The 56,124-nt window shown below is 70.2% G+C and carries 50 protein-coding genes and 1 pseudogene (1 of these 51 only partly in view); 28 read left to right on the forward strand and 23 right to left on the reverse strand.

From position 1 onward, the window contains the following. Positions 1-95: 95 nt before the first annotated feature. Both IF46_RS0123860 and IF46_RS0123865 read right to left on the reverse strand, forming a co-directional pair. Positions 96-584 (reverse strand): hypothetical protein, encoded by a 489-nt coding sequence (locus IF46_RS0123860; RefSeq protein ID WP_030490605.1) that lies wholly within the window; start codon positions 582-584, stop codon positions 96-98. 57 nt (positions 585-641) lie between these two features. Beyond that, positions 642-1,541, reverse strand: coding sequence for a helix-turn-helix transcriptional regulator (locus IF46_RS0123865; protein ID WP_051724119.1), 900 nt, complete (start codon positions 1,539-1,541; stop codon positions 642-644). Positions 1,542-1,646: 105 nt separating this feature from the next. Here IF46_RS0123865 and IF46_RS0123870 point away from each other — a divergent pair, with 105 nt between their 5' ends. The 6 genes from IF46_RS0123870 (at position 1,647) to IF46_RS0123895 (ending at position 6,152) form a co-directional block, all read left to right on the forward strand. Then, positions 1,647-2,345, forward strand: a complete 699-nt coding sequence (locus IF46_RS0123870; RefSeq protein WP_030490607.1) for an SDR family NAD(P)-dependent oxidoreductase — start codon at positions 1,647-1,649, stop codon at positions 2,343-2,345. A 25-nt stretch (positions 2,346-2,370) separates the two neighbouring features. Beyond that, a complete protein-coding gene (locus IF46_RS0123875) occupies positions 2,371-3,066 on the forward strand; it encodes a response regulator transcription factor (RefSeq protein WP_030490608.1) in 696 nt (231 codons plus the stop codon). Next, a complete protein-coding gene (locus IF46_RS0123880; protein WP_030490609.1) occupies positions 3,063-4,352 on the forward strand; it encodes a sensor histidine kinase in 1,290 nt (429 codons plus the stop codon). The genes IF46_RS0123875 and IF46_RS0123880 overlap by 4 nt, the downstream gene beginning before the upstream one ends. Before the next feature lie 29 nt (positions 4,353-4,381). Then, positions 4,382-4,936, forward strand: a complete 555-nt coding sequence (locus IF46_RS0123885) for a DUF5872 domain-containing protein (protein ID WP_030490610.1) — start codon at positions 4,382-4,384, stop codon at positions 4,934-4,936. A gap of 87 nt (positions 4,937-5,023) precedes the next feature. Continuing rightward, a complete protein-coding gene (locus IF46_RS0123890; protein WP_232234139.1) occupies positions 5,024-5,473 on the forward strand; it encodes a GNAT family N-acetyltransferase in 450 nt (149 codons plus the stop codon). A 139-nt stretch (positions 5,474-5,612) separates the two neighbouring features. Next, complete coding sequence (locus tag IF46_RS0123895; protein ID WP_030490612.1) at positions 5,613-6,152, forward strand: PepSY domain-containing protein; 540 nt, start codon at positions 5,613-5,615, stop codon at positions 6,150-6,152. Between the two features lie 123 nt (positions 6,153-6,275). Here IF46_RS0123895 and IF46_RS0123900 read toward each other — a convergent pair whose 3' ends face one another. Continuing rightward, on the reverse strand, positions 6,276-8,168 hold the full coding sequence (locus IF46_RS0123900) for an ABC transporter ATP-binding protein (RefSeq protein ID WP_030490613.1): 1,893 nt from the start codon (positions 8,166-8,168) through the stop codon (positions 6,276-6,278). 84 nt (positions 8,169-8,252) lie between these two features. Here IF46_RS0123900 and IF46_RS0123905 point away from each other — a divergent pair, with 84 nt between their 5' ends. Continuing rightward, complete coding sequence (locus IF46_RS0123905) at positions 8,253-9,077, forward strand: alpha/beta fold hydrolase (protein WP_232234140.1); 825 nt, start codon at positions 8,253-8,255, stop codon at positions 9,075-9,077. 127 nt (positions 9,078-9,204) lie between these two features. Here IF46_RS0123905 and IF46_RS0123910 read toward each other — a convergent pair whose 3' ends face one another. The 3 genes from IF46_RS0123910 to IF46_RS33950 form a co-directional block, all read right to left on the reverse strand. Then, on the reverse strand, positions 9,205-10,455 hold the full coding sequence (locus IF46_RS0123910; protein ID WP_030490615.1) for an HNH endonuclease signature motif containing protein: 1,251 nt from the start codon (positions 10,453-10,455) through the stop codon (positions 9,205-9,207). A gap of 258 nt (positions 10,456-10,713) precedes the next feature. Beyond that, complete coding sequence (locus IF46_RS0123920; RefSeq protein WP_030490616.1) at positions 10,714-11,205, reverse strand: HAD domain-containing protein; 492 nt, start codon at positions 11,203-11,205, stop codon at positions 10,714-10,716. Positions 11,206-11,372: 167 nt separating this feature from the next. Further along, positions 11,373-12,581, reverse strand: coding sequence for a chitosanase (locus IF46_RS33950; RefSeq protein ID WP_030490617.1), 1,209 nt, complete (start codon positions 12,579-12,581; stop codon positions 11,373-11,375). A gap of 270 nt (positions 12,582-12,851) precedes the next feature. Here IF46_RS33950 and IF46_RS0123930 point away from each other — a divergent pair, with 270 nt between their 5' ends. The 3 genes from IF46_RS0123930 (at position 12,852) to IF46_RS0123940 (ending at position 14,903) form a co-directional block, all read left to right on the forward strand. Further along, on the forward strand, positions 12,852-13,451 hold the full coding sequence (locus tag IF46_RS0123930; protein ID WP_051724120.1) for an RNA polymerase sigma factor: 600 nt from the start codon (positions 12,852-12,854) through the stop codon (positions 13,449-13,451). Continuing rightward, the gene (locus tag IF46_RS0123935; RefSeq protein WP_030490619.1) at positions 13,448-14,152 is read left to right on the forward strand and encodes a hypothetical protein; all 705 of its coding nucleotides are present in this window, start codon (positions 13,448-13,450) and stop codon (positions 14,150-14,152) included. The genes IF46_RS0123930 and IF46_RS0123935 overlap by 4 nt, the downstream gene beginning before the upstream one ends. 130 nt (positions 14,153-14,282) lie before the next feature. After that, positions 14,283-14,903, forward strand: a complete 621-nt coding sequence (locus tag IF46_RS0123940) for a hypothetical protein (protein WP_030490620.1) — start codon at positions 14,283-14,285, stop codon at positions 14,901-14,903. Between the two features lie 48 nt (positions 14,904-14,951). Here IF46_RS0123940 and IF46_RS0123945 read toward each other — a convergent pair whose 3' ends face one another. Continuing rightward, complete coding sequence (locus tag IF46_RS0123945; protein ID WP_051724121.1) at positions 14,952-16,577, reverse strand: glycoside hydrolase family 43 protein; 1,626 nt, start codon at positions 16,575-16,577, stop codon at positions 14,952-14,954. A gap of 250 nt (positions 16,578-16,827) precedes the next feature. On the opposite strand from IF46_RS0123945, the gene IF46_RS0123950 reads away from it, so the two are divergent. The 4 genes from IF46_RS0123950 to IF46_RS0123965 all read left to right on the forward strand — a co-directional run bounded on the left by IF46_RS0123950 (position 16,828) and on the right by IF46_RS0123965 (position 21,077). Further along, positions 16,828-18,123, forward strand: a complete 1,296-nt coding sequence (locus IF46_RS0123950; RefSeq protein ID WP_030490622.1) for an extracellular solute-binding protein — start codon at positions 16,828-16,830, stop codon at positions 18,121-18,123. Positions 18,124-18,175: 52 nt separating this feature from the next. Beyond that, entirely contained in the window at positions 18,176-19,174 is a 999-nt protein-coding gene (locus tag IF46_RS0123955; protein WP_030490623.1) for a carbohydrate ABC transporter permease, read from the forward strand. Further along, the gene (locus IF46_RS0123960; protein WP_030490624.1) at positions 19,171-20,007 is read left to right on the forward strand and encodes a carbohydrate ABC transporter permease; all 837 of its coding nucleotides are present in this window, start codon (positions 19,171-19,173) and stop codon (positions 20,005-20,007) included. The genes IF46_RS0123955 and IF46_RS0123960 overlap by 4 nt, the downstream gene beginning before the upstream one ends. 89 nt (positions 20,008-20,096) lie before the next feature. Continuing rightward, on the forward strand, positions 20,097-21,077 hold the full coding sequence (locus tag IF46_RS0123965; RefSeq protein ID WP_051724136.1) for a LacI family DNA-binding transcriptional regulator: 981 nt from the start codon (positions 20,097-20,099) through the stop codon (positions 21,075-21,077). A gap of 151 nt (positions 21,078-21,228) precedes the next feature. On the opposite strand, the gene IF46_RS0123970 is transcribed toward IF46_RS0123965, so the two are convergent. Next, positions 21,229-21,936, reverse strand: coding sequence for a SanA/YdcF family protein (locus IF46_RS0123970; protein WP_030490626.1), 708 nt, complete (start codon positions 21,934-21,936; stop codon positions 21,229-21,231). A 102-nt stretch (positions 21,937-22,038) separates the two neighbouring features. Here IF46_RS0123970 and IF46_RS0123975 point away from each other — a divergent pair, with 102 nt between their 5' ends. Next, positions 22,039-22,407: a hypothetical protein gene (locus IF46_RS0123975; RefSeq protein WP_157563407.1), complete on the forward strand. Its 369-nt coding sequence runs from the start codon at positions 22,039-22,041 to the stop codon at positions 22,405-22,407. Between the two features lie 113 nt (positions 22,408-22,520). Here IF46_RS0123975 and IF46_RS0123980 read toward each other — a convergent pair whose 3' ends face one another. Then, positions 22,521-23,855 carry a PHB depolymerase family esterase gene (locus IF46_RS0123980; RefSeq protein ID WP_030490628.1) on the reverse strand — a complete coding sequence of 445 codons (1,335 nt, stop codon included), beginning with the start codon at positions 23,853-23,855 and terminating at the stop codon, positions 22,521-22,523. Positions 23,856-24,353: 498 nt separating this feature from the next. On the opposite strand from IF46_RS0123980, the gene IF46_RS0123985 reads away from it, so the two are divergent. Further along, positions 24,354-26,414 (forward strand): cellulose binding domain-containing protein, encoded by a 2,061-nt coding sequence (locus tag IF46_RS0123985; protein WP_030490629.1) that lies wholly within the window; start codon positions 24,354-24,356, stop codon positions 26,412-26,414. A 101-nt stretch (positions 26,415-26,515) separates the two neighbouring features. On the opposite strand, the gene IF46_RS0123990 is transcribed toward IF46_RS0123985, so the two are convergent. Together IF46_RS0123990 and IF46_RS0123995 are read right to left on the reverse strand one after the other, a co-directional pair. Continuing rightward, positions 26,516-28,870, reverse strand: coding sequence for a VWD domain-containing protein (locus tag IF46_RS0123990; protein WP_051724122.1), 2,355 nt, complete (start codon positions 28,868-28,870; stop codon positions 26,516-26,518). Then, positions 28,867-29,478: a hypothetical protein gene (locus IF46_RS0123995; RefSeq protein WP_030490631.1), complete on the reverse strand. Its 612-nt coding sequence runs from the start codon at positions 29,476-29,478 to the stop codon at positions 28,867-28,869. The genes IF46_RS0123990 and IF46_RS0123995 overlap by 4 nt, the downstream gene beginning before the upstream one ends. Positions 29,479-29,663: 185 nt before the next feature. On the opposite strand from IF46_RS0123995, the gene IF46_RS0124000 reads away from it, so the two are divergent. The 3 genes and pseudogenes from IF46_RS0124000 to IF46_RS0124005 all read left to right on the forward strand — a co-directional run bounded on the left by IF46_RS0124000 (position 29,664) and on the right by IF46_RS0124005 (position 30,785). After that, the gene (locus IF46_RS0124000; RefSeq protein WP_030490632.1) at positions 29,664-30,464 is read left to right on the forward strand and encodes an SAM-dependent methyltransferase; all 801 of its coding nucleotides are present in this window, start codon (positions 29,664-29,666) and stop codon (positions 30,462-30,464) included. Between the two features lie 34 nt (positions 30,465-30,498). Continuing rightward, a pseudogene (locus IF46_RS35290) lies at positions 30,499-30,603 on the forward strand (DNA-binding protein); the annotation flags it as partial. Further along, positions 30,594-30,785 (forward strand): DUF397 domain-containing protein, encoded by a 192-nt coding sequence (locus IF46_RS0124005; protein ID WP_030490633.1) that lies wholly within the window; start codon positions 30,594-30,596, stop codon positions 30,783-30,785. The pseudogene IF46_RS35290 and the gene IF46_RS0124005, both read left to right, overlap by 10 nt. A gap of 68 nt (positions 30,786-30,853) precedes the next feature. On the opposite strand, the gene IF46_RS0124010 is transcribed toward IF46_RS0124005, so the two are convergent. Then, positions 30,854-33,658 carry a M14 family zinc carboxypeptidase gene (locus IF46_RS0124010; RefSeq protein WP_030490634.1) on the reverse strand — a complete coding sequence of 935 codons (2,805 nt, stop codon included), beginning with the start codon at positions 33,656-33,658 and terminating at the stop codon, positions 30,854-30,856. A gap of 168 nt (positions 33,659-33,826) precedes the next feature. On the opposite strand from IF46_RS0124010, the gene IF46_RS0124015 reads away from it, so the two are divergent. After that, positions 33,827-34,258: an effector-associated constant component EACC1 gene (locus IF46_RS0124015; protein WP_157563410.1), complete on the forward strand. Its 432-nt coding sequence runs from the start codon at positions 33,827-33,829 to the stop codon at positions 34,256-34,258. Between the two features lie 69 nt (positions 34,259-34,327). Here the strand turns inward: IF46_RS0124015 and IF46_RS0124020 are convergent, their stop codons facing one another. Continuing rightward, a complete protein-coding gene (locus tag IF46_RS0124020) occupies positions 34,328-35,653 on the reverse strand; it encodes a glycoside hydrolase family 18 protein (RefSeq protein WP_030490636.1) in 1,326 nt (441 codons plus the stop codon). A 145-nt stretch (positions 35,654-35,798) separates the two neighbouring features. Between IF46_RS0124020 and IF46_RS0124025 the strand changes: the two genes are divergently transcribed. Next, a complete protein-coding gene (locus IF46_RS0124025; RefSeq protein ID WP_030490637.1) occupies positions 35,799-36,683 on the forward strand; it encodes a bile acid:sodium symporter family protein in 885 nt (294 codons plus the stop codon). 47 nt (positions 36,684-36,730) lie between these two features. On the opposite strand, the gene IF46_RS0124030 is transcribed toward IF46_RS0124025, so the two are convergent. The 5 genes from IF46_RS0124030 to IF46_RS0124050 form a co-directional block, all read right to left on the reverse strand. Continuing rightward, positions 36,731-37,762 (reverse strand): hypothetical protein, encoded by a 1,032-nt coding sequence (locus IF46_RS0124030; RefSeq protein WP_051724123.1) that lies wholly within the window; start codon positions 37,760-37,762, stop codon positions 36,731-36,733. A 117-nt stretch (positions 37,763-37,879) separates the two neighbouring features. Continuing rightward, complete coding sequence (locus IF46_RS0124035; protein ID WP_030490639.1) at positions 37,880-38,566, reverse strand: TetR/AcrR family transcriptional regulator; 687 nt, start codon at positions 38,564-38,566, stop codon at positions 37,880-37,882. Between the two features lie 49 nt (positions 38,567-38,615). Continuing rightward, positions 38,616-39,035 (reverse strand): PPOX class F420-dependent oxidoreductase, encoded by a 420-nt coding sequence (locus tag IF46_RS0124040; protein ID WP_030490640.1) that lies wholly within the window; start codon positions 39,033-39,035, stop codon positions 38,616-38,618. Positions 39,036-39,146: 111 nt separating this feature from the next. Further along, positions 39,147-40,163: a glycoside hydrolase family protein gene (locus tag IF46_RS33960; RefSeq protein ID WP_232234141.1), complete on the reverse strand. Its 1,017-nt coding sequence runs from the start codon at positions 40,161-40,163 to the stop codon at positions 39,147-39,149. A 258-nt stretch (positions 40,164-40,421) separates the two neighbouring features. After that, positions 40,422-41,384 carry an AraC family transcriptional regulator gene (locus IF46_RS0124050; protein ID WP_030490642.1) on the reverse strand — a complete coding sequence of 321 codons (963 nt, stop codon included), beginning with the start codon at positions 41,382-41,384 and terminating at the stop codon, positions 40,422-40,424. Positions 41,385-41,605: 221 nt separating this feature from the next. On the opposite strand from IF46_RS0124050, the gene IF46_RS0124055 reads away from it, so the two are divergent. The 3 genes from IF46_RS0124055 (at position 41,606) to IF46_RS0124070 (ending at position 45,832) form a co-directional block, all read left to right on the forward strand. Continuing rightward, positions 41,606-43,144 (forward strand): flavin-containing monooxygenase, encoded by a 1,539-nt coding sequence (locus IF46_RS0124055; RefSeq protein WP_051724124.1) that lies wholly within the window; start codon positions 41,606-41,608, stop codon positions 43,142-43,144. A 439-nt stretch (positions 43,145-43,583) separates the two neighbouring features. Continuing rightward, a complete protein-coding gene (locus tag IF46_RS0124060; protein WP_051724125.1) occupies positions 43,584-44,780 on the forward strand; it encodes a low temperature requirement protein A in 1,197 nt (398 codons plus the stop codon). Between the two features lie 158 nt (positions 44,781-44,938). Continuing rightward, positions 44,939-45,832, forward strand: a complete 894-nt coding sequence (locus tag IF46_RS0124070) for a hypothetical protein (protein ID WP_030490645.1) — start codon at positions 44,939-44,941, stop codon at positions 45,830-45,832. A gap of 166 nt (positions 45,833-45,998) precedes the next feature. Here IF46_RS0124070 and IF46_RS0124075 read toward each other — a convergent pair whose 3' ends face one another. Beyond that, positions 45,999-47,102: an aldo/keto reductase gene (locus IF46_RS0124075; protein WP_030490646.1), complete on the reverse strand. Its 1,104-nt coding sequence runs from the start codon at positions 47,100-47,102 to the stop codon at positions 45,999-46,001. Positions 47,103-47,234: 132 nt separating this feature from the next. Between IF46_RS0124075 and IF46_RS0124080 the strand changes: the two genes are divergently transcribed. Then, positions 47,235-47,840: a TetR/AcrR family transcriptional regulator gene (locus IF46_RS0124080; RefSeq protein WP_030490647.1), complete on the forward strand. Its 606-nt coding sequence runs from the start codon at positions 47,235-47,237 to the stop codon at positions 47,838-47,840. A 44-nt stretch (positions 47,841-47,884) separates the two neighbouring features. Here IF46_RS0124080 and IF46_RS32775 read toward each other — a convergent pair whose 3' ends face one another. The 4 genes from IF46_RS32775 to IF46_RS0124100 all read right to left on the reverse strand — a co-directional run bounded on the left by IF46_RS32775 (position 47,885) and on the right by IF46_RS0124100 (position 52,343). Next, positions 47,885-48,523 carry a DUF305 domain-containing protein gene (locus tag IF46_RS32775; RefSeq protein WP_051724126.1) on the reverse strand — a complete coding sequence of 213 codons (639 nt, stop codon included), beginning with the start codon at positions 48,521-48,523 and terminating at the stop codon, positions 47,885-47,887. Between the two features lie 71 nt (positions 48,524-48,594). After that, complete coding sequence (locus tag IF46_RS0124090) at positions 48,595-49,524, reverse strand: DUF1996 domain-containing protein (RefSeq protein ID WP_030490649.1); 930 nt, start codon at positions 49,522-49,524, stop codon at positions 48,595-48,597. A 272-nt stretch (positions 49,525-49,796) separates the two neighbouring features. Further along, positions 49,797-51,680: a Xaa-Pro dipeptidyl-peptidase gene (locus IF46_RS0124095; RefSeq protein WP_030490650.1), complete on the reverse strand. Its 1,884-nt coding sequence runs from the start codon at positions 51,678-51,680 to the stop codon at positions 49,797-49,799. 126 nt (positions 51,681-51,806) lie between these two features. After that, positions 51,807-52,343, reverse strand: a complete 537-nt coding sequence (locus tag IF46_RS0124100; protein WP_030490651.1) for a helix-turn-helix domain-containing protein — start codon at positions 52,341-52,343, stop codon at positions 51,807-51,809. Positions 52,344-52,636: 293 nt separating this feature from the next. Between IF46_RS0124100 and IF46_RS0124105 the strand changes: the two genes are divergently transcribed. The 3 genes in view from IF46_RS0124105 to IF46_RS0124115 are tightly spaced (at most 10 nt apart) and all read left to right on the forward strand, a layout consistent with a single transcriptional unit that may run on beyond the window. Continuing rightward, positions 52,637-54,241 (forward strand): ABC transporter substrate-binding protein, encoded by a 1,605-nt coding sequence (locus IF46_RS0124105; protein ID WP_030490652.1) that lies wholly within the window; start codon positions 52,637-52,639, stop codon positions 54,239-54,241. A gap of 10 nt (positions 54,242-54,251) precedes the next feature. Next, the gene (locus IF46_RS0124110; RefSeq protein WP_030490653.1) at positions 54,252-55,337 is read left to right on the forward strand and encodes an ABC transporter permease; all 1,086 of its coding nucleotides are present in this window, start codon (positions 54,252-54,254) and stop codon (positions 55,335-55,337) included. Then, a protein-coding gene (locus IF46_RS0124115) for an ABC transporter permease (protein ID WP_030490654.1) crosses the window boundary here: on the forward strand, positions 55,334-56,124 show its 5' portion. 109 nt of this gene lie beyond the right edge of the window; the window shows 791 of its 900 coding nt (coding positions 1-791); it begins with the start codon at positions 55,334-55,336; the stop codon falls past the right edge of the window. The genes IF46_RS0124110 and IF46_RS0124115 overlap by 4 nt, the downstream gene beginning before the upstream one ends.

Raw genomic sequence — 56,124 nt, forward strand, 5'->3', positions numbered from 1 at the left:
ACTCCTCGCGACCTGGACCGGCGCCTGCATCACCTGCCACCAACCCGTGAAACCGTTACACCGCAACAAACGCCACAGAACCTAACAAAGCACTACTAGTCGTCGGCGACGGCCACCGGTTCCGAGCCGATGCAGCGCACCTTCAACTCGTACGCCCGGGTCGCACCCTGGAACGTGACCTCGACGTCGTCGTCCGGGCCCCGGTCCACGTCGCGGACCCGGTAACCCTGCGCGGGCGCCCAGGAGACGAGGTGTACGCCGCCAGGGCCGCACTCGGCGACGGCCGTGCCGCCGTCGGTGGCGAACCCTCGGCGGGCCCCGGAGTTGGCGCTCGGTGCGGTGCCCGTCGTGCCCGGCGTGGCCGAGGCGGTGCCCGTCGTGCCCGGCGTGGCCGAGGCGGTGCTCGTGGTGGGCGCGGGCTCCGGGGCGGCGAGCGCCCGCTCGATCTCGGCCTCGCTGCGCACCCCACCCGGGGTGCCGGTGAGGCTCTCGCCTACCAACCGGATCGCGCCCAGGCCGATCAGGGTGGCGATGGCGGCGGTGGCCACCCACCCGGTGGCGACGAGAATCGAACGACGGCCCATCGCCTGACTATCCCCGATCCACGGTTGTCGCCGGCACATCCGGACCCTAAGGCACGGTTAACGCCCGCTTGGGTGGCGGGCCCTGTCGTCGAGGTCCGGAGACCCCACCGGGGCGTGGACGCCTGCCACCGTCGCGAGGCGGATCTTGGTCTCGTCGTCGGTGCCCGGGGCCGCGGTGAGGATCACGATCTTCAGTTCGGCGTCGCCGTCGGTCAGGACATCGCAGTCGACCCGAACGGTGCCGACCGACGGATGTTCGACGATCTTGCGGTCTTCCCGGTGGGCGGTGACCGTCCCGGCCGCCCACAGGTCGGCGAACTGCTCGTTGCCCTCCGTGAGATCACGGATGAGCTTCGCCAGGCGTCGATCACGGGGAAACCGGCCGGTGGCCCGCCGGAGGTCGGAGACGACGGCGGCGCTCGTGGCAGCGGCGTCCAGTGAGATCACCGGCCAGCGTGACATCCCCGGCCCGTCGGAGTTCACCGGGAAGGTGTCGCGGGCGAAGTTGCGACGAACCGGCGGGGACGCTGACGGGTCGCCCAGCAGAGCCGCCCAACTCTGGTTCCACCAGATCACCTGCCAATCTGCGGCGAACACGGCGACGGCGGCGTCACCGAGGCGGCCCACCACCCGCTGTACCCCAGGCGGAATGTGATCGGAGATCTGGCCGTCCGTCGGTGCGGCTAGGTTCGCCAGCCGGAAGAGATGGTCGCGTTCGGCGGACGTCAGCTGTAGGGCACGAGCGAGCGCGGAGGTCACCTGCGCCGACGGGGTGGTCGCCCGCCCCTGTTCCAGGCGCACGATGTAGTCGACCGATACCCCGGCAAGCTCGGCCAACTCCTCCCGTCGCAGCCCGGCGGCTCGGCGTCGATGGCCGGCGGGCAGCCCGCTGGACGCCGGCGACAGGCGGTCGCGCCACGCACGAATCGTCGCCCCCAGTCCCGCGGCCCGCGTCATCACGCCCCCGATTGTTTCGCAAACCACCACGAGGAGGGTGGTATTGCTTGTCCTACCGTCGCGACGTCTCTGGTACAGGCCTCGACGGCGACAAACGATGGGCGCATGACGATCACCTTCATCACCGGAGCCAACAAGGGGCTCGGTCGCGAGACCGCCCGTCGCCTCATCGAGCTGGGTCACACCGTTCTCGTCGGCGCTCGTGATCCCGAGTTGGGCGCTGCGGCGGCAGACACCCTCGGAGCCCGTTTCGTGCAGATCGATGTCACCGACGACGACTCGGTCGCGGCCGCGGCCGCCGAGGTCGAGGAGCACGAGGGTCGCATCGACGTGCTTATCAACAACGCGGGCATCCACGGCCCGTTCGGGGACCCGAGCGAACTGACCAGCGGCGACCTGCTCGCAGTCCTCGATGTCAATCTCCTCGGCGTGGTGCGGACGACGACCGCGTTTCTGCCCCTGCTGCGCCGTTCACCCGACCCAGTGATCATCAACGTGAGCAGCGCGATGGGTTCGCTCGCAGCCACCCATGACCGTTCGCGAGCCGAATCGGGAGTCATCGCCCCCGTCTACACGTCCTCCAAGGCGGCGCTCACCATGCTGACCACCCAGTACGCGAAGGCGCTGACGGACATCCGGATCAACGCCGCCGACCCCGGTTACACCGCCACGGACCTCAACGGAAACAGCGGTCCGCAGACCGTCACCCAGGGCACCGACGCCATCGTCACTCTCGCGACGGAAGGTCCGGGACACGGCTCGGGCCGCTTCGTCGACCGCCACGGCGAGATCGCGTGGTCCTAGGCGGTGAGCCGCTAGCCTGCCAGGTGTGCCGCGCCTACTGCTCATCGAGGACGACCTGACGATCCGTACCCCGCTGATCCGAGCCTTGCGGGAACGTGGGCACGCGGTGGCTGCGGCCTCGACCGCGATGGCCGGGCTCCGCGACGCGCTGGAAGACCGGCCTGACCTCGTCGTGCTCGACTTGGGCCTGCCCGACCTGGACGGACGCGAGCTGCTGCGGATGCTGCGCGCGGTCAGCGCGGTGCCGGTCATCGTGGCCACCGCGCGCGACGACGAGACCGAGATCGTCCGGGTGCTCGACGCGGGCGCCGACGACTACGTGGTCAAGCCGTTCACCGCAGCACAGCTCGACGCCCGCGTCCGGGCGGTGCTGCGACGAGGCCCCTCCGGCGCCGACGGGCAGGACCCGACGCTCGTCGTCGGCGGGCTCCGCGTCGACCCCCGGGCCCGGCAGGTCACCCTCGACGGGGCTGCGGTCGAGCTGACGCCCCGCGAGTTCGACCTGCTGCACCACCTCGCCGGCCGACCGGGCCAGGTGGTCACCAAACGTGAGCTGCTCACGGAGGTGTGGCAGATCCCGTACGGCGGTGCCGACAAGACCGTCGACGTGCACCTGTCCTGGTTGCGTCGCAAGTTGGGGGAGAACGCCCAGCAGCCTCGCTACCTGCACACCGTGCGGGGTGTCGGGGTGCGACTCGAAGCCCCGGCGGCGCAGCCGTGAGGGCCCGGCTCGCGCTGTTGGTCGGCGCAGTCAGCGTCCTCACCCTCATCGCGTTCCTGGTGCCGTTGGCGCTGCTGGTCCGCACCGTCGCCGAGGACCGGGCCACCGTTCGGGCCACCGCCGACGCGCAGAGCCTGGTGCCGGTGGTCGGCACCGCCGACGCGGCGACGATCCGGCTCACCGTCGAGCAACTCGCCGCGGAGTCCGGGCGACCGGTGAGCGTGTTCCTGCCCGACGGCACGGTGCTGGGTGCCCAGACACCCCGTACGCCCGCGGTGGCCCTCGCCGCACGCGGACAGAGCCTCACCGGCGAGTCGGCGGCCGGCCGGGAGGTGGTCATCGCCGTGCAGGGTCGGGCGGACGGCACCGGGGTGATCCGGATCGCGGTGCCGCAGCACGAGCTGACCGCCGGGGTCACCCGGGCCTGGCTGGTGCTGGCGCTGCTCGGCGCGATCCTCGTGCTGATCGGGCTGCTGGTCGCCGACCGGCTGGCGCGCACTCTGGTCCGGCCGATCAGCGACCTCTCGGCCGTCTCACACCGGCTGGCCAACGCCGAGTTGGACGCCCGGGTCACCCCGGCCGGCCCCGCCGAGCTGCGCGAGGTGGCCGGCGCGCTCAACCATCTCGCCGGCCGGATCCAGGTGCTCCTGGTGCAGGAGCGCGAACACGTCGCCGACCTGTCGCACCAGCTGCGTACGCCGCTGACGGCGTTGCGGCTGGAGGCGGAGTCGTTGCGGGACCCGGACGACGCCGCCCGGATCACCGCCGCCGCCGACGGGCTCGAACGCGCGGTCACCGGGCTGATCCGGCAGGCCCGGTGGCGGCACGCACCGACGGGGCAGCCGGCCGCCTCGGACGCGGCGGCGATCGTCGCCGACCGGGTCGCGTTCTGGTCGGTGCTGGCCGAGGACACCGGGCGGGCGGTCACCCTCGACCTGGCACCCGGCCCGCTCCCCGTCGGTGTGGCCGCCGACAACCTGACGGCAGCCGTGGACGCCCTGCTCGGCAACGTCTTCGCGCACACCCCCGACGGCACGCCGTTCGCGGTGCGGCTGGCCCGCGAGGTCGGCGAGGTCGTCCTCACGGTCGCCGACGAGGGCCCGGGCATGCCGGCCGGGGCGGTCCGGCGGGGCGCCAGCGCGGCCGGGTCCACCGGTCTCGGCCTGGACATCGCCCGGCGTGCCGCGCAGGCCGCCGGCGGTCGGCTGGAGTTGCGGGCCGCCCCGGGAGGCGGTGCGCAGGTGCTGCTCCGGCTCGGGCCTCCGGCGTCGCCACGGGACGCATAGGCGCTGCGGTGCCGGGTAGCTGCCAGGTCATGGCGCGGTATACGAAACCCGAGCTCAGAGAGCAGATCAAGGAAGAGATCAAGGCTTCCGACAAGGGCGGCAAGCCGGGGCAGTGGTCGGCGCGCAAGTCACAGCTGGTCACTCAGGAGTACAAGAAGCGCGGCGGCGGATTCCTGGGCGAAAAGGACGAGCGGCAGAAGTCCCTCCAGCGCTGGGGCAACGAGAAATGGCAGACGAAAGAGGGCGACACCCACGCGCGCAAGGGCGGCACAACGAGTCGCTACCTGCCCAAGAAGGCTTGGGACGAGATGTCGGAGAGCCAGAAGCGCGCGACCGACACGAAGAAGCGCGAGGCGTCCCGGTCCGGCAAGCAGTACGTCGCCAACACCGGGCCGGCCAAACGCGCGCGCCGGGATGCCACAACGGCCGGTCGGATGTCGGAGATGTCGGTCGCCGAGGCGGCCAAGCTGGTCCGTGGACTCGACACGCGACAGCTCAAGACCGCGCTGCGCAACGAGCACGCCGGCAAGGACCGCAAGACGCTCGTCCAGCGGCTGGAGGCGGAACTCAACCGGCGCGGCTAGCCGTGTCGATACGGCTGATGTTGGACGTACGAATGGTGGTGACCGGAGAATCCCACCATGAACCCGAGCACGCTGACCGTCACGTCCATGACGACCGCTGAGGAGGCCGAGGCCTTCCGGGCGCTGAACGAAGAATGGATCTCCCATTTCTTCACCATCGAGGAGTCCGACCGCAAGACGCTCAACGACCCGTTCGGGGCCATCGTCGACCCGGGCGGCGACGTGCTGATCGTCCGCGACGGCCGGGAGATCGTTGGCTGTGTCGCCCTGGTTCGCAGCTCGGACGACGTCTTCGAACTGTCGAAGATGGCGCTGACTCCGGCGGTGCGGGGCAAGGGCCTCGGCCGTCAGCTCATTGAGGCGGCGATCGAGCGCGCCCGCGGGCTCGGCGCGGCCACCCTGTTCCTGGGCAGCAGCACCAAGCTTCCGAACGCTGTGCACCTCTACGAAACTGCCGGTTTCCAGCATGTCGGTCCGGAACAGGTCCCGCTTCCGCCGTACGCCCGCGCCAACGTCTTCATGCGGATGGCGCTCTGACCGGTTCAGCCCGACGCACAGTCCCGAAGGGGCGGCGCAGGATCGTCGGCTTAACCCGGCCTTAGCGTTCGGACAGCGCGGTGCTATCCCGCTCTGACCGATCCTCGGAGTCGACAACCGAGGAAAGGTGGACACCACGATGAAGCGCACCAATCTGCTTCTGGCGTCGGTCGGCGGGTCGGCGGTGCTGGCGGTGGCCGGGGTCGCGCTCGGCGTCAACGCCGCGAACGACTCGCGGACCGGCGGCACGGCGCTGGCCGCGGCAACTGTCGCGCCGACGGCCACGGACGCGCCGCTGGTCCCTGTCACGCCCGGGGCCAGCGGTTCGCCGTCGGCCGACACCCCATCGGGTACGCCGTCGAGCGGCACGCCGTCCGGTACGTCATCGGCCGACAACGCGCCGGCGGGCAGCGCGGTCGACGAGAAGCGCGCCGGTGAGATCGCGCTCGCCAAGGCCGGCGGCGGTCAGATCGTTGAGGTCGAAGCCGAGCAGGAGAACGGCCGCCCGGTGTGGAGCGTCGAGATCGTCGCGGGCGACACCGAGCACGAGGTGGACGTCGACCGGGACAACGGCTCGGTGGTCAAGGCCGAGCAGGAGCCGGTCGACGCCGATGACAACGACGCCGATGACGCCGACGACAGCGATGACGACAGCGACGACAAGGACGACGACGACTGACCGGATGCCGCCGCCCACCCCGGGTGCTTCACCGGTGGGCAGCGGCGCGCTGTGACGCGGTGGTCGGACCGTCCTTCGTGGGCGGGCCGACCGCCGCGTGCGTCGTGAGGTGCCCGTGAACCGTCAGATGGCGACGCGTTGCTCCTGGACCGTCGGCTGGTCCTGGGCGAACTGGGTGCGGTACAACTCGTGGTAGCGGCCACCGGCCGCGAGCAGGTCACTGTGTCGCCCGCGTTCGACGATGCGGCCGGCTTCGACGACGAGGATCTGATCGGCCGCCCGGATGGTGGAGAGCCGGTGCGCGATGACGACGCTCGTGCGACCCGTCAGGGCTTCGGCGAGGGCGTCCTGAACCGCCGCCTCCGAGGTGGAGTCGAGATGCGCGGTGGCTTCGTCGAGGATGACCACGCGCGGACGGGCCAGCAGCAGCCGTGCGATGGTGAGCCGTTGCCGTTCCCCACCGGACAGGCGGTATCCGCGTTCGCCGACTACCGTGTCGAGCCCGTCCGGAAGTGAACGGATGAGGTCGTCGAGCCGGGCCCGCCGGAGCACCTCCCACATCTCGTCCTCGGTCGCGTCCGGCTGAGCGAAGGCCAGGTTGGCGCGGATGCTCTCGTGGAAGAGGTGCCCGTCCTGGGTCACCACGCCCAAAGCCGTCCGAATCGACTCGGCGGACAGATCGCGTACGTCGACGTCGCCGAGCTTCACGGTGCCGTCCTCGACGTCGTACAGGCGAGGCACGAGCTGCGCGATCGTCGACTTGCCCGCCCCGGAGGAGCCGACGAGGGCGACCATCTGCCCCGCCTCGGCGCGGAACGAGACGCCGTGCAGCACCTCCTCGCCGCCGCGCGTATCGAGCTTCGCCACGTCCTCCAGGGACGCGAGCGACACCTTGTCCGCCGAGGGGTAGCCGAACCGCACCCCCTCGAACTCGACCGCGACCGGCCCTTCCGGGAGGGGTCGGGCGTCGGCGGAGTCGAGGATCAGCGGCTTGAGGTCGAGAACCTCGAACACCCGCTCGAAGCTCACCAGTGCGCTCATCACCTCGACCCGAGCACTGGCCAGCGAGGTCAGCGGTGCGTAGAGACGCGACAGCAGCAGCGCGAGGGCGACCACCGTCCCGGCGTCGAGGCTGCCCCGTAGGGCGTAGAGACCGCCCAGCCCGTAGACCAGGGCCAACGCCAGCGAGCCGACGACGGTGAGGGCGGTGATGAAGACCCATTGGAGCATCGCGGCGCGGATGCCGATGTCCCGTACCCGACGTGCCCGCGCCGCGAACTCGGCGGACTCCTCGGCCGGTCGCCCGTACAGCTTGACCAGGGTGGCACCGGGTGCCGAGAACCGTTCTGTCATCCGGGTGCTCATGGCGGCGTTGTGCTCGGCCGCTTCCCGCTGCAACTGCGCGAGCCTCGAACCCATCCGGCGAGCCGGGAGAACGAAGATGGGCAGCAGGACGAGCGCCAGCAGCGTGATCTGCCAGGAGAAGGTGAGCATCACGGCCAACGTCAGCATCAACGTGACGGCGTTGCCGACCACACTCGACAGGGTGTCGCTGAAGGCCCGCTGCGCACCGATCACGTCATTGTTCAGGCGGCTGACCAGCGCACCCGTGCGGGTACGCGTGAAGAACGCCACCGGCATGCGCTGAACGTGATCGAAGACCGCCGTCCGCAGTTGGACGATCAACCCCTCACCGATGCTGGCGGAGAGAAACCGCGTCACCAGGCCCAGCCCGGCCTCGGCGAGAGCGATCACGGCGATCAGTACGGCCAACCGGATCACCACGCCGCTGTCGGCGCCGTCGACGATCGCATCGACCACCCGGCCGGCGAGGACGGGCGCCGCCACCGTGAGAACCGCCGTCACCACACTCAGCAGCAGGAACCTGATGATCAAGGTGCGGTGTGGTCGTGCGAACTGCGCGATCCGCTTCAATGTGGCGCGGGACAGCGGTCGCTCATCCTGCGCGTTCATGGCGTGGTGCAGGGACATCCACGCGGTAACTTCCATGCTCATGCGTAACCTCCGATACCGGAGGCTAGGACCTCACCCGAGCTTGAGGTCAAGTCGCCACGCGATACTGTCGACGTGGACTTGGGCGTGCGCGACGACGACTGCCGCCTGTGGGCGGAGCAGGCCGGAGCCGGGCCGCCGCTGGTGCTCTGCCACGGGGGTCCGGGTCTGTGGGACTATTTCGCCCCGGTGGCCCGGCTGCTCGAAAGGCATGCCCGCACCATCCGATGGGATCAGCGCGGCTGTGGTCGCTCGCAGCGGCGCGGACCGTATGGCATCTCCCGCTTCGTGGCCGATCTCGACGCGGTACGTGACCAGTTGGCCGGTCCGCGAACGGCCCTGCTGGGCCATTCGTGGGGTGCACACCTGGCGTTGCGGTACGCCATCGAACACCCCGAACGGGTCAGCCATCTGATCTACGTGTCCGGGACCGGCATTGATCCCGATCGCGGCTGGCACCCGCACTACAAGCGGAATCTGAGGCTGCGGCTCGGGCCTCATCTGGACCGGTGGGAGGCCCTCAGCGCGCGCGTCCGCACGCCTGCGGAGGAACGTGAATGGGCGGTGCTGCAATGGTCGGCCGACTTTGCCGACCATGGCACGGCGCTGCGCCACGCCGATCGGATGGCCACGCCATGGCTGGGCATCAACCACGACTGCGGCCAGGCTGTGAACGCCGAGGTCAAGCAGGAGCTAAGTAACTCCGGCCTGGCCGTGCAGTGCCGAGCACTCGACCTGCCCGTGCTGATCATCGACGGCACCGAGGACATCCGGCCCCGCTGGGCCGTTGACTCGCTGCATCGCGCGCTGGCCAACAGCCAGCGGGTGAGCCTCGCCGGGGCCGGCCACCTTCCGTGGGTCGAGAATCCGCACGGCTTCCGTCGGGCGGTGACCACCTTCCTGAGGCAATAAGGCGCACAGATCTCCAGGCGGATCTACCGTGACCTCCGGGTGCGCGATACCGCCGGCTGCCCATCGGGTTGTCTCCGATAGACCGGTTCGCCGACCCGTAAGGGTGCTGTTCTTCTGCTGGCTGCTCCTATGTTCGTCGGTGGTAGTGGTTGCGGCGGGGGAGTTGTTCGGGGTCCAGCCAGGCGGGTGGGGTGAATTGGGGGTGGCCGTCGCCCCCGAGGTGGACGGTCCAGTCGCTGTGGTGCAGGTGTCGGTGGTGGTGGCCGCAGAGTAGGACGGCGTTGTCGAGGCTGGTGGTGCCGCCGTCGGCCCAGTGGTGGATGTGGTGGGCGTGGCACCAGCGGGGTGGTCGGTCGCAGCCGGGGAACGCGCAGCCGCGGTCGCGCAGGACGAGGGCGCGGCGCAGCGGCCCGGTGATGAGGCGGCGTTGTCGCCCGACGTCGAGGATCTGGCCGGCGCTGCCGAGGACGGCGGGCAGCAGGGTGGCGTCGCAGGCCAGCCGGCGCACCGTGTCTGGCGTGAGGCTGAGGCCGGTATCGAGGGTGCCGGCGCCGAGCTTTGCCGTGAGCGCGTCATAGACGGTGGTGACGACGATCTGCGCGGAATCGCCGCCGCTGTCGGGCAGTTGGCCGGTCCGGAGGGTGAGTCGGCAGAGGTCGGCGAGGGCGTCGTGGTGTCGTTGCCCGGGGGACCGGGAGTCGTCCGGTCCGGATGGGGCGGTCAGTGGGTCGATGGCGGCGCGGAAGAGGCCGGCGGTTTCGGCGTCGAGGGTGCCGGTGAGCCGGAGTCGACCGTCGGTCTGCTCGGACAACGTGAGATGCCGATCGCGGGTGGCTCGGGCGGCTTCGGCCTCGAGGGCGGCTCGGGCGGCGGCGTCGGCGATGTCGGGGGCGACGTGGTCGAGGATGCGGGTGCCGAGTTTGCGCAGGTGAGTGGGGTCGAACTGTGCGGCCCAGCCGACGAGCACACCGACTGCTTTGTCGGCGGTCTCGGCGTCGGCCGACCTGTTCACGGTGGCGACGGTGTCGGCGATGACCCGGGCTTGGTCCTGACTGATGGCGCCGTCAGCCAGCGCTTGTCGGATGCCGGGGTTGCCGGTGTCCAGGGCCGTGGCGAGGTCGATCAGGCGGCGGGTGGCTGGGATGGTGAGTCGCAGGTGTTCGCGCAGCCACACCGCGGTGGAGGAGGCACCTTGCGTGCGGGCGGTCCCGCGGCCGTCGATCTCGCGGATGAGGATGAGAGTGACGGCGGCGAGGCGTTGCTGAAGGCGGTGCGCGGCGTCGAGCGCGCCGATCAGGTCGTGTTCCGGCAGGGCCCAGGCGGCGGCGTCGACGCAGGCGGCGACCGCGTCGTCTGCCTGCGCCAACTCCTCGACCATGACCCGAGACTAGAACAGGTGTACGACGCGTTCAGTCGCCATGATCGATTCGCTTAGCCACTCGCCGGCGGGTTCGTCGATGCCGAACTCCTCTCCGGTGGCGACCAGGATGGGCCTGCTGCCCGACAGCACTGGCTGATGCTTGGCCTGAGCGAGGGGGCTGGGTGTTGACCGCGTCGCCTGGTCCCGGTACGAGCGAGCGCTGGATGTCGACGGCGCTTCCTGGTGCCCGGGGTACGAGCGAGGGCTGGGGCGTCGCTAGCTGTTCGCCAACGGACGCTGAAGAGCCTTGGCCCAGGCCATGACGTGATCGATGGAGCTGCGGGTGAGGCCGATCGTCGGGTCGGCAGTGATCAACAGGGTGGGGCTGCTGCGTGCTGCGGCCCAGATGTGGGCCTGCGGTGTGTGCAGGTCGTCGATCCATGCCGCGGGTCGTTGCTGGGCATAGGCGGCGATGATCGGAATCTTGTCGCTGGGATGGAACGGCGCGGGTGGCATGGTGATCACGGGCAGGGGGGTGATGCGCAGAAGCGGAGCAAGGAGTTGATTGGCTTCGTCGTTCCAGCTCGTGGCCCAGGCGATGTCGAGGACGGCGCTCGCTTCGCTGATCCAGGCGCCGTGGGTGGGGTTGACGCGGACGGGATCCTCACCGGGGAACAGGTGGTGCTCGGCGTAACCGGCGGGTGGTTGAGAAGTCCCGTAGGGGTTGAGGACACCGTCGACGTCGAGCAGGAGCAGGGGTCGGTCCACCCAGAGGATCCTGCCGTAAACGGTCCGCCGGTGGTGACCGCGAACCAGGTCGCCGGCGAAGTCCCGCCGGCCAGGACCGGCCGGACAGGCACCAGACGGCGGGGCAGGGGCAGAGCGGCGGGTCGTCGGCGAACGGAAACTGCGTGCCGGCGACCCCGCCCACCGGCCTAGCCGATGCGGAACTGGTCGCCGTAGACGGCGAACACCAACGGCGTGTTCAGGTTGAAGTTGCCGTTGTTGAGGAACACCCGCTGGGCCGTGTCGACGCGGGAGGTGTCCGAGTGGGCCTCCTCCTTCTTCATCTCGATGACCCGCTCGTCGAGGAAGGCGTTGAGCCAGGTCCGCTCGTCGCCGCCCTGTGCTGGCGGCTTGGCCCGGTTCAGGGCGCGGCTGCGGATCTGGCGCATGCCCTCGTACCCGTGCATGACCGCCGCGTCGTAGTAGGCGAACTGACCGAGGGCCCGGACCTGGTCGTTCTTGCCGTCGCGTACCGACGGGTTGAAGTAGACCCGGTCGCGTTCGGCCTCCTGGGCCGCCTGGAACACCGAGTCGGTGGCCGCCGTGCGCCAGTCGCGGGGGAAGTTGGGGTCGAGGCCGGAGTGCGACGGCGTGCCGTTGACGGCGCGCAGCGCCGGCAGGTAGCCGGCCAGCACGTTGCCGGGCTTGGTGCGGGTGTACGCCTCGACGAGTTCGAGCATGTCGCCGGTGCCGGAACAGAAGCCGATGATGCCGGCGGTGTAGCCGCGTCCGTCACCGATGTCCTCGATGTAGGAGAACTGCGCCCGCCAGTCGAGCGAGGAGTTCTCCGCAGCCGAGACGAGTTGCATGGCGACGTCCTTCTTCGCCGGGTCGTCGAGGTTGGTCCCGCTCGGGGTGGTGGGTGTGGGCGTGGGGGTGCCGCCTCCCGGCAGGGTCCACCGCTGGTTGGTGGTGCCGCCGCAGGTCCAGATCTGCAACCGGGCGCCGTTCGCGGTGCTCCGGTCGGTGACGTCGAGGCACTTGCCGGAGGCGGTGTTGACCAACGCGCCGTTGCTGGCGGTCCACTTCTGCGCGCCGGTGTTGTTGCAGTCGTACAGCTGCACCTTGGCGCCGTTGGCGGTCGACGCGGCGGTGACGTCGAGGCACTTGCCGAGTGCGCGGATCGAGTTGTCGGTGTTGCCGACGGTCCACGTCTGGGCCGCGCTGCCGTTGCAGTCGTAGAGCTGGACGGGCGTGCCGTTGGCCGAGTTGGCGCCGGCGACGTCGACGCACTTACCGCCGAGGCCGGTGATCGGGCCGGCGGTCGCGGCGCTCGCCGACGGCAGGCCGTAGCCGGCGGCGGCGACGCCGATCAGCAGGGTGCCCACGACGTACGCGGCTGTTCTCTTGTGAACCATGGTGTTCCTCGGGGAAGGGGCGGCGTGCCGCCGGCCGGTCGGTGGCCCGGCGCGGCGGTTCGCGCCCCGGCGGGCACCGCGAGCATCAGGAAACTGTATTAACAGATACCAGTCGGTCGATTCCTCGTCAATCGACGACCGCGAGGCGTGACGGGTTCCGTTCATCCCGTTGTTGGCGAAACGTACGTGCCGGTGGCTATCGTCGGGCCGTAACGGATCAACGGGCCGGTCCATCGGGAACCAGCACCGCCCGACGGACAGAAGATGGTCATGGAGTCGAGTCTGCGCGCTCGGGTGCGAGCCGGTGATTCCGGCGCGTTCGCCGAGCTGTTCGACAAGTACGCGCGCTCGGTGTACAACCACGCGTTCCGGCTCACCGCCGACTGGGCCACGGCCGAGGACGTGATGGCCGCCACATACCTGCAGGCCTGGCGGTCCCGGGAGCGGGTCACCGAGGAGGGCGGGTCGCTGCGTCCCTGGCTGCTCGGCATCGCCACCAACGAGGCCCGCAACCACACCCGCAGCAACCGCCGTTACCGCCGTACGGCCGCCGCGCTGCTCGCCTCCGACTTCACCCTGCCCGATCACGCCGACGAGGTCGCCGGCCGGCTCGACGACAGCCGCCGCATCGCCGCCGCGATCGACGCGCTGGCCCGGCTGCGTCGGCCCGAGCGCGAGGTGCTGACCCTGTGCCTGTGGGAGGGCCTCGACTACGAGTCCGCGGCGGACGCGCTGGGCGTTCCGGTCGGCACGGTCCGATCCCGGCTGTCGCGTGCCCGCGCCCGACTCCGAACCCTCGTCGACGCCGCGCCGCGCTCATCGCGGCCGCCGGTCGTGGACGCCTCGCTCGCACGGGAGGTCAGCCAGTGAGCGCACCGGACCCGGCCGAGTGGGCGGATATCGCCCCCCATCCCGGTGATCACGACCTGCCGGCGGGTCGGCACGAGCTGCACCGCAGGCAGTTGCTGACGGCGATCGCGCAGCAGCCGCGTACCCGAAGAAGGGCCTTCGTGTCGCTGCGGCCCGCGCTCGCGGCGGCCGCGTTGGTCCTGGTGGCAGCGGGGGTCGGTGGAGGGCTCGCCGCCCGGTCCGGCGACGCGCCTCCGGCGGCGCTCCCGTCGGCCGAGGCGAGCCGCCCGGCCGTCCCGCCAGGCCCGGTCGCCAAGATCCGGGCGTACGGCACGGTGCGCCAACTCACCGACACGGCCGACCTGGTGGTCCGTGGCGAGGTGGTGTCGGTGGCGGACGGGCAGGCGCTCTACCGGGTGACCGAGGTGCTCTACCGCGCACCGGACGTCCCGGTGTCCACCGAGATCACGTTGGGAACGGACTCGGCCGGTGTGTCCGGTCAGTCGACCGTCCTCTACCTGGCCCGCAGCGGCCCGCAGGGGCCCGTCTACACCCCACTCAGCGGCGACTTCGGGATCTTCGACGTCGTTGGGGAGGCGGCCACCAGCCGGTCGCCGGCGATGTCGGTGACCGGGCTGCGCGCCGAGGACGCCACCGGGGCGGGCCGCGCGTTCGTCACCACGCTGGCCGAGCTTCGCCAGCTCGCGCGCGAACGGGGCTGAGCGCGGCCCGTGCTGAGCCCCGGAAAAAAGAATGGAACTCGGAGCCCGGGGCGCACAGATAGAGGGTGTAAGCAGTGCCGCGTTCCGAGCGAGACGACCCGGGACGGCACCGAGACGCAAGGAGCGTTCCATGGCAGTCGACCTCCGCCGTACCCGGCCTCTGTGGGCCACGGCCGCCGCCGTGCTCGCCGCGGCGGCGTTGTCCGCCTGCGGCAGCGCCGGCGCCGACAAGGCCGCCGCACCCGCCCCGAGCAGCGCCGCCCCGAGCAGCGCCGCCCCGCCGACCAACGCCGCGCCGCCGATCAAGGGCAAGCTGCGCGGGTACGGCACCGTGCAGCAGCTCAGCGAGACCGCGGACCTGGTGGTACGCGGTGAGGTCGAGGCGGCCGGATTCCGGGTCGACGAGGTGCTGCGCGCGGCGACCGGATCGACCGTGCAGGCTGGCACGCGGATCACGCTCGGCAGCATGCCCGCTGGTGTGCCCGACATGGCGAACATGTCCAAGCTCGAGGCGGGTCAGGTCGTGGTGCTCTACCTGGCCAAGGACCAGGCGGCCCCGACGACGTTCCGGACCCTCAGCGGCGACTTCGGCGTGTTCGACCTGAGCGGAACCGGCACGGAGGCCGTCGCCGCGACCCGCTCCCAGAGCATGGCCGTCAGCGGCCTGCTCGCCGAGGACCCGGCCGCGTCCGGGCACGGCTTCCGCACCACGCTCGGCCAGCTGCGCACCGTCGCCGCCCAGGTCAAGTAGCACGAGCTGAAACGCGGGCGGCACCCGACCGGGTGCCGCCCGCGTGCGTCACTGCTCCCGGTAGGTGGCCAGGTCGAAGTCGGCGTACACGCCGTCGCCGCCCAGGTCCTGCACCCACAGGCCGAGGAACGCCCCGGTGAAGCCCCACGCCGCCGGCTCACCGTCGATGATCAGCGCGGCGTGTTCGTCGGACAGGATAGTCGCGTCCAACTCGACCGGGACCCGCTGCCAACCTGCGCCGAGGTCGTACTCGAAGCGCACCACCGGCCCGTCGAAGACGGCCCGCAGACCCACCCGGGTTACGCCGTCGACGTCGACGGTCAGTTCGGGGTACGCGGTGCGCCGCCCGTTGTCGGAGCTGAGTAGCTCCAGCACCGTCCGCCCGTCGTCGGCGCGGGTCAGGTAGAGGTGGTGCCAGTTGAGGGTGTTGTAGTAGGCGGTGATCCCGGCGAGCTGACGGTGGTCGACCGGTTGGAACTCCACCACGGTCTCCAGTGAGCAGTGCATCGCGCCGACGCGTCGCGCGACCAGGCTGGGGGCCTGTCGACCGACCGGCGACTGCCCGCCGTGGACCCGCAGGTACGACGGGCGGGTGTGCAGGTCGACCCAGTCCGCGGTCGCCGGCCGACGCAGCGTCGACCAGAACCGGCCCAGCTCCGAGCCCTCGAAGTGGTCGGTCTCGGGCTCCGCCGGCCACGGGTGCGCGGGCAGGTCGGGTGCGACGACCTCGTCGGCGGGCACCCCTCCGGGGATCTCCGGCCAGCCGCCGGACGGCCACTCGACCCGCTGGATCGCGGTCTCCCGACCCAGTACGCAGCTGCCCAGCGGGGTGTACGGGCGGCCAACCAGGTGGGCGAGGTACCACTCGCCGTCCTGCGTACGGACCAGGCTGCCGTGACCCGCCTTCTGCAAGCGCAGGTCGGGTCGGTCCACCGAGGTGAGCAGCGGCCCGTCCGGGTCCACCTCGTACGGGCCGAACAGCTCCCGGGACCGTGCCACGGTGACCTGGTGTTCCCAACTGGTGCCGCCCTCGGCGGTGATCAGCCAGTACCAGCCGTCGTGGCGGTACACGTGCGGGCCCTCGGTGACCCCGACCGGGGTGCCGGTGAACAGGATGCGAGGGCTGCCGACCAGGCGGCGCGCGGCCCGGTCGTACTGCTGGATCTCGATGCCGCCGAAGCGGTCGCGGCCGGGTCGCCAGTCCGCGCTCATGCTCAGCAGCCAACTGGTGCCGTCGTCGTCGTGGAACAGCGACGCGTCGAACCCGCGACCGTGCAGCTTTACCGGGTCTGACCAGGGGCCGGCGATGTCGTCGGCGGTGATCAGGAAGTTCTGCGGATCCCAGTAGCCGCTGGCGAAGCTGGCCACGTCGCTGTAGACGAGGTGGAACTGACCGTCGTGGTACGTCAGGTCGGGCGCCCACACCCCGTTGGAGTCACCGCAACCGCGCAGATCGAGCAGACGCCGGTCGGTGATGATCCCGCCCAGGCTGCGCCAGTTCACGAGATCACGCGAATGGTGCACGAGCACGCCTGGATACCACTCGAAGGTCGAGGTGGCCAGGTAGTAGTCATCGCCGACGCGCAGGATCGACGGGTCCGGGTGGAAGCCGGCGAGGATGGGATTGCGGATCGACCGGGTAGCGGTCGCCACGTTAGCGATGTCGGTCGACACGAGGCTCCTCTGGACGGACTGTCTGGAACTTCCGGAAACTTGCGGTCCCGGATCGCTGGAAGTCCTGCCTACGCTAGCCGGTCTTTTCGCAATAGGACAGAGGCCTTGACCGTTGCCGAAACAGCTCGTAGCGTGCCGGCCATCGACCGGTAATACCGGCGAAGCAATGAAAGTTCCGGAGATCCATAGGTCCCACCCCGCCGGCTCGGCCGGCGTCCGAGCACCCCGTGAGTCCCCGAAGGGATGGATCATGACTATGCACGTTTCCCGCCGAACGCTGCTCGGCCTCGCCGGTGCCGGCGCTGGCGCATACCTGCTGAGTGCCTGTAGCGGCGACGGTGAGTCCAGCGACCCGACCGCACCGCAGACCATCAACTGGTGGCACATCCAGAACACCGAACCGATGCTGCCGGTCTGGGCCGCGATGGCCAACGAGTACAAGACCGCACACAGCAACGTCACGATCACCATCCAGCCGCTGGAGAACGAGGCGTTCAAGGCCAAGCTCACCACCGCCACCCAGGCCGGCGACCCGCCGGACCTGTTCCAGTCCTGGGGTGGCGGCGTGCTCAAGCAGCAGGTCGACGCGGGTCTGGTCAAGGACCTCACCGACGACCTGAAGGATCTGGTCGCCGGCATCCTGCCCGCCGCGATGCAGCCGTACACCATCGACGGCAAGATCTACGGCATTCCGTTCGACATCGGCATGGTCGGGTTCTGGTACAACAAGGACCTCTTCACCCGCGCCGGCATCACCGAGACCCCCAGCACCTGGGCTGCCCTGCTCGACGCGGTCCGCAAGCTCAAGACCGCCGGCATCACCCCGGTCGCCCTGGCCGGCAAGGACAAGTGGCCGGCCCACTTCTACTGGTCCTACCTCGCGATGCGCATCGGTGGGGTGGGTGCGCTGCAGAAGGCCGTCGACGACAAGAACTTCGACACTCCCGACCTCGTCGCCGCCGGTGAGCGGCTCAAGGAGCTCGTCGACCTGCAGCCCTTCCAGAAGGGTTTCCTCGGCGCCGAGTACGGCTCGCCGGACGGCCAGGCCGCCACCATGGGCAACGGCGGCGCCGCCATGGAGCTGATGGGGCAGTGGGCACCGGCGGTGCAGGGGTCCAGCTCCACCAGCAAGAAGGGCATCGGCGACAAGCTCGGCTTCTTCCCGTTCCCCGCGGTGGACGGCGGCAAGGGCTCCGTGACCGAGGTCTTCGGCGGCGGTAACGGCTTCGCCGTCGGTAAGGACGCCCCTGCGGCCACCATCGAATTCCTGAAGTTCCTGCTCACCGCCGAGAACCAGAAGCGTTCCGCCCAGACCGGGGCGGTGCTGCCGACCGTCAAGGACGCCACCTCGGCCATTCCCGACGCCAACGGCAAGGCCGTGGCGGAGACCCTGGCCAAGAACACCGGCTTCCAGCTCTACCTCGACCAGGCGTACGCCCCCGCGCTCGGGCAGCAGATCAACGACAGCGTCGCGGAGATCATCGCCGGCAAGAAGCAGCCGGCGGCGATCCTCAAGGACATCACGCAGGTGGCGAAGACCGCCTGACCGTGAACCATCACCCATCCGTAGCCGGCCGTAGAACCCGAGTGGAGCAGGAATGACCAGGCCATCGACCGTGTCGGAGATGAGGCGCGGCGACCCGGCAACGGATCCGCCGGCAACGGGGCCGGGCACCGCGCGACTGCGCGGCCGCCAGCCCCGGCCGGGCCGGGGTCGCGTCCTTGCCGTGTTCCTGGCGCCAGCCCTGGCGCTTTTCGTGCTGCTGGTCCTCGCCCCGATCGTGGTGGCCGGCTACGCCAGCCTCTACAAGTGGAACGGCTTCGGGCTGCCAGAGAACTTCATCGGGCTGGACAACTACACCCGGGCGTTCGCCGACCCGACCTTCCGCGGCGACCTGCGGCGCGGCCTCGTGCTGGTGGTGCTGTCCCTGGTCGTGCAGCTGCCCGCCGCGCTGGCCCTGGCCATGCTCCTCAACCAGCCCCTTCGCGGCCGGGCCGTCTATCGGCTGATCTTCTTCGCTCCGTACGTGCTCTCCGAGGTCACCACGGCCGTGCTGTTCACCCTGGTGTTCTCACCCAACCGAGGGCTGGGTGAGGGGGTCGCCAAGTGGCTGGGCGCCGACGCGGGGACGATCTTCGCCGACCCGGACACCGTGCTGTTCGCGGTCTTCCTGGTGGTGTCCTGGAAGTACTTCGGCCTCTACATGATGCTCTTCCTGGCCGCCCGCCAGGGGATCCCCAAGGAGTTGTCCGAGGCCGCCGTCACCGACGGTGCCACCGCCTGGCAGGCGTTCCGACACGTCACCCTGCCCCTGCTCGGCCCGACGATCCGGATCAGCGTGTTCCTGTCGGTCATCGGCACCATCCAGCTCTTCGACATGGTGTGGGTGCTCACCGGCGGTGGCCCGATCCACTCCTCCGAGACCCTGGCCGTGACGATGTACCAGTACGGCTTCCGGCGCTTCGAGGTCGGCTACGCGAGTGCGATCAGCATCATCATGTTCCTGCTGAGCCTCGTCTTCGCCCTGCTCTACCAACGCGTCGTCCTGCGTCGTGACACCGCGGGCGCGATCACCACTCAGGGAGGCCAGCGATGACCGCCACGGCGAGTCGCGCCAAGCGGACCCGCAGCGTCCTGCTGCACCTCGTCTGCATCGCCGTCGGGGCGCTCATCGTCGTGCCGGTGTGGTTCGGCGTCCTCGGCGGCTTCAAGGACAACGGCCAGTTGTCCACCAACCCGCTGGGCTGGCCCGACCCCTGGGTGCCGAACTACCTGGAGATCCTGGGCAACGGGGTGTTCTGGCGGCAGCTCGGCAACAGTCTCCTCATCGCCGTGAGCAGCACCTTCATCGTCGTCGCCGCGGCGGCGATGGCGGCGTTCGTCTTCGCGCGGTACGCCTTCCGGGGCCGCGAGTTCCTGGTGACCCTGTTCGCGATCGGCCTGATGTTCCCGTTCGCGGTGGCCATCCTGCCGCTGTTCGTCCTGCTCCGCGGCATGGGTCTGCTGGACAACCCGCTCGGGGTGATCCTGCCGCAGGCCGCCTTCGGGCTGCCGATCACCATCATCATCCTGCGTCAGTTCTTCCGGACCATCCCGGCCGAGGTCGAGGAGGCCGCCATCCTCGACGGCTGCGGCTACTTCGGGTTCTTCTGGAAAGTCCTGCTGCCGATGGCCCGCCCCGCCCTGGCCACCGTGTCGGTGCTGGCCGTCGTGACCAGTTGGAACAACTTCATGCTCCCGCTGGTCGTCTTCAGCGACCAGAGCTGGTGGACCCTGCCGGTCGGAGTCCAGGCGTTCCAGGGCCAGTACGCCGACGACACCGCCCGGGTGCTCGCCTACGTCGTGCTGTCCATGCTGCCAGCCCTCGGCTTCTACGCCGTGGCCGAACGGCAACTGATCGGCGGCCTGACCGGCAGCGTCAAGGGATGACATCGCAGCACCGCGAGCAGACCTGAGGCTTCCAGCAGGACGAAGGGGGGACCGTGGGCACGGAGAACGGCCGAAACGTCACCATCGCCATGATCGCGCGGTTGGCCGGTGTCTCCGTACCCACGGTCTCCCGGGTCATCAACGGCCGCTCCGACGTCGCCCCCGACACCCGCGAACGCGTCGAGGCGCTGCTCAACCGGCACGGCTACCGCCGCCGGTCACCGGCCCGGCGTACCGATGCGGCCCTCATCGATCTGGTCTTCAACGACCTGGACAGCCCGTGGGCCGTGGAGATCATCCGCGGGGTGGAGGACGTCGGCCAGACCAGCGGCGTCGGCACCGTCGTCTCGGCCATCCACTGGCGCATCTCCTCGGCCAAGCAGTGGCTCGACAACATGCGGACGCGCTCCACCGAGGGCGTCATCTTCGTGACCTCGATGGTGAACCCGCCGTTGCAGGCCGAGTTGCGCCGGCTCCACCTGCCGGTCGTCATCATCGACCCGGCCGGGGTGGACCCGCAGGAGTCACCCACTATCGGCGCCACCAACTGGGCGGGCAGTCTCAGCGCCAACCAGTACCTGATCAGCCTCGGCCACCGCCGCATCGGCTTCATCGCCGGCCCGCCACACCTGATGTGCAGCCGGGCCCGGATGGACGGCTACCGGGCTGCCCTCGGCGCCGCCGACATCCCCATCGACGACGCCCTGATCCGTCCCGGCAACTTCTACCACGAGGCCGGCTTCACCGCCGGTACGCAACTGCTGGCCCTGCCCGACCCGCCCACCGCCATCTTCGCCTCCAGCGACCAGATGGCACTCGGCGTCTACGAGGCGGTCCGCAAACGCGGCCTGCGGGTGCCCGACGACATCAGCGTGGTCGGCTTCGACGACCTGCCGGAGGTCCGGTGGTGCTCCCCGCCGCTGACCACCGTTCGTCAGCCCCTGGCCGAGATGGGCATGTTGGCCGCACGGACGCTGCTGCGCCTGGCCAGCGGCGAGAGGACCGAGAGCCCTCGGGTCGAACTCGCCACCGAACTCATCGTCCGCGACAGCGCCGGCCCGCCCCGCTGAGCGGCGCGGTCGGCGATCGCGTAACGGACCCGTCAATGAAGAACGACGCCCGCCTGGCCGAGTTCGTCGAGTAGCTCCTCTCTCTCGCTTCGGCCCCTTGAGATCTTCGGGCCGACAATGCCACTGTTATCCGTCGACTAGAAGCCCGCGTTCAGTCGTCCCGCAGGGCGTCGTCGACGCCCGTCTCCCGCCGACCGAGGTGCGCCGGATCCCGGCCGGAGAGCAGATCCAGCACGGCCTTCAGGCAGGCGCCGTTCTCCCGCGATGAGCTGACCCGCCACGTCTGGGCGTAACGCCGCGCGGTCTCGTCGCCCACCCCACTGGCGTCGATGCCAAGGTCCCTGCACAGGGCCACCGCGCGGGGGAGGTGGAAGGACTGGGTCACGACCGTCGCACGTCGCACCCCGAAGATGCGCTCGGCCCGCGCGCACGAGTCGTACGTGTCGAAACCGGCGAAGTCGAGCACCACCTTCCGCGCCGGCACTCCCCGGTCGACCAGCCAGCCCAGCATTGCGGCGGGTTCGTTGTAGTCGGCGTTCATGTTGTCGCCGGACACCAGGATCGCCCGTACCTTGCCGGCGTCGAACAATCGGCGCGCGATCTCCAACCGAGCCGCCAGGAACGGCGACGGGCTGCCGTCCGCGTCTACCTTGGTGCCCAGCACGAGGGCGACCGGCGCGTCCGGCACAGCCGCCTCGCTGTAGATGTGACCGTCGGCCGCGTCGCGAATCCACGTCACGCTGGCCACTGTGCCGCCGGTCAGCAGCACCGCGCCGACCACCATCGCGAGAAGGGTGCGGCGAACAAGCCGTCGGCGTTTCCCGTACCACCGTCTGAGCGCACCGAATCGTCCCCGCATGTCCGCGAGACTATTCCTGCTGTGCATGCGACGACCGAGCCGGTGGGGGAACTGACGATGAGGCACGTCGAGTTTGGCCGTAATCAGTACGGTGCGCCAAGCATGACGAGCGGCGAGCGGCACTTCCTCGACCTCGCCTCTCAACTCGCCAGCGATATCCAGAGCTACGCCCCGGACTGCCTAGAACTGCTGCAGTGCATCGACGACGTGGCGTCCGGGCGTTGCGCGTACGAGGAGTTCGAGGGCAACTCATCCGTCGTGCGCTGCACTCCGGCTGGCGTCACGGTGCAGAGCCTTGGACCGGTCCCGTCCGGGACGACATACACCGTCGACGAAGCCCGCGCGGTCATCCTCAATTACTTCAACTTCCTGGCCCCGTCTGTCGAGGACAGGAAGCGGCACCTGGGGACGTGGGAGCAGGAGCACGGCGGGCCGTTCTCTGGCCGACACCTGCTGCGCCTCAACGAATAAGGGCGCCATGGTGGCGGCCACGACTGGACCGGTGGCTCGGCTCGGGAGGGATCCCGAGCCGAGCCACACGCCGCACGAGCAACCGACGGGGTACGCCGACGTCGGTCACCGCGTCAGCTTCGGGTCCACCGCTGGCTGTTCGTGCCGTTGCAGCTCGACAGGACCACCTGGGTGCCGTTGGCGGTTCCGTTGGCGTTCGGCGTGAGGCACAGGCCGGACTGCACGCCGGTGACCGTGCCATCGGTGTTGAGGTTCCACTGCTGGTTGGTGCCGCCGTTGCAGTCCCAGATGATTACTCGGGTGCCCGGCGAGGTCCCGGCGCCCTCGGCGTCCAGGCACTTCGTGCCGTACACCTGCAGTTGCTTTGTGGCGGTCGGCGTCCACTGCTGGTTGGTGCCGGCGTTGCAGTCCCACAACGCCAGCTGGGTGCCGTTCGTCTGCGACCGGGACGGGACGTCCAGGCAGCGGTTGGCGCCGGTGTTGCGCAGCGGCCCCGCCGTGCCGCCGGGTGGCGGCGTGGTGGGGCTCGTGGTGTCGAAGCCGAGGAACCGGACGGCCTGGGCGGCGTCGAACGGGATGGAGTGGCCGTACCCCTGAAAGCTGATCGCTTCGACGGGCGCCGTGCCGCCGGTGCCCCCGTACCGGGTACGGGTGGCGCTGGTCTGCGGGGAGTCGGTGTAGCTGGGGGTCTGCGACACGCCCTGCACGTTGGTCCACTGCTTGATCTGCTCGCCGAAGTTGACGTAGCTCAGCGTGGTGTCCGTGGTGCCGTGCCAGATCTGGAACCGGGGACGCTTGCCCGAGTAGCCGGGGTAGGCGTTGCGGACCAGGTCACCCCACTGCTGCGGGGTCTTGACGATCCGCCCGCCGGAGCACTCGCTGTTCCACTCCGCGCCGTTGGTGGTGGCGAAGCACCCGAACGGAACCCCGGAGGAGCTGAACCCGGCGTGGAACAGGTCCGGGTAGAGGCCGACCATGACGTTCGTCATCATGGCGCCGGAGGAGAACCCACCCACCCCGATCCGGTTGGCATCGACCGGGTAGCGGCTGCGGACGTAGTCGACCATGGACTTGAGGCCCACCGGGTCGCTGCCGCCGTCGCGCCGGAGGGCCTGCGGGGAGGAGACGTCCCAACACTTGCTGCTCCGGGTCACCGACGGATAGATCACGATGAAGCCGTAGCGGTCGGCGAGGGTGCTGAGGCCGAAGCCGGTGTGCACCGCCGGGCCACTGCCGGTGCAGTAGTGCAGGGCGAGGAGCAGGGCCGGTTGGGCCGCGACCCGGTCCGGCACGTACAGGTGCATCTGGAGGTTCGTGGGGTTGGTGCCGAAGTTGGTGACCTGGGTGAGCGTCGCGGCCGACGCCGGGGTGGCGACCGTGACCACGGCCGTCATCGTCGCCAGGGCGGTCGCCAGCGCGGCGGCCAGCAGTGCGATCCTTGATCTCATCGGCGGTTCCTCTTGTCGTGAGTCGGGAGCTCGGCGGCAGCACGGCGGTCCCGAGGCGCGCGACGTCCGCCGCGCGTCACCCGCAGCTGCTGAGCAAGCCCTGATGCGACGTCCGCATGCCCTGGGACGTCCTGACCACAGAGGTCCGACCAGCGAGGACCCTCCCGGTAGGCCACGGACGCTGATCGCCTCGCATCGACTGTGAGCGATAACATGCCGTTCGTCAAGCTGTAACGTATGACGTCTGTCGATCCCCGTGACGTAGGCGACGCCTGACGCGCCTTGAGATCTGCCAACCGGCAATGCCATTGTGGTACGTCGATGAAGAGCCCGCGCGGGGCTGACGTCCGTCCACTGGGCAGCCGGGATCCAGTTGTGATCCTCGGCGGACGGTCGCACAAGCGATGGACCAACGAGAGTCACCCGTCCACGAGTTCGCCCGCCCCCGCGCCGCACCCTGACCGGCCGGGCGGCTCGTCTGCGCGAAGGAACCCGCCCATGCGTAAACCGAAGACCCGCGCAACACTCCTGGCGGGCCTGCTGCTCGCCGCGAGCGCGCTCGCGGGCGTCAACCCACAGACCGCCAGCGCGGCGGACGACCCGGTCACCGTGACCGTCAACGCCCGCGCAGGTCTGGCGACCGTGCCCGACACCGCTCTCGGCGTCAACCACGCCATCTGGGACGCGAACCTCGGCACCACCGAGACGTCGGACCTGCTGCGCGAGGCCGGCGTGCAGATGATGCGCTACCCCGGTGGCTCGTACGCCGACATCTACCACTTCAAGGACCACACCGCACCGGGCGGCTACGTCGCGCCGGGAACCGACTTCGACACCTTCATGGCGGCGGTCCGGCGGGCTGGCGCGCAACCGATGATCATCGCGAACTACGGCACCGGCACGCCCGCCGAAGCCGCCGACTGGGTGCGCTACGCCAACGTGACCAAGGGCTACGGCGCGCGGTACTGGACCATCGGCAACGAGAACTACGGCAACGGTCACTACGGGTCCGCGTGGGAGGCCGACGACCACCCGGACAAGAGCGCCACCCAGTACGCGAGGCTGGTCGTCGGTTACGCCGACGCGATGAAGGCGGTCGACCCGAGCATCAAGGTCGGGGCGGTGCTGACGATGCCGGGCAACTGGCCGGACGGGATCACCGCGGGCAGCGACCCGGGCCCGTGGAACCAGACGGTGCTCTCCCTCGCCGGGCCGAAGATCGACTTCGTGGACGTGCACTGGTACCCGGGCGGCACCGCCGCCGAGTCACTGGCCCGCGTCAACCACCTCCCCGACGCCACCTACCTGCTGCGGCAGCAACTCGCCCGGTACGCCGGCGCGAACGCCGACCGCATCGGCATCAGCTTCACCGAGCTGAACGTCGACGCCGGCCGGAACACCCAGCCGGCCGCGCTCTTCCTGGCCGACGTCTACAGCGGTCTGCTGGAGAACGGCGTCTTCACCGCCCACTGGTGGAACGTGCACAACGGCATGGGCACCGTGACGCAGGTGGCCGGCCAGACCGACTACGGCGACTTCGGCATGCTCTCCAGCGGCGCTTGCACCGAGGACGGCTCGGTCTGCCAACCGCCGCTGAACACACCGTTCGCGCCGTACCACGGGCTGAGCATGATGAAGCTCTTCGCGAAGACCGGCGACCAGTTCGTTCGCGCCGGCACCGACGAGTCCCTGGTCACCGCGCACGCCGTCCGCCGGGGAAACGGTGAGCTCGCCGTGCTGCTGGTCAACAAGGACCCGGACCACGCCCACCCGGTCACCATCGACTACGCCGGGTTCACGCCGTCGACCGTCGCGCCGACGGTGTCCACCCTCACCAACGGCGCTACCGGCATCGCCACCAGCCAGTCCGGCTCGGCGACCAGCCGGACGCTGCCGGCGTACTCGCTGACCACGCTCGTGCTGCGCTCGGCCGACGCGACCGCCGGACGGCCGACCGCGCCGGGTCAGCCCACCGCGAACGGCGTCACCGACCGCGCCGCGACGATCACCTGGCCGCCGGCCACCCCGGGCGGCAGCCCGATCGCCAAGTACGAGGTGCACCGGCAGAACGGCGCGGTCAGCGAGCAGCTCGGTGAGACGACGTCCACCTCGTTCACTGTCGGCAACCTCGTGCCGGGCAGCAGGTACACCGTCAACGTGCTGGCTCGCGACACCGCCGGACGGGTCTCCTGGGCCTCACCGCCGCTCACCTTCGCCACCGGCAGCCCCGCCGCCAGCGCGTGCACCGTCCGCTTCACCACCAGCAACGACTGGGGCAACGGCTACATCGGCGGCGTCGAGATCATCAACAACGGGACCAGCCCGATCAACGGCTGGACGCTCACCTGGACCTGGCCCACCGGCTGGCAACAGGTGAGCAGCGGGTGGAGCGCCACCTGGGAGCAGGTCGGCACCGCCGTACGGGTCACGCCCACCAACGACAACCGGCAGATCGCCGCCGGCGGCACCGTGAGCGCTGGCTTCGTCGGCGCGTACGGCGGGCCGAACGTGCTCCCCACGGCGTTCACGCTCAACGGCACGGTCTGCGCCACCGGCTGACCCCAGCTCCGGCTGGCCCCGTTCGCGCGGGCCAGCCGGAGATCCAGGCCAGCCAGAGATCGAGGCCAGCCGGAGTCTCGGGCCAGCCGCAGACCGATGTCTCAGTCGACCAGGCGGAGAGTGACCGTCGCCGACCCGGTCTCGTCCGCCCACGGGTCGAGCACGAGCGCGTACGTTCCGTCCTTGGGTAGCGGGCCCGCCTCGAACCGTCCCATGCCACCGATGACGCAGCCACTGCCCAGTTGGTCGCCGTCCGGGCCGGTCACGATCAGGATCGCGCACCGATCGGGAAGGTTGGCACCGGTCACCTCGACGGTGAGGCGTCGGCCGGCGTCGGCGGCGAACCGCAGCCGGCTCACCCCGCCGGGCCGGCTGACGGTAAGCGTGGTGGCCCGTCCATCGGCGACGGCGTCGCGTTGCTCGTCGCTGGCGTCACGCAGCCGCACATCCGCCGAGCCGGTGTCGGTGGCGGTTCCGTCGACCTCCAGCACGTACCGACCGCTGGCCGGCAGGACGACCCCGTCGACGAAGCCTTGGCCGCCGATCACGCAGCCGGTGGCCACCTCAATGCCGGCCGGATCGCGCAGTCGCAGCAGGCCACAGCGGTCCGGCAGGGTGGCGTCGGTGACCTGGAGGAAGACCTTCTGACCAGCGCGTCCGTCGAAGGCCAGCCGGCTGATCGCACCCGGCTGAGCGAGCGTTGCCCGGACCGCCGGCCCGTCCACCGTGAGCGTCCGGTCCTCGTCGGTCACCGTGACGACCCGTACCGTCGCACGTCCGAGGTCGGCATCCCACGGGTCGAGCACCACCTGATGGTCGCCGGTGGCGGTCAACGTGGTCGTGTCGATGAAGCCGACACCGGCGATGACGCAGCCGGTCGCCACCTGACGGCCCTGCGGGTCGAGCAGCAGCAACACGCCGCAGCGATCCGGCACGGTGGCCGCGGGCACCGCCACGAAGATCTTCTGACCGGCCCGGCCCGGCACCTTCAACGCGGCAGTGGCACCGGCCCGGGTCACCTCCAGGGCGGCATCACCGGCAGCGGGTGCTTCGCGTTGCGCGCGGGCGGCATCCTCGGCGAACGCCAGCTGCCCGGTGAGGCCGACGTCGAGCACGCAGCCGGCGAGGATCTGCGGATCGGTGACGCCGGCCCGCCGGCAGACCAACTCGGCGGTGGCCCGGTTGGGCAGGTCGCCGACGGTGACCTGGCGGTCCGGGAAACGCCTGTCGGTGAACGTCGCGGTGTCCTGCCCCGGCTCGTAGTCGAACAGCGACCGTTGCGCCTCGACGCGCCAACTGTCGGCGAAGCCGGGGTACAGCGCCTCGAACGTGGGCGGCTGCGGCAACCCCTTCCCGCCGCGCACAGTCAGGTCGTCGCCGGGGTCACCATCATGATCGCCGAGCAGGCCCTGAAGCGTCCCGGCCCGCCCGGTCGGCGCGCTGACGCTCACGCTCAACCCCCAGACCCCGATCGGCTGGGCGGTCAGCCGGGCGCCGTCCGGGCACTGGACGGTCACCGTGCCGTCTCCCCAGGTGGTGACGGTGCCGCCGCGCGGCAGCTTCACCCCGTCGGGCGTGGACACCGGCGCGGCGCCGTTCACGCGGACCGCCGGGCCGTCGGGGGTGACGTACACGCCGACCCGGTCGCCGGCCACCCGAGCCGCGACGGCGGAGTTGACGGCCACCACCGAGCTGGCCGGGAACATCGTCTGTCGTACCTGGACCTCGAAGTCGTCTGCCGTCGAACGGGTCAGCACGAACTCCCCGGCGGCCTGGAAGTCGTAGCGGAGACCGTCGTAGGTGAGCAGGTGCGGGTCACCGTTGCTGTTCGCGCAGCGGTAACCCTTGCCGATCACCGAGATCGAACAACCACCACCGCCGGGCGGTCGCGGCTTGGGCTGGTCGCAGTCCTTGCCGTTCGACGGCAGCTTCATTCCACCGTACGACGGGCGAAGCGGCACCCCGACCGCCTTCCGGTACGCGTTCTCCGCCAACACCGCGTGCACCTCGGCGGGGTCCACGGTGCTCGCCTGCTGGCCGCCCTGCGTGCAGAACTGGCCCCGGTCGGTGTCATTCACCTCGTCGAGGGCATGGTTCATCTCGTGGATAAGGGTGGCGCACTGGTCCTCGGTGAAGCCGGCACCCTCGTCGTCCAGCTTTCGTCCGTCGTTCTCCGGTACCCAGTTGATCTGCACGTCGCTGCCCGGGACGTACGTCGTGGTGCTGCTCTCTGAGCCGAGGATGGGCCTACGAACCTTGATCTTCTTTCCGGAGCGTTCCAGCTCGTCGAGCACCGCGCCGTTGCCGGAGCTGCGAATCTGCCCGACACAGCCCGCGTACTCCGTCTGTAGGTCGTCATTGACGGTGACCACGGCGGACGCCGCCGATGGCGCGAGCAGCACCAGTAGGCCCGCCAGCACGAGACCGAGCCGCGTTCGGCGTCGCATCGTGGTCATCCGCCCCTCACCTCGAACGCGACAGTGCCCTGCTCGGCCGTCGCGGCGCAGGCATCCGCCGGCACACCGCGCAGCGGCGCCCGCAGGTAGCTCAGCACCAGCCGGTACGCCCCCGGTTGGTCGACCGGCCACCAGGTGACGGTGGCCCCGCCCCGCCCGTCCGGCGTGGAGGTCGTCAGCGCCGCGCCGACCGGGCTCTGCGGGTCGCTGCCCAGGGCCAGCTCCACCGACCCGCGCGGCGGCACCTTCACCAGGTTCTCGACCAGGTACGCGGTGAAGTCCCGGTAGTAGGCCGCGCCGCCGATCGCGGGTGCCACCGCCGTGCCGTCACGGGTCAGCGACATGACCGTCACCGCCCCGTCCGGCACCCGACTGAGTTGGCATTCGGCGTCGCGGTTGTTGACCAGCTTCAGCCGCAGGTCGACCTGCTCACCCACCCGGTACGAGGGCTGTGCGGTGCGGACGGTCAGGCCGACCGTCGCCGTGCCGCTGGTCGGGGCCGAAGACGGGCGGGACCGTCTGCACCCGACCGTGCTGGTCATCAACAACAGGGCGAGGCAGCCGGCGAGCGCCGCCCGACCCGCCGTCCCTGCCTGGGGTACGCCCATGGGTCGCGTGCCTCCTGAAGGTGCCGACGGTCGTCGTCGGAGATCCCGGACAGCCTGCGCCGCAGGATGCGGTGAGCGCTGTCGTGATCCGGCCCGGTGGATGTCCGCTAACCGACCCACGGCGCCGGCGGCCATTCACGGTGAACGTTATGCTGCGGGGCCGAACGGGGGAGAGGTGGTCGATGATGACGCAGTCGCAGCCCGAGGTGGCCCTGCAACCGGACAAGCCGAACGCGGCGAGGATGTTCGACTACTACCTCGGCGGCAAGGACAACTTCGCCGCTGATCGGGCCGCGGCCGAGATGGTGTTGCAGGTGGCGCCGTGGATGCCCGAGGCCGCCCGGCAGGGCCGTGACCTGATCGCCCGGACGGTCCAGCACCTCGTGCAGGAGCGGGGCATCCGGCAGATCATCGACCTCGGCTCCGGGCTGCCGACCCGGGACAACGTCCACGAGATCGCGCACCGCATCGACCCGGACGTGCGGGTCGTCTACATCGACAATGATCCGGTGGTCTGCGCGCACGGCCGCGCGCTGCTCGCCGACTCGACGTCGGTGTCGGTGGTGCAGGCCGACCTGCGCGACCCCGAGCAGGTCCTCAGTCACCCGGAGATCAGCGCCGCGATCGACCTCGACAGCCCGGTCGCGGTGCTGATGATGTTCGTGCTGCACCTGGTGCCCGACGAGCAGGATCCGCAGCGGATCGTGGCCACCTACCGCGACGCGCTCGCCCCCGGCAGCTACCTGGCGCTGTCGCACGCCAGCACCGATGTGCACCCCGACCTGATGGCCCGGATCTCCGCGATCTACGAGCGCGCCAACAGCCCGTTCGTGCCGCGTAGCCACGCGGACATCTCCGGGTTCTTCGGCGACTTCACTCTTGAGCCGCCGGGGCTGGTCAACATGTGGCCGCACGCCGAGCCGCCAGCCACCGAGGATCCGCAGGTTGCCCGTACCGGCTACAGCGGCGTCGCCAGCAAGCCGTAACGGCCTGGTGCCGCTCGGCCGAACACAATCCGGTGATGTGGATACCCTCGTGTCGAGGTGGGAGATGGTTCGCAGCGAGGCGCTGCCCCGCCGCCAGTCACTCGATCTGATGAAGGAAGTGGAGACGTCATGGACCTGATCGACGCTGTCTGGCGTAAATCCACCCGCAGTGGCTCCGGCGGCGGCAACTGTGTCGAGGTCGCGGACAACCTGCCGGGCGTCGTCGGCGTGCGGGACTCGAAGGACCCCGAAGGGCCGGCGCTGGTCTTCGAGCCGATGGTCTGGCGGGCGTTCGTCACCGAGATCGCCCGGCGGTCATAGCCGCTAGCACGCACGGAAGCGCCCGTCCCCAGTCGAGGGGGACGGGCGCTTCGCTGTGCACGGGTCGGTCAGCCCACCACCGACCGCAGCGGCACCTTGGCGGCGTTCAGCGCGCGTACCAGATCGCTGGCGAACGGGTGTTCGTCCACCTGGAGTCCCTGCGGGTTCGGGATCACGACGTACGCCGAGCTGTTCTTCGCGGACGTCTTCGCGTCGGTGGTGAAGCGTTCGACGATGGCCCGCGTGCGCGGCAGGTCGCCGGCCGCCACCTCGATGGTGATCGGCCGCCACCCGCCGCCCAGGTCCGGCGTCACCGGCGCGGCGGCGGCGCTGGCGCGCGCCGCGTCGACGCCGGACGGGCGTCGCGCGTCCGGCGTGGCGGTCGCCGGGTAGAGCAGCGCGTTGGCGACCAGGTGCAGACCATTTTCGTTGTACGCCCGGAAGAGCGGATTGAACGCGAACAGCACCGCCCGACCGGCGCCGGTCGGCTCGTCGACGACGGCCGCCGTGCCCTTCAGCGTGTCCGCGCCGACGGTGTAGCCGTTGGCCCAGAACGTGTCACCCGTCGGGTAGCTGAGCACGTTCGTCCCGGTGGTGCTCGGGTTGAGGATCGGGTCGCTGTTGTTGAACTCGAAGTCCTCCGCCGGGCGACCCAGGGCGACCGGGTTGTCCTTGTCGACGTCGACGCGCAGGTGCGAGCCGATCACCAGGTAGTCCGCCGGCTTGGTCTTCTCGGTGGTCGAGGTGAGCCCGGCGGCGCGGGCCAGCCGGGTGCCCTCGTTGCGCAGCCCGACGTAGGTGTGGCCCTGGCTGATCCAGTCGCGCAGGTTGGCCTGCCCGGCGGCGGTCAGGCCGCCGGTCGCGCTGCTGCCGTCCGGCACCAACAGCACGGTACGCCCGGTGAACGCCTCGGTGTTGTCGTTGATGTCAGCCGTGGTGACCGGTGTGAGGTCGAGCCCCCACCGCTTGCCGAGCACGTAGCGGGCCTCGCCGTGCGAGCCGGAGGTGGTGGAGATGCCGGTGCCCTGGAACAACCCGACGTCGGGCAGGTCGAGGCGGGTGCCGGCGGGCCGACCGCCCGGGGTGAGGGTGACCCCGAGGGATTCGGCCAGCTCGTCGACCGTCCGGCTCAGTTTGGTCGCTCCGATGGCGACCCGGCTGGTCGTGAGGTCGCGCACCAGGGGGACGCCCTGGCCGAGCAGAGTGAAGGTCAGCTCTGCGGCGGCGGCCGAGTCGAGCGGGTACGTGTACGACCCCCAGGGCCACGCCGCACCGGTGCGTCCACCGGAGACCTTGCGGACCAGCTCGGCCCTCGGCCGGACGGTGTCTGCGGTGTAGATGGTGTTGATGCCCATCAGTAGCGGGTTGCTCCAGGACGACACGTCGTAGAAGTACGGGAACGGGACGTACGGGTCCTCGCCCATGACAGCCTGGATCCAGTGCTTCTGTGGTTGGTCCATCGGGATCCAGTACGCGCCCTTGGGCACCGTCACGTTCGTGGCGCTGCGCCCGCCGAAGACCCGTGCGGTGGGCACCCGGGTTGCCTTCTGCACCTCGTACACCTCGACGTCCATCCGGCGTAGCCGTTCGACGAGTTGGCGGACGTCGGCGAGCTGCCGGTCGGGCAGCAGGAAGTACGAGCGGATGGTGAGGTCCGGCACCGGGAACTGGACCTCGTTGGTGGGCTGCACCACCTCGTTCGGTTCGAGGGTGCCCGCCCTGCCCTGGGCGAGCGCGTCGGTCCAGATGTCGAAGTAGCCGTCCAGCACCTCCCGCTTGTTCGCGGCGGCCCAGCCGAGCGTCGACCACTGGGTGTGGAACTGCTGCTGGACCCGGTCGGCCACGGCCGACGCGCTGCCCTTCTCGTAGGTCATGCCGGCCGCGCCGAAGCCGGTGGTCGGCACCGTGTCGCCGTAGCCCATGAAGAACATGTCGTACGTGTCGTAGTTGAAGTAGCACTCGGTGGTGACTGTCTCGTCGCAGGCCCCGTTGAAACCGAAGCCGGCCTTGTTGGCCTCACCGATGCGGTTGATCCAGTCCACCGCCTCGCCGGCGATCTCGTGGTGGATCGGGTCGGCGTTGGGCGGGAAGAAGTACTGCCGGCCACCCATCTCGTGCGCGTCGATGAAGACCTGCGGCGGGTAGCGGCGCAGCAGTTCGAGTTTGCCGTCGGTCTCCTGCTGGGTGCGGGCGAACCAGTCCCGGTTCAGGTCGAAACCGAACTCGTTCTGCCGGCGGGTCGCGTCGCGGCCGTCCGGGTTCTGGGTGGGGACGATGACGGTGACCAGGTTGTCGTTGCGCTGGGCGACCGCGCAGGACAGGCCCGACGCCAACTCGTACAACGTCTTGAGCGCCGCGTCGGCGCCGCTCTTCTCGCCGCCGTGCACGTTCGCGGTGACCCAGACGATGGCCGGGCTGTCCTTCGCCGTCCGGGCGGCCGTCCGCGCGCTGGTCCGACAGGGGTCGCGCAGATCCCGGACGTCGTCGGCGATCTCGCGTAGCGCGGCGGGCCGCACGTGGCGCTCGTTCGACACCACCGCGTACGGCAGTGGCTGACCGAGCACACTTGTGGTCAGCACGCCGGTGGTGACCCGGTCCGAGGCGCGGTCGACGGCCCCGAGGTAGGTCCGGATCTCGTCGTTGGTGACGACCCGCTCCTGCCCCGCGCCGAGCGGAAAGCCGAGCACGGTCTCCGGGCTGGGCACGGTGCTCAGTCGGGCGCTCGGGTCGCTGCTGCAGGGGGTCGGCCGGGCGGCGCTCGCGGCTGCCGGGCCGGTGAGCAGGGGAACCATGCCGAGCAGGAACGCGATCGTGGCGGCACTCGCCAGCCGCTTCGCCGGGCGGGTCCAGAACGGATGCGACGGTGGGGCCATGTCTCGGGTTCCCTTCTCGGGGGAAAGCCTCGCAGTGGCCGGAGCCTATGGACGGGCGGATGGAGCGGTCAAGCTCTGATCGACTTCGGCGACTGCGTGGGATGCCGCGGCCGGCGCCGGCTGGCAGGATGACGGGGTGGGGTTGGCCTTCGCCGGAAGGAGAAGACGTTGCCCGCGTCTCAGCAGACGATCACGCTCTCGGTCTATCCGGATCTTCCCTCTGCCGATGCTCGACGTTCGCTGGGCTCCTGGCTTCGTGCCGAGGACCGGCTCCGGGCAAAGGTGACCGCCGGGGCCGCCGCAGGCTCCACGGCCCCTCCCGACGAGATCTCCGCGGGTGCCACGGACGTGTTGCTGGTCGCCGTTGACAGCGGTGGCACCGTCATGGTGCTGGTGCAGGCCATTGCCGGCTGGCTGACCCACCGCCGCGACGACGTGACGGTGCGGCTCAGCCGGCGGCTCGACGGCTGGTCGGCCGAGTTGGATGTGCACCGGGCTCGCGACATGGACCAGGTCACCGCGCTCATCGAAGCCGCCGTGCGCGCGGTGACCCCCGTGGAGGAACCAACGCTCCGACCTCGATCAAGTGATGAAAAGTAGGTTTCAGGAGCGGCCCTGACCTACTTTTCATCACTTGATCACCGCACACCACATCAACGCCGGGTACGGCTACCAGGTGGTCAGGCCCAGGCCGATCGTCTTGGTCAGGGTGGCGTTGTCGTCGTCGCCGTCGAGCGACCAGATCATCGCGCCAGCCAGGCCGGCCCGTCGGATGTAGAGCGTCTTCTGCAACACGACCGCCGGATCGTCGTAGGTCCACAACGTCGTACCGTCGAACAGCCAGGCGTGCCCGGCGCGTAGGTCGCGGTGCACGGTGTAGCCGTTGCCGGCCAGGGTCTTGAGTTTTTTGTAGTCCTCGTACCCGGCCTCGAAGGTGGCCGGCGCGGGCCCGGTGGCCGGTTGGAACAGGCCGTTGCCGCCGCCGGTGATGCCGGTCCAGCCGCGGCCGTAGTAGGGGATGCCGAGCACGAGCTTGTCGCGCGGCGCGCCACGGGCGATCCACCCGTCGATGGCCACCTCGACGGAGAAGTCCGGATTGTCCGGGGCGCCTTGCGGAACGCGCAGCGCGGACTGCTGGTTGGCCCGTGCGTCCCACCCGCCGTGGAAGTCGTACCCCTGCACGGTGGCGAAGTCCAGGTACTTGAAGATCTTGCGGCCCTCGTAGCCGGCGTCCATGGTGGCCGGGCTGGCCGGCAGGAACGCGGTCAGCGGGTGGTGCGCGCGGGTCGTGCGCCCGTATGCGTCGAGTTGCCGGCGAAACTCGGCGAGCAGCTTGGTGAAGTTTTCCCGGTCCTCCGGGCGGATGACGTTGCCGGGCTCACCCTCCCAGTTGGGCCACTCCCAGTCGAGGTCGATGCCGTCGAAGACGCCGGCCGCGGCACCGGGGGAGCCCGGCAGGTCGCCCTTGAGGTAGAGGTCGATGCAGGACGTGACGAACGCCTTGCGGGAGGCGTCGGTGCGGGCTGCGTTCGAGAAGTACGTCGACCAGGTCCAGCCGCCCAGTGAGATCAGCACCTTCAGTTTGGGGTGCTTGGCCTTGAGCTTGGCGAGCTGGCCGAAGTTGCCGTTGAGCGCCTGGCCGGGGGCGTCGGCGATGCCGTCGACGCTCTCCTCGGCGGGGACGGGTCGCTGGTAGTCGGCCCAGGCGTCGCCCTCGCCCGGCCCGCCGTCCACGTAGCAGCGTCCGTCCTCACTGACGTTGCCGAAGGCGTAGTTGATGTGGGTGAGGCGGCTCGCCGCCCCGGAGGTGTCGAGTTTCTTGACCGGGAAGGCCCGGCCGTAGATGCCCCACTGGGTGAAGTAGCCGACCCGGTGGTAACCGTCGCGGCGTTGGTGCTTGTCACCGGCGCTGGCGGCGGTGGGTGCGGCGGTGGTGACCAGCAGGGTCGCCAGGGCGACGACGGCGGTGAGACGGCGGTGGCGGAATGGTCGCATCGGCACACTCCCACGAGACATCAAACAGAATTAGTAAAGAGAGTTGTCTGATTGATGAAGTTAAGCCGATCACGGTCTGCGGTCAAGAGCGGCCAGCCACATGGGGGATTGTGACGGCGTTACCGGGTGGTAACGATGTTGTGCCATGGACTCCGCCGTGACTCTGATCGGACTGCCCGTCGCCCTCGGCATCATCATGCTCGGTCTGGGTCTGGGACTGACCATCGAGGACTTCCGCCGGGTGGCCCAGCATCCGCGAGCCGCCGTTCTCGCGCTGGCGTGCCAAGTGTTGGTCTTGCCGGCGCTCTGCTTCTGCCTCGTCCTCGCGTTCGACCTCGCGCCCGAGCTGGCCGTCGGCATGATGCTGCTGGCCGCGTCGCCGGGCGGCACCACGGCCAACCTCTACAGCCACCTGTTCGGCGGGCACGTGGCCCTGAACATCACGCTGACCGCCATCAACTCGGTGCTCGCCGTGTTCACCCTGCCTATCCTGGTCAACCTGTCGGCGGCGTACTTCCTGCCCGAGGGCAGGAGCATCGGCCTGCAGTTCGACAAGGTGCTCCAGGTCTTCGCCATCGTGCTCGTCCCGGTCGCGATCGGCATGCTGATCCGGGCGCGGGCACCGCGCGTGGCCGAGCGGCTGAACCGCCCGGTCCGGATCCTCTCCGTGGTCGTGCTCGTCGCGGTGATCGCCGGCGCGGTGCTCGGTGAACGGGAGAACATCGCCGACTACTTCGTGTCGGTCGGCCTGGCCGTGCTCGCCTTCAACCTGCTGAGTCTCGCCATCGGGTACGGGGTGCCGCGGCTCGCCGGTGTCGACCGGAGCGCCGCGACGGCCGCCGGCTTCGAGATCGGCATCCACAACAGCACCCTGGCCATCACGATCGCGCTCAGCCCGGCCCTGCTCGACAGCACCCAGATGGCGATCCCGGGGGCCGTCTACGGCATCGTCATGTTCTTCACCGCTGCGGCCTTCGGCCTTCTGGTGACCCGGGTCGGCGCCCGGTCCGCCACCCCTCTGACGCGCTGACGGCTGGCCGGTCGTCAGCGACGACCGGCCAGTCCCGACATGTCAGCTCACTCTTCGATGCTGCGGGCCAGCAGCTCGGTCAGGATCTTCTTGTCGACGAGCGAACCGTCCCAGGCGGTGGTCAGCCGGGTGATCCGGCCGGAGGCGTCGAGTTCGAGCGCCGTGCCGCCGTGGGTGGCCGGGTTGCGCCGGTTGACCCACTCGTAGCCGCCGCCGACGGCGCTACCCACCACGTGCCGCACGACGCTGCCCGGCCCGTACGGGAGCAGGTTGAGCGCGCGACCCAGGTAGGCCTGGATGTGCTGGCGACCCACGACTGTCGCGTGCAGGGTCCGGTCCTCGAAGACCGCGTCGTACGCGAAGACCCGCGCGGCGGCCTCCGCGTTCTTGGCCGCGAACGCCGTCTGCAGGGCCTCGGCGGTGCGCCGCATGGCCGGTGCCGCCTGCTCGCCGACCGTCGGCTCCTTGAAGTCGTGCGGGAACTTGTCGGCCGGGGTGCGCTGCGCGACGATGTCGGCCATCGTGAAGTCGCGGCCGTCCCAGTAGTCGATCCAGCGCACGATCTTGCCGTGCTCGAAGTTGACGAAGCCGAGCGGGCGGATCTCGTGGCCGAACAGCTCGGGCGTGTCCGTGAAGATCACGACGGCGCTCTTGGAGTCGCCCAGGATCCGGGTCGGGTACGACTTGGCGGTGGCCGGCCAGGTCGGCATGTACTGGGCGAACAGCGCCTTCAGCTCGTTCCAGTTGTACCACGGCCAGCCCAGGGTGGCGTCGACGTAGGTGATCTTGGAGCGGGAGAAGTACGACATCGTCGCGTCGACGTCGGCCCGGCTCTTGTCCTGGAAGTACCTGACGAACAGCTTCGCCACCTCCGGGGTGGCGTGGCTCGTGTCGAGGTCGGCGTTGGCCGGCTGCGGCGCGGAGCCGTGGTGGTGGCCCTTGGCGCTGGCGGCGGCCGCGCCCGCCGGAACGAGGGTCGACGCGGCGGCGGCAGCGCCGGCCAGCGCGACGTTGCGCAGCAGGCTGCGTCGCGCGGTCCCTGCGGATCCGTTGCTCAGGGTCGCATCATCGTGACTCATGTTGGCCCTACCTCACTTCTGACTCGCCAAAACGGAACTTGTCCCTCCGCTTGAAGGTAACACGCACGACGAAAGAAGCGGAGTTATGTGCTCCGCTTAACAGGTGGGGTGCGACGGCTACGCGCTGTCGGCGCGGCGGCGTGTCTTCACGGCGGGCCGCTGCATCGCCCGGAGCAGGCGCTCCGACGAGGGCGCCGACGGCAGTGGGCTGGGCCGATCGGTGCGCAAGGCGTCGAGAGTGAGAGCGAGGAAGCGGGGGGAGGTCTCCGGGACCTCGTCGCCGACGGCGCGGACGATCGCGGAGTTGGCGACCAGGAGCACGACCACGTCCTCCGGGGTGAAGTCCGGTCGGAGACCGCCGGAGCGCTTCGCCGCGCGGATCAGCCGGTTCTGCGTCGCGTACAGCCGCTTGCGGAGCTCTTGCAGGGTCGGTGAGGTCGGCAGGGTGAGGGTCAACACGTCCGTGACCAGCCGATCCTCCGCCTGCATGGCGCAGAGCCGCTCCAGGTAGCTCCGGAAGCCCTGCCACGCGTCCTCGTGCCGCAGCGACTCGTTCGCGGCATCGAGATACCGCTGGGCACGTTCGAGGAATACCGCCTCGACCAGTTCGGTGCGATCCGGGAAGCGCCGGTACAGCGTCCCCATGCCCACGCCCGCCCGCTTCGCGATCTCCTCCACCGGGGCGTGCGCACCCTGCTCCGCGAAGACCGCACGGGCCGCGTCGATGATCCGCTGCCGGTTTCGTTCGGCGTCCTTGCGCAGGGGAGTGCCGGAAGCGGGCGGAGCGGGGCGAGACGTGGCCATCGCCGAAGCGTACCGAAACGGAATCTGAAGTTCCGTTGCTCGATCCGCGTCAGCCGACCTGGTTGTTGTCCTTCTGTGCGCCCCAGCCGTGCCAGCGGTCGATCTCGATCAGGGCACTGACCCGACCACGCTCCCGCCGGGGGTACGCGTTGCCCGTGTAGTGCCGCGACAGCCGGTCGATGTCCGCGAGGCCCTCGTCGGCGCGCAGCTCGACGACGTGCCCGATGATGCTGACGTGGGTGTACCACCCGGCCTCGTCGAGCACGGTGAGGGACACCCGGGGGTCGTTGCGGACGTGCTCCAGCCGGCGGCGACTCTCGTCCATGTTCACCAGGATCCGACCGTCTTCCCACAGATACCAGGTGGCGGCGGAGACCGGCTGACCACCGTTGCGCAGCGTGGTCATGACGGCGGGGTTTGGCTTCTGAAGCATGGCGACCGCGGCCTCGGGAAGCGGTGGCTTGGACATGAAGTCTCCTCGTAGCGACAACGTTTTACCTCTGCACGTTACGCACCTACCCGCCCTCTCGCCTGCGGATGCGCATCGTGGCGGGGTGGGACCACGTCGACCAGCCGTGGGTCAGCGCGCGGCCTGGTAGGCGCGGCCGACGGCGGTCGCCGTGCCACCGGCACTGAAGAGCCCGGTCTGGTCCCTGTCCGTGGCGGGCAGGCCGAACCACGCGTACCGCTGCAGCCAGGACAGGCCGCCCAGCATCCGGGTCGCTGCGGTGAGGAACGCGGCCTGCTGAGCCTGGGTGGGGAAGCGGACGCCGTTGGCGAAGTCGATCAGGGCGAACTCGGTGAGCCAGATCGGTAGCTGGTAGCGGTCGTGCACGGCTTGCAGATACGACTTGAGCTGGTTGACCGCGTTGGCGGTGGTGAAGTCGCCGCCGTACCAGTGCAGGGCGATGAAGTCGACGCGGTAGCCGCGCTGCTTCGCCCCGGCCATGAACCGGTCGAGCCACTCGCCCGGTCGGTCGCCGCCCCAGGCCACCGCCGGGCTGCCCAGCGGAAGGCCGGTGGCCTGCAACTGCGGCCACAGCTCCAACGCCTGCTCGACGGTCATCTCTGCCTGACCCTTCATGTCCGGCTCGTTGAACCCGAGCAGGTAGCGGCCGTTGGTCTTGGCCTGCTGCAGGTTGGTGGCGGTGACGCTCTTCGCCCCCCAGATCATCGGGACGAACTCGGTGCCCCTGGGGCTGGTGACGCCCCGGTGGGCCACGTCCCAGGTGTAGTACCAACTCGCCCCGGAGCTGGCCAGCGCCGGGTTGACGCCGTCGAAGGTCCAGACCCCGACACCCTTGCGCTTCGAGGTCACCGTCGGCACCACCGGGGTGACCGAACGCCCGGTCGTCGGCTTCACCGTCGGGGTCGGCGTGGCCGTCGGCGTGACCCCGGTCGGGCTCGTCGTGGCGGTGGGCGTGGTCGCGGTCGTGGTGGGTGCGCCGGGCTCCAGGCTCGAAGGTGGCGGCGCGTCGAGCGCCTGTGTCGCGGCGGGGGCGGGCGTCGGCCCGGTCGGTTGCACCACGACGATCACACCCGTCACCAGTACGGCGACGACGGCGGCCACCGCCAGCGGCCACAGCAGGCGCTTCACGCCGAGCGGTAGACGGCCGAGCAACCCGCGTCGAGGATCCGCGTGGACACCGCGTGCCCCCCTCACGGTGTCCGCTTCACCCTGGCCGGTTGCGCGCATCGTTTCGACTCCTTCACGTGGTCGCATCGCTACTCGATGCGGCGTTTGACGGAAGTCCCGCCAAGCGCCTCCCATCAGGAGACTCGCCAGCCGTACCCGAATAACATTTTCGTGGACATCGCCGCGCGGATGCGGCGACGGACGCGCACCGACCACCCGTCAGTGACGAAGTGTCGCCGACGGTGACGTGCCGAATCGCGCCCGGTAGTCGGTCGCGAACCGACCGAGGTGCATGAAGCCGTGTTGCAGGGCAACCGTCGTCACGGACGCCCCCGGCTCGGCCGAGCGGAGCGCGCGGTGGGCCGCGTCGAGGCGGCAGGCCCGCAGGTACGCGGTAGGGGTGGTCTGCAACTCACGGCGGAAGCAGTCCTGCAGCGTTCGTACGCTCACCCGCAGCGCCTCGGCGACGTCACCGACGGTCAGCGCCTCGCCGTGGTGCTCGGAGATCAGCGAGCAGGCCCGCCGGACGAGGCGCCCGGGCTGGGCGTGCTGGCTCGGCTGGGCGAGCAGGTGGGAGTGGCTGTGCTGGTGGGCCAGCAACAGCTTGCCGATGAGCGCCTGTTCGAAACGGGCGGTGACCTGGGGGTGGTCGAACAGGGACGCGTCCGCCGGCTGCGACAACTCGTCGGCGAGGAACGCCACCCCGCGTGCCCACGCCCGCGCCGTCGCCGTTGTCATGAGCATGCCGACGTCGAGGCGGACCGGATCGTCCACCGGGTGACCCAGGAGGCGGGAGAGTTCCTCCTCGACCGCGCGCCGGTCGGCGTAGAAGATTCGGTGTGGCGAACCCTCGGACCACTGCATGTCCGAGGAGTCGTACGGGGACAGGACCGAGGCGACGTCGGAGGTCGAGGTCACGGTCTGACCGGCATGCCGGACCACCGTGCTGCCGGCGCTGGGGATCTGGACGAGGTAGAAGGTCTCCAGCGCGGGCGGTTGGATGCGCACCGCCTGCCCGTAGTCGAGGTCGATGACACCCACCCCGCCCGCCCGGCGTGCCGCCATCCGCAGCTGCACGCTGCGCACGCCCGCCTGCGGGGTGAGCCGGTGTGGACAGAAGACCCGGCCCACCTCGGCGCGGGCCTGGTCGACGTCGTCCGTCCGGACCGTCACCGCATCCATCCGACACCTCCCGGGCGTCCCGTCGCGCTGACCGTACGGCGTGACCGGGTCGGACCAGGCCCGAAAGCCGCCGACCCGACAGGAAAAGGGTCCGGCTGCGTACTGCGGATAGCGCCCGCGTCGCGCGGATAGCGACCATCGCGGTCTGCTCGCTAGCGTGCGACCACCGCTGGCGGTCGGCGTTGGCGCGGTTCCCGGCAGGGCGTACTTCGGAGGAGACCATGAGGATTGCCGTCGTCGGCGCCGGATTCGGCGGTGTCAGCGCAGCGAAGGTGCTGCGGCAGAGCGGATTCGACGTCACCGTGTTCGAGCGGGCGCCCGACGTCGGTGGCGTGTGGAGTCGTACCCGGCGTTACCCCGGTCTGCACACCCAGAACGACAAGGGCACCTACCACCTCTCCGACCTGCCGATGCCCGCCCACTACCCGCAGTGGCCCTCGGGTGAGCAGGTCCAGCAGTACCTGGAGAGCTACGTGGAGAAGTTCGGGCTGGCCAGCTCCCTGCGCCTGTCCACCGAGGTCGCCTCCGCCGAACTCGTTCACGACGAGACCGGGTGGCTGGTCACGTCGCGGCCGGCGGGCGCCCAGGACCCGCTGACGGTCCAGCGGTACGACCACCTGATCGTCGCCAACGGCATCTTCTCCGACCCGCACGTCCCGTCCTACGCCGGGCAGGCGAGCTTCGTCGCCGCCGGAGGGCGCGTCCTGGCGACGGGGGAGTTCCACGACATCGAGGCGGCCCGAGGCAAGAACGTCCTCGTCGTCGGGTACGGCAAGTCGTCGTGCGACGTCGCGGTCCCGGTGAGCGAGGTCGCCGCCCAGACCCACGTCGTGGCACGCGAACTGCTCTGGAAGATGCCTCGGAAGCTCGGCGGTGCGCTCAACTACAAGTACCTGCTGCTCACCCGGATGGGTGAGGCGCTGTTCCGCTACCTCAACCTCAAGGGCTTCGAGCGGTTCCTGCACGGCCCGGGCAACGGTCTACGCCAGCGGATGGTCGACAGCGTCGGCTCGGTCGCCACCCGGCAGTTCAAACTGCGCGGGCTGGGTCTCGTCCCGAACGGCAGCTTCGAGGACATCGCCCGCAGTACGGTCAGCCTCGCCACCGAGGGCTTCTTCGAGCGCGTCACCGACGGACGCATCGCCGTGCACCGGGACCAGGTGATCACGGAGTTGCTGGCCGACGGTGGCCGGCCCGCCGCTCGCCTGGCCGACGGCACGGTGCTCGCCGCCGACCTGGTGATCTGTGGCACCGGCTTCCGCCAGCACGTGCCGTTCTTCGACGACGCGTTGCACGCCCGGCTCCAGGACGAGGCCGGCAACTTCATGCTCTACCGCCAGATCCTGCCGATCGGCGTGCCGCGGCTGACGTTCGCCGGCTACAACTCGTCGTTCTTCAGCCCACTGAGCGCGGAGATGGCGGCGGTCTGGACGGCCGCGTACCTGCGGGGCGGGATCACCCTGCCGCCCGAGGGCCGGATGCGCGACGAGGTGCGGGCCCGGCTGACCTGGATGACGGCGCGCACCAACGGACGGCACGCTCGGGGCACGAACATCATCCCGTTCTCGATGCACAACATCGACGAGGTGCTCGACGAACTCGGGCTCAACCTCGGCCCGCTGACCCGGGCCCGGCAGTGGCTGTTCCCCGTCGACCCAGGCTCGTACCGCAGGGTGACGGCAGCCATGATCCGGCGTACCGCCGTTGGGGGCGCGGCGGACCAGGTCGAACCGACCCGGCCCGCCCGCGCGACGCGGTGAGAGCGACAGGGCTACGGGCGGACGCACCCCGGTTGCCGGGGACGCTCGGGCGCTGCCTGGGCCGCTCCGACCGTCCACGCGCCACGGCCGGGCTCGCACCTGCCCGCCGGGTTGCGCCGCTTGGACCTCGCCACCATCGTCCTTCTCACCTCCCTCGGGGTGGTCCTTCACCCCGACGTCGTCCAGCAGATCCCATCTGACCAGCCCCGGACAAGGATCTTCACGCGTCCTGCACGGCGGACGCGGGTGTCTTCACGGCGTCGATACGCGCCAAGCGTCGGCGGCGTCGACCGGGTATCCGCTATACCCGCCAGGAACGTCATATAGGTAGATAAAATGGGCCTGTCATGGTGAGTCGGGGCGGACCGGCGAGAGGGCTCGGGTCGATGGCAGCGGGGCAGGTCACCGAGCACCGATACGAGGTCGCCGCGCTCCGTCCGTGCTGACGCGTACCGGGATTCGTGGGCTCGGGGACAGCAGGAGCCCACGCTCGGCGACCGTCCTGGAGCTGCTGTTCGACATCGTCTACGTCTTCGCGCTCGCCCGCCTCGCCGGGCGGGTCGCGGACGACCTGACCATCGTCCGGCACACGCTGCTGTCCGAGGCGGGCCAGACGGTCCTGTTCTTCACCGCGATGTGGATGATCTGGTCGCTAAACGCCCTGCTGGCCAGCACCTACGACCCTCAGCGCCCCGATCTCCAGGCCGTCCTGCTGGCGACGATGTTCGGCACGCTGGTGCTGGCCGTCACGTTGCCGGAGGCGTTCGGCAAGCGCGGTGTCGTGTTCGCCTGCACCTACGTGCTCATCCAGGTCGGCCGACCGCTCTTCCTGGTGGTCGCCCTGCGGGGTCATCCGGGTCACGCGTTCGCGATCCGGGTGCTTACCTGGCACGCGTCGTCCAGCGTGCTCTGGATCGGGGGCGGCATCAGCGGCGGCCTCGGTCGAGGCGTCTTCTGGACCCTCGCTCTCGCCATCGAGCTGGTCGGCGCCGCCAGCACCTACCCCCTTCCCCGAATGAGCGGGCGACAGCTGACCACGCTGGGGGTCTCTGTCTCGCAGGAGCATCTCGCCGAGCGGTACAACCAGTTCTTCATGATTGCTCTCGCCGAAGTGGTGCTCGAAGCCGGCGCTGCGGTCAGCTTCCCGGGTTTCACCCTGGAGGGGACCATCACCCTCGTCGCCGCGTTCCTGGCAACTGTCTCGTTCTGGCGGATCTACTTCTACCACGTCGCGTCCGGCCCTGCCTCGACCTCGAGCGGGGAGGGGATTCGGCTGTCGCAATGGGCGAGCTACAGCCTGCTGCTGATCGTCGGCGGCATCATCTGCACCGCTGTCGGCTTCGGGCAGGTCATCGAGGACCCGGACCCGCCGATCGACTGGGCGCTGGTGGCCATCATCTTCGGCGGCCCGGTGTTGTTCCTGATTGGGCGGAGCTTCCTGGAGCGCGAGAGTCACACCGCGCCGCGCTGTCGGGCGCTGTACTTCGGCGCGCTCGCTCTGGTCGTGGCGGCACCGGTGATGGTGCTGCTCCCGCCGGTCGCCGTGGCGGCCGCCGCAGGGGTGATCGTGGCTGGCATCGCCGTGCTCGACCAGCGAGCCCACCGGCGTGGGTCGCAGACCAACCCGACGCTCTGAAAACCTATTGCGGGCCGGTGACCGGTCCGCGTACGGTCGTCGGGCACGCCGTCGAGCTGGAAGGAGGTCAGAACAATGTCCGATGTTCTGCGCCCCCTCCGCGCTCCGGCGTCCGCGCGGATCTGACCCGGGGCGCTCGCTTCCCGGAGGACCCAGCCATGACTGATCTCGTCATTCGTCCGCTCGTCGCGGGCGAGGAAGACCTGTTCGACTCCATGCCCGATCCGCTGCCCCAACTGCGTCAGGTCGCGTACGCCGACGGGATCGCCGGTGGCGGCTACCGGCCCGAGAACACCTGGGTCGCCCTGCGCGCCGGTCGGGTGGTCGGTCGGGCCGCCTGGCTCCTCCCACCGGGTGCCGTCGGCGCCCCCTGGCTGGAGCGGTTCGATCTGGACGCCGAGCCGGAGGTGGGTGCCGAGCTGCTGCGCGCCGCCCACGAGGCGCTGGGTGGTCCCGGTCTGTACTACGCCGCACTGCCGGCGCACTGGCGGCGTCGACCCGAGGTGCTGGCCGTGGTGCGGGCGCCGATGGAAGCCGCCCGGCTCGCCGGGCTGGTCGAGCGGGGCGAGCGGCTCCGATGCTCCTGGACGGGCACACCCCTGCCGGCGTCCTCGGAACGGTACGACTTCCGTTCGCCCGTCGACGCGGCGGAGATCAACGCGCTGGTCGCCAGGATCGCCGAGCCGGACGTGCTGACCGGCGCGGAGACCGCGCGGTTGGTCGGCGGCGTCGACCTCGCCACCGATCCCCTGGCCTGGCTCGGCGACGCGGTGGCAGGGTGGCGCATCGCGGTGGAGGCCGGCGAGCCGGTCGGGCTGGTCGGCACGGCCGGAGACGCCTGCTACCCCCTGTTCGCCTATCTCGGCCTGCTCGACGAGGCCGCCCGGCCCGAGCTGGTGGCCGAGGCGGTCCGGGTGCTGGCAGCCGGTGGGGCCCGCGAGGTCATCGCCGACGTGGACGCCCACCGGGTGACGGTGCTGGCGGAGTTGGAGCGGACCGGCTTTCGGCAGTTGCGCTCCCGGGTCGCCTTCGCGCCGCCGAATGCGGAGTAGCTGACCGGGTGCGCCCGGTCAACCGGGCGCACCCCTCAGCCAGCGCCACCTTTGGCCAAGATCGCGCTCGATCCTGGCGGTAGTGGTCTCCGCGCGTTCGGACCCCACTGTTTCCATGATCGAGCGCGATCTTGCTCAGCGACGCGGTCTTGCTCGGCGCGAGGTCCTACTTCGAGGGCGAGGTGGCGCCGTTGAACACCGGCGGGGCGTAGCCGGCGGGCTTGTCGCCGATGCCGAGGCCGGGGCTCACCACCCAGGACTGGTACTGCGGGGTGAACATGGAGTACAGCAGCCCGACCTTCGGGGCGCTCGCCTCGTCGAGCCGGCGACGGGCATCGGCCGGGATCTCGAAGTCGAGCGCCTCGAAGTTGCTGGCGAGTTGTTCGGGGCTGCTCGCCCCGATGACCACCGAGGCGATGGCGGGCTGGGTCGCCGTCCAGTTGATCGCCACCTGGGCCATGCTGCGCCCGAGATCGGCGGCCACGCTCTCCAACGCCTCGATCACCTGCCAGTCGCCGGGGCTGATCTCCCGGCCCGCGGCGGCCGGGTTGGTCAATCGCCCGGTCCCGCTCACGCCGTCGCCGGTCCGTCGGTACTTGCCGCTGAGCAGACCCCCGCCGATCGGGCTCCACGCGGTGAGCCCCATGCCCAGCGACTGGGCCATCGTCACGAACTCCGCCTCGATGTCCCGGGTCACCAGGGAGTACGGCAGCTGCAGGTTGATCATCGGGGCCAGCCCGTGCGCCTCGGCGTAGCTCTGTGCCCGAGCCGCGTACCAGGCCGGTACGTCGGAGAGCCCGGCGTAGCGGATCTTGCCCGAGCGCACCAGGTCGTCGAAGGTGTGCACGACCTCCTCGACCGGGGTGATCCGGTCCCAGGTGTGCAGCAGGTACAGGTCGATGTAGTCGGTGCCGAGCCGGCGCAGCGACGCCTCCACCGCCCGCATGATGTGCTTGCGACCGTTGCCGCTGGCGTTCGGGTCGGACGGGTCGACGGTGTTGGTGGCCTTGCTGGTGAGCACGAGCCGTTCGCGGACGCCGGCCCGGTCGATCAGGCGGCCGAGGATCTTCTCGCTCTCCCCGGCGGTGTAGAAGTCCGCCGTGTCGATGAAGTTCCCGCCCGCCTCCAGGTACTGCCGGAAGATCGGCTCGGCCTCCTCCTCGGTCTTGCCGTACGCGGCGTGGAACCCGTCCACGCCGAAGTTCATGGTGCCCAGCGCCAGCCGGCTCACCCGCAGACCGGACCGCCCGAGCAGGTAGTAGTGGTTCATCGTGGTGCCCTCCCGATCGTGGTGCCGGCCCGCTGCGGACCGCGCGTCCCAGACCTTTGCTCGACAAATTTGGACCTGCAAGTCCAGAAACCGAGCTAGGGTTGGACCCGCAGGTCCAGAGCGGGAGGTGTCATGACACGGGCGTTGACCCGCAAGGGCGAGGCGACCCGGGCGCGGATCGTCGCCGGCGCGGCGGCCGAGATCCGTGAGCGCGGCGTCGACGAGGTACGCCTCGAGGATGTGATGGCCCACACCGGCACCAGCAAGGGTCAGCTCTTCCACTACTTCCCCGACGGGAAGGAGGAGTTGCTGCTCGCGGTCGCCGAGCACGAGGCCGATCAGGTGCTCATCGACCAGGAGCCGATGCTCAGCAACCTGACGTCCTGGCCGGCCTGGCTGGCGTGGCGCGACCGACTGATCGAGCGCTACCTCGCACAGGGTGTGAAATGCCCCCTCAACGGGCTGCTCGGCCAGACGGGCAGACGGGCGCCCGGCGCGCAGGCGATCGTGACCGGGCTCATGGTGCGCTGGCAGAAAGCGATCGCCGAGGGCATCCGGCACATGCAGTCGACCGACGACATCGCCTCGGACCTCGACGCCGACCGCGCTGCGGCGGCGTTGCTCGCCGGCATCCAGGGCGGTGTGCTGCTGCTGCTCTCCACCGGAAAGATCGACCACCTCGAAGCCGTCCTCGACCTCACCATCGACTCGCTACGCGCAGGTGCCCGAACGGCCTGAGGACCCCCAACCCCACCACCGCCCCGGTGATCAAGAGGTTCGCGTCACGACACGCCGGGCGGGATGACGTAGACCTCTTGATCACCGAGGGTGGGCCTGCGCGGGTGGGCGGCGGGTGTGAGCTCGTCCAGCCGGGTGAGGTCGGCGGTGCCGTTGCGGACCACGGCTGTCGCCAGCGCGACGGTGGTCGGCTGGGCGCCGCTCTGCCGCTCCGCGGCGGCGACCCGGACCGACTGCGCCAGGTACGCCCGCAGGTGCGCGGCGAGCAGCCGGTGAAACGGCTCCCCGGTAGCCGACCGCAGCGCGGTCATCTCCTGCGCGGTGACCATGCCTGGCATGTCGTGCCCCTCGTGCGGATTGGTCGTCGGGGCGGCGGCCTCGGCCAGTAGTCGGTGGGCGCGGTCCAGATCAGCGCGCTGGGTGGCCCCGATCTGGGCGGCGGTCCGCCGCCAGGCCGGGTCGGTGGTCCGCGCCGACACCAGATCGAGTACGGGCAGCAGGCGCTCGATCATGGCCACGGTCAGTTGCAGCCAGGCGACGTCGGTGGGGTTGAACGCCGTACCCGTGGGTGTCGGCGCGGTCGCGGGTGGTGTGGTGGTGCTGGCCGCGTCCCGTGGCCCAGCGCCGCAGCCGGCGACGAGTAGCACGGCGATGAGCAGGGTGGACGCCGTGAGCCGGCGCATCCAATCTCCCTTCCCACCCAGGGCGGCGGGCCCGGGTGACCGGACCCGCCGCCGCGGTGTGGACCTGTCGCTCAGATCGGACGACCGTCGTGACCGCACTTGATGACGGGACGGATGCAGTCCTGGACCCGACGGGCCAACTCCGCCACCGGCCAGGCGTTGAAGAAGTCGCCGTGCATCGTGTAGCCCGGCCCGGAGGCCAGCCGGAATCGTGACGGGTCGCCGGTGACCGGGTACCGCAGCACCTGCCGCAGCTTCGGCACGTGCACGGGGTGGGTGCTCGGGCAGGCCTGGTTCACCGGGTACGCCAGGTGGCTCTTGTGATCCGGCGAGTCGAGGTCACGGCCGTTCCAGCACTGCGGGAAGTCCAGGTACGACTCCAGCATCGTGCCCGACGGGCAGTTGACGAAGTCCTTCGACGGCGGCACGTGCCCGGCGTGCAGGCAGGACCAGCGGGCGATGCTGTCGTTCGGCCCGGTGGCCTTCGCGTTGCCGGCGACGAGGCGCAGCCCCAGCGGGAACGGTTGGGTGTTCGCGACGACGTCGGCGCGTACGCCCTCGCCGAGGTAGTAGAACGTGGCGATGGCCGGCTCCACCGCGACGTTGTCCCGGTAGAGAGTCGGCACCCAGTACGACGAGACGTCCACCCGCGGGTTGCAGGTGGTGGGCGAGTTGACCAGGTCGGGGAGGGTGGTGTTGGCGTTCGTCACGGTGCTGCCGAAGAAGCTGTGCATGTGCGAGGCCCCGGGCAGGCCGGGGAAGATGATCGGGTCGTCCGGCAGCCGGTGGCTGTAGGTGCAGTCGGCGGGGAACTCGGCGACCCGGATGACGTTGACGCCGAAGTCGGCGTCGGCTTGGCCGGCGGCGTTGGCGACCGGGGCGGCGTCGGCCCGGTCGGTGGCGGACACCAGGTACGTGCCGAGTAGCACCAGCAGAGCGCCGATCGCCGTGGCGAGGCGCAGTCGGCGGGGGATGCCGGAGAGGGGTGCGGCCCTGTCCATCTCATGACTCCTGTCGGGGGACGGGTCAGGGGGCAGCTCCGGCGCCGCCGCCGAAGACGTCGGAGATTGCCCCTGGCCAGACTGGTGGTGGCTGATTACGCCAGGTGCGAGAGAGCGCTCTCAGCGGCCTAAGCGTCACCCGGAAGTCGAAACTTGTCAATACGTGCCGCAGTTGGTGGAAAACGAGCACCGGGCCGGCATGATCAAGCACGATCGTGCGGGTGGGGCAGCCCGAACGCGTCGAACTGCCCCACCTCAAGCGCACGGACGGGTCAGAACCCGAGGACGCTCCGGCCGCCGACGACCGGCAGTCGCAGCTCGCTGTCGCTCGGCGCGACCCGCAGCTCGGTGCCGCCCAGCGGCAGCAGGGTGTACTCCTGGTCGCTGGAGAAGACCACCACGCCGATCCGGTGCCCCGCCGGGAAGATGTAGTCCTTCGGCTCCATGGTCCACTTGTAGTCGTACAGCTTGCCCTGCTTGACCGGCTCGGTGCGGGCGGCGCTCTTGCGGTTCTGCGGGTCCATCCAGCCTCGCGTCACCACGGTCGGCGCGGCGGTCGACCCGGCCGGGCCGTAGTCGACCAGGTACGCGGTGAGGTTCGCGTCCGGCTTGTTGTCGATCGCCATTCGCAGCCGCATCTCCGGGCGTCCGGAGATGCGCACGCTCTGCGTCAGCTCGGGGGAGCGGTAGGCGAGTCGGTTGGCGCTGGCGGTGTCCGGGTTGGACACCAGGGTGTCCGGGTGGATGGTCCGGCCCTGGTCGACGAAGCTCTGCTCGACCTTCGCCTTCGACGGCTTGCCCGTGGTGAGCGTGCCCGGCGCGCTGGCGTCGGTGGCCGCGAAGCGCAGGCCGACCTCCCGTGCGGCCGGGTCGGGCCAGTTGGCGTAGGTGGTGTAGGCGCGGTCCTCGCGCTGGAGCACCGCCGTCGGCTCGTCCATGATGCCGTTGCGCACGTTCCACAGCCAGAAGTCGAACCAGCGGTTCTCGGTCTGCTTGTACGTCCACGTCTGCCCGCTGGGCAGGGTCACCGACGCGCTGCTGCCCGGGCCGCCGTGCCCGCCCTGGTGCAGCCAGATCTTGCGCGGCACATCGCGCTTGGCGAGCTGGTCCCACCAGCCGGCGAAGTGCTCGGTCTTGACGTTCCAGTCGTTGAGGCCGTGTACGACGAAGACGCTGGCCTTGACGTCGTGGGCGTCGAGGTAGTCGCGGTCGCGCCAGAAGTTCGAGTAGTCGCCGGTGACCCGGTCCTGCTTCGCGGTGATCGTCGCGAGCTCGTCGACGCAGGACCCCTCGGCCCGTGCCTGCCCGGCGGTGAACTGGGCCAGGATGTCGAGGTCCTCGCCCTGGAACGTCCCCGGCGCGACTACCAGGCCGTTGGCCCGGTAGTAGTCGTACCAGCTGCTGATCGCGGAGACCGGCACGATGGTCTTGAGGCCCTTGACGCCGGTGGTGGCCACCTGGTTGGGCAGCGTCCCGTTGTAGGAGACGCCGGTCATGCCGACCGCGCCGGTGGTCCAGCCGGCGGTGATCGGGGCGCCGTTCGCGTCGTACCCCTTCGCCCGGCCGTTGAGCCAGTCGATGACCGCCTTGGTGCCCAGCGTCTCGGCCTGGTCGCCGCTGGTCGGGCAGCCGTCCGAGTCGCCGGTGCCGACGCTCTGGCCGAGCACCACCGCGTACCCCCGGGGCACGTAGTAGTCGTCGAGCGAGCCGGGCAGGTTGGCCTTCGCCTGGGCCCGCTGCGCGCCGACGTCGAGCGCGCGTTGCCCGGCGCGGTTGGTCAGCCCGTTCTGCGGTAGGTCGTCAACCAGGACGCTCGGGTACGGCACGTCATCCCAGGTGCCCTTGCGGTATGGGCTGTGCTCGAAGATGACCGGCACCTTGAAGCCCTGCGTGGCGGTCTCCCGGGGGCGGGAGATGTCGATCGCCACCCGGTCGAGTCGGCCGTCGTGGTCGGTGTCCACCGGGGTCTGGACGAACACCCGCTCCTCGATGGCGTCGGCGAGTGAGAAGACCGGTTGGGTCATGCCGTCGCTGACCACGATGCCGGTGGGCGTGGTTGCGGTGGGCGGGGCAGCCGTTGCTGTGGGGGCTGCGCTGAGCACCAGAGCGCCGGACACACCGATGCTCAGGAGTGCCAGATGACGGGGTCGACGCATGCGCGTCTCCCTTCGGTTGGGCTGGTTGCCGGGGGTCGGCAGGGGCCAATCTCGAAGATCCATTCGTCGACATGCTAGGACCGGGCCGGCGATCCGTCGATCCCCTCGGATGTCCACCGTGGTCGGTCAGGGGGTCGGCGGCGTCACCGCGATGATCAGGTGGGCGTGCTGGTCGCTGGCGTTGCGGTAGAGGTGCGCCAGGCGCGAGTCGAAGGTGACCGACTCGCCGGCGGTGAGGGCGTACGACTCACCGCCGATCTCGGCGACGACCTCGCCGGTGACGACGATCGCGCACTCGGTCGACGGGTGCGCCCACGGCTCCGCCGAGCTGGCGTCGCCGGGTGCGAGGTGGGCCTGGAGCACCTCCAGGTCGCCCCGGCCGGGGGTGAGTCGTTCGTAGCTGATCTGCCCGGGTGGCGCGGCCAGCCGGGTCCGGGCGCCGACGCGGCTGACGTGCACCGGCGGCGCCTCGGGCTCGGAGAACAGCTCCGCGATCGAGGTGTCGAAGACCTGGGCGAGCTTTCGCAGGGTAGACAGGCTGGGGTCGGTAGCGCCGTTCTCGATCTGGCTGAGCAGCGCGGGGGACACGTCGGCGGCTGTGGCGAGCTGACGCAGCGTGAGGGAGTGCTGCTGACGCAGGTCGCGGAGACGGTCACCGAGCATGTGTCCTCGTTCCAAAATACAGTGTGGCTGAATCTTGATTGACCAAACTATACGGCCATGTTTAGGATCACTAAACATCAGGCGGCAATGTTCGACCCAAGTGAACAAGCTGCATCGAGGCGCGAACCGGACGCCTGGCCGTCCGGTCTACATCCAACCCCGAGACGACGCCCCCGAGAAGCCCGCGACGCCGTCATTCCATCGGCCCGGCCGATGCGTGGTGTCGCCCGCCGGGCGTCGACGCCCCGCGGTTCCCGCTCGGCGGGCCGCGCGATAACGAAGGTAGGAACAGCATGTCGGTGTCCCCCCGCCGGCTCCTCGCCGGAGCGTCCGCTCTGGCGACGCTGGCCGTCCTCTCCGTCAGCGCCTGTAGCGCTGGCGGCAGCGGTGGAAACGCGAACGGTACGGCCAAGACCCTCACCGTGAACACCTCGTTCGTGCTCAAGACCCTCGACCCCGGCCGGGTCTACGAGGCGACCGGTCTGACCGCCGTGCACGCCCTCTACGACACCCTGCTCACCTTCAAGGGCTCGGATGTGAGCAAGCCGGTCCCCGCGCTGGCCGAGTCGTACCAGGCGTCGCCGGACGCCAAGACGTTCACCTTCAAGCTCCGGCAGGGCGTCACGTTCGCCGACGGCAGCCCGCTCACCGCCGACGACGTGGTCTTCTCGCTCAACCGCCTGAAGAACATCAAGGCCAGCCCCGCAGTGACCGTCAGCGGTCTGACCGTGACCAAGACCGACGACAGCACCGTCGTGGTCGCCTCGGCCACCCCCGATCCGAACATCCCGGTGGTGCTGTCGATGCCGTCGACCGCGGTGCTCAACTCCAAGGCCGCCAAGGAGCACGGCGCCCGCGACGGCGCGGACGCCGCCCAGGGCGACACCGCGCAGCAGTACCTGGACACCAACTCCCTCGGCAGCGGCCCGTACGTGCTGAAGTCCTACGACCCCTCGTCGCAGGTGGTGCTGGAGGCCAACCCGAAGTACTGGGGCACGAAGCCGCAGTTCTCCCGGGTGGTGCTGCGCAACATGGACGTGCAGACCCAGAAGCTGACCATGCAGCGTGCCGAGGCCGCCGAGATCTCCCTGGACATCTCCGGCAAGCTCCTCGACGGGCTGTCGGGCAGCCTGCAGACCTCCGGCGTGCAGGACACCGTCTACTTCCTCTTCCTCAACGCCGACCCGGGCGTCTCGGCGGTCACCTCGAACCCGAAGTTCAACCAGGCCCTGCGCGCCGCCATCGACTACCAGGGCATCGCCGCCCTGTACGGCAAGGGCGCCGCCCCCGGCGCCGGGCTGGTCGCGCCCGCCTTCCCCGGCGCGCTGCCGGCTGGCGAGGAGTCCAAGCGGGACGTGGCCAAGGCCAAGGCGCTGCTCGCCGAGGCCGGGCTGAGCAACCCCACGGTGAAGTTCACCTACCCGGCCATCACCTACAAGGGCGTGGACCTCGGCACGGTCGCCACCAAGGTGCAGGGTGACGCCGCCGAGGCCGGCATCAAGCTGGAGCTCAACCCGCAGCCACTGACCACCTTCCTCGACGAGATGCGCGGCGGGAAGTCACCCCTCGGGTTCACCCCGCAGAGCCTGAACTACCCGGTCGCCGACTCACTGATCAACAACATGGCACCCGGGCAGGCCACCGCCCTGCGCTCGGGTTGGTCGGTCGAGCGGGCCGATCCGGCGATCGTTGCCGCCGGCAAGAAGGTCACCGCGACCCTCGACCTGGCCGGCCGGGCCACCGCCATGCAGGAGTGGCAGCGGCTGATGAACGCGTCCTCGCCGTACCTCGTGCTGGCCAGCAACTCCTCCATCGTCGTGGCGACCACGGACCTGACCGGGGCGGACTACACCGCCGCCGGTTGGCAGGTGGACGTCGCCGCGGTCGGCCGTAAGTAGTCCCGACGACATGACGACAGTCCACGACGGTGAGCCGGGCGCGGTCGCCACGACCGCGTCCCGGCCCCGGGGTGCCCACCCGCTGTTGACCTTCCTGGCCAAGCGGGTGGCGGTCACCGCCGGTCTGCTGCTGGGCGTCACCGTGGTGACGTTCGGTCTGGTCAACGTGGTGCCCGGTGACCCGGTCACCGCGAACCTCTCCGACCAGGCGCTCAACGACCCCGCCGCGGTGGCCGCCTTCCGCGAGAAGTGGGGTCTGGACCAGCCGCTCTGGGCCCAGTACCTGCACTACCTGGGCAACCTGTTGCACGGCGACCTGGGCCACTCCCAGCAGACCGGCCGGGCCGTCCTGGACGACCTGCTGCACTACGTGCCGGCGACCCTGGAGCTGGCCCTGCCGAGCATGGTGCTGGCGCTGCTCATCGGCACCGGAATCGGCATGCTCGCGGCGGTCCGCAACGGCCGGCTCACCGACCAACTCGTCCGGGTCGGCGCCCTGCTGGGGCTCTCCACCCCGCCGTTCTGGCTGTCCCTCGTCGTGCTCTACGTCTTCTTCTACCAGCTCGGTCTGGCGCCCAGCGGCGGGCGACTCTCCACCGACTTCAGCCCGCCGCCCACCGTCACCGGCATGTACACCATCGACGCGGCGCTCGCCGGGCAGTGGGACGTCGCCTGGGACGCCGCCCAGCACCTGTCCCTGCCGGTGCTCGTGCTGACCTCGCTGACGGTGGCGATGCTGGTGCGCTTCGTCCGCTCCGCGATGCTCGAGGTGCTCCAGCAGGACTACATCCGGGCCGCGTACGCCAAGGGTCTACCGACCCGGGTGGTGCTGCGCCGGCACCTGCTGCGGGCCGGCCTCGTCCCGGTGGTCACCGTCTCCGGCCTGGCGTTCGCCTCGCTGCTCTCCGGGACGGTGCTTGTCGAGAGCATCTTCGGCTGGCCCGGCGTCGGCCAGTACGCCTACCGCAGCGCCACGGCGCTGGACCTGCCCGCGATCCTCGGCGTCAGCCTGTTCGTGGCACTTGTCTACACGCTCGTCAACCTGACGGTCGACCTGCTGTACGGGCTCATCGATCCGAGGATCCGGTTGTCATGACGACACTTGCAGACCCGAAGGCGGAGCGGGCGCTGGGTCGACGCCGCTGGCTCGGCCGACTGCGCGGCGGTGCGACCAGCCGGCCGGTCTGGCGGCAACCGATCACCGTGGTGGCTCTGACCATCCTCGGTGGATGGTTGCTGCTGGCGTTGCTCGCCGACGTCCTCGCACCGTTCGACCCGCTGGCGCAGAGCCCCGACGCGTACGCCCCACCGTCCGGGACGCACTGGTTCGGCACCGACTCGCTCGGCCGGGACATCCTCAGCCGGGTCGTCCACGGCGCCCGACTGTCCATCCCGTTGGCCCTGGCCATCGTCTCGCTCGCCCTGCTCGTCGGCGGGCTGCTCGGGTTGGTCGCCGGATACGTCGGCCGGTTCGTCGACGAGGCGCTGATGCGCCTGACCGACCTGGTGTTCGCGTTCCCGCAGATCATCCTGGCCATGGCGGTCACGGCGGCGTTCGGCCCGAACACCCGCAACGCCGTGCTTGCCCTGGTCATCGTCTCCTGGCCGGTCTACGCCCGGGTCATCCGCAGCGCCGTGTTGAGCATGCGTGGCGACGACTACCTCAACGCCGCCCGGCTGCTCGGCGTCGGGCCGATCCGCGCGTTGCGCCGCGACGTGCTGCCCAACAGCATCGGCCCGGCGATCGTGCTGGCCACCCTGGAGCTGGGCAACGCGGTGCTGCTGCTCGCCGCCCTGTCGTTCCTCGGCCTGGGCCCCCGCCCACCGGCCGCCGAGTGGGGCTCGATGGTGGCCCTCGGCGCGCAGGACCTGTCGATGTGGTG

It is taken from the genome of Micromonospora chokoriensis, from assembly GCF_000718555.1.
Taxonomy (GTDB): domain Bacteria; phylum Actinomycetota; class Actinomycetes; order Mycobacteriales; family Micromonosporaceae; genus Micromonospora; species Micromonospora chokoriensis_B.

Bases quoted from the DNA above. Each gene is read 5' to 3' on its own strand.
- IF46_RS0123860 (WP_030490605.1), bottom strand. From the start codon at position 584: ATGGGCCGTCGTTCGATTCTCGTCGCCACCGGGTGGGTGGCCACCGCC.
- IF46_RS0123865 (WP_051724119.1), bottom strand. From the start codon at position 1,541: ATGACGCGGGCCGCGGGACTGGGGGCGACGATTCGTGCGTGGCGCGAC.
- IF46_RS0123870 (WP_030490607.1), top strand. From the start codon at position 1,647: ATGACGATCACCTTCATCACCGGAGCCAACAAGGGGCTCGGTCGCGAG.
- IF46_RS0123885 (WP_030490610.1), top strand. From the start codon at position 4,382: ATGGCGCGGTATACGAAACCCGAGCTCAGAGAGCAGATCAAGGAAGAG.
- IF46_RS0123890 (WP_232234139.1), top strand. From the start codon at position 5,024: ATGACGACCGCTGAGGAGGCCGAGGCCTTCCGGGCGCTGAACGAAGAA.
- IF46_RS0123895 (WP_030490612.1), top strand. From the start codon at position 5,613: ATGAAGCGCACCAATCTGCTTCTGGCGTCGGTCGGCGGGTCGGCGGTG.
- IF46_RS0123900 (WP_030490613.1), bottom strand. From the start codon at position 8,168: ATGAGCATGGAAGTTACCGCGTGGATGTCCCTGCACCACGCCATGAAC.
- IF46_RS0123910 (WP_030490615.1), bottom strand. From the start codon at position 10,455: ATGGTCGAGGAGTTGGCGCAGGCAGACGACGCGGTCGCCGCCTGCGTC.
- IF46_RS33950 (WP_030490617.1), bottom strand. From the start codon at position 12,581: ATGGTTCACAAGAGAACAGCCGCGTACGTCGTGGGCACCCTGCTGATC.
- IF46_RS0123930 (WP_051724120.1), top strand. From the start codon at position 12,852: ATGGAGTCGAGTCTGCGCGCTCGGGTGCGAGCCGGTGATTCCGGCGCG.
- IF46_RS0123940 (WP_030490620.1), top strand. From the start codon at position 14,283: ATGGCAGTCGACCTCCGCCGTACCCGGCCTCTGTGGGCCACGGCCGCC.
- IF46_RS0123950 (WP_030490622.1), top strand. From the start codon at position 16,828: ATGACTATGCACGTTTCCCGCCGAACGCTGCTCGGCCTCGCCGGTGCC.
- IF46_RS0123955 (WP_030490623.1), top strand. From the start codon at position 18,176: ATGACCAGGCCATCGACCGTGTCGGAGATGAGGCGCGGCGACCCGGCA.
- IF46_RS0123960 (WP_030490624.1), top strand. From the start codon at position 19,171: ATGACCGCCACGGCGAGTCGCGCCAAGCGGACCCGCAGCGTCCTGCTG.
- IF46_RS0123965 (WP_051724136.1), top strand. From the start codon at position 20,097: ATGATCGCGCGGTTGGCCGGTGTCTCCGTACCCACGGTCTCCCGGGTC.
- IF46_RS0123970 (WP_030490626.1), bottom strand. From the start codon at position 21,936: ATGCGGGGACGATTCGGTGCGCTCAGACGGTGGTACGGGAAACGCCGA.
- IF46_RS0123975 (WP_157563407.1), top strand. From the start codon at position 22,039: ATGACGAGCGGCGAGCGGCACTTCCTCGACCTCGCCTCTCAACTCGCC.
- IF46_RS0123980 (WP_030490628.1), bottom strand. From the start codon at position 23,855: ATGAGATCAAGGATCGCACTGCTGGCCGCCGCGCTGGCGACCGCCCTG.
- IF46_RS0123985 (WP_030490629.1), top strand. From the start codon at position 24,354: ATGCGTAAACCGAAGACCCGCGCAACACTCCTGGCGGGCCTGCTGCTC.
- IF46_RS0123990 (WP_051724122.1), bottom strand. From the start codon at position 28,870: ATGACCACGATGCGACGCCGAACGCGGCTCGGTCTCGTGCTGGCGGGC.
- IF46_RS0123995 (WP_030490631.1), bottom strand. From the start codon at position 29,478: ATGGGCGTACCCCAGGCAGGGACGGCGGGTCGGGCGGCGCTCGCCGGC.
- IF46_RS0124000 (WP_030490632.1), top strand. From the start codon at position 29,664: ATGACGCAGTCGCAGCCCGAGGTGGCCCTGCAACCGGACAAGCCGAAC.
- IF46_RS0124005 (WP_030490633.1), top strand. From the start codon at position 30,594: ATGGACCTGATCGACGCTGTCTGGCGTAAATCCACCCGCAGTGGCTCC.
- IF46_RS0124010 (WP_030490634.1), bottom strand. From the start codon at position 33,658: ATGGCCCCACCGTCGCATCCGTTCTGGACCCGCCCGGCGAAGCGGCTG.
- IF46_RS0124020 (WP_030490636.1), bottom strand. From the start codon at position 35,653: ATGCGACCATTCCGCCACCGCCGTCTCACCGCCGTCGTCGCCCTGGCG.
- IF46_RS0124025 (WP_030490637.1), top strand. From the start codon at position 35,799: ATGGACTCCGCCGTGACTCTGATCGGACTGCCCGTCGCCCTCGGCATC.
- IF46_RS0124030 (WP_051724123.1), bottom strand. From the start codon at position 37,762: ATGAGTCACGATGATGCGACCCTGAGCAACGGATCCGCAGGGACCGCG.
- IF46_RS0124035 (WP_030490639.1), bottom strand. From the start codon at position 38,566: ATGGCCACGTCTCGCCCCGCTCCGCCCGCTTCCGGCACTCCCCTGCGC.
- IF46_RS0124040 (WP_030490640.1), bottom strand. From the start codon at position 39,035: ATGTCCAAGCCACCGCTTCCCGAGGCCGCGGTCGCCATGCTTCAGAAG.
- IF46_RS0124050 (WP_030490642.1), bottom strand. From the start codon at position 41,384: ATGGATGCGGTGACGGTCCGGACGGACGACGTCGACCAGGCCCGCGCC.
- IF46_RS0124055 (WP_051724124.1), top strand. From the start codon at position 41,606: ATGAGGATTGCCGTCGTCGGCGCCGGATTCGGCGGTGTCAGCGCAGCG.
- IF46_RS0124070 (WP_030490645.1), top strand. From the start codon at position 44,939: ATGACTGATCTCGTCATTCGTCCGCTCGTCGCGGGCGAGGAAGACCTG.
- IF46_RS0124075 (WP_030490646.1), bottom strand. From the start codon at position 47,102: ATGAACCACTACTACCTGCTCGGGCGGTCCGGTCTGCGGGTGAGCCGG.
- IF46_RS0124080 (WP_030490647.1), top strand. From the start codon at position 47,235: ATGACACGGGCGTTGACCCGCAAGGGCGAGGCGACCCGGGCGCGGATC.
- IF46_RS32775 (WP_051724126.1), bottom strand. From the start codon at position 48,523: ATGCGCCGGCTCACGGCGTCCACCCTGCTCATCGCCGTGCTACTCGTC.
- IF46_RS0124090 (WP_030490649.1), bottom strand. From the start codon at position 49,524: ATGGACAGGGCCGCACCCCTCTCCGGCATCCCCCGCCGACTGCGCCTC.
- IF46_RS0124095 (WP_030490650.1), bottom strand. From the start codon at position 51,680: ATGCGTCGACCCCGTCATCTGGCACTCCTGAGCATCGGTGTGTCCGGC.
- IF46_RS0124100 (WP_030490651.1), bottom strand. From the start codon at position 52,343: ATGCTCGGTGACCGTCTCCGCGACCTGCGTCAGCAGCACTCCCTCACG.
- IF46_RS0124105 (WP_030490652.1), top strand. From the start codon at position 52,637: ATGTCGGTGTCCCCCCGCCGGCTCCTCGCCGGAGCGTCCGCTCTGGCG.
- IF46_RS0124110 (WP_030490653.1), top strand. From the start codon at position 54,252: ATGACGACAGTCCACGACGGTGAGCCGGGCGCGGTCGCCACGACCGCG.